The 54,803-nt window shown below is 67.9% G+C and carries 56 protein-coding genes and 1 tRNA gene (2 of these 57 running past the window's edge); 30 read left to right on the top strand and 27 right to left on the bottom strand.

Features of this window, described 5'->3' with window-relative positions; all coding sequences use genetic code 11:
* The 9 genes from BHE75_RS16360 to BHE75_RS16320 form a co-directional block, all read left to right on the top strand.
* Window positions 1-1,279 carry the 3' portion of a flagellar hook-length control protein FliK gene (locus BHE75_RS16360; protein WP_139181749.1) on the top strand. The gene continues 302 nt to the left of window position 1, outside the view, so 1,279 of the gene's 1,581 nt are visible here — the last part of the coding sequence; the start codon falls outside the window, past its left edge; the stop codon is at window positions 1,277-1,279.
* A 14-nt stretch (window positions 1,280-1,293) separates the two neighbouring features.
* Window positions 1,294-1,878, top strand: a complete 585-nt coding sequence (locus BHE75_RS16355; protein WP_015457921.1) for a flagellar basal body-associated FliL family protein — start codon at window positions 1,294-1,296, stop codon at window positions 1,876-1,878.
* A 4-nt stretch (window positions 1,879-1,882) separates the two neighbouring features.
* Window positions 1,883-2,872 (top strand): flagellar motor switch protein FliM, encoded by a 990-nt coding sequence (locus BHE75_RS16350; protein ID WP_070934492.1) that lies wholly within the window; start codon window positions 1,883-1,885, stop codon window positions 2,870-2,872.
* Window positions 2,869-3,186, top strand: a complete 318-nt coding sequence (gene fliN, locus BHE75_RS16345; RefSeq protein WP_015457919.1) for a flagellar motor switch protein FliN — start codon at window positions 2,869-2,871, stop codon at window positions 3,184-3,186. The genes BHE75_RS16350 and fliN overlap by 4 nt, the downstream gene beginning before the upstream one ends.
* Complete coding sequence (locus BHE75_RS16340; RefSeq protein WP_191225210.1) at window positions 3,183-3,461, top strand: FliO/MopB family protein; 279 nt, start codon at window positions 3,183-3,185, stop codon at window positions 3,459-3,461. Before fliN ends, BHE75_RS16340 begins: the two co-directional genes overlap by 4 nt.
* A 147-nt stretch (window positions 3,462-3,608) precedes the next feature.
* On the top strand, window positions 3,609-4,346 hold the full coding sequence (gene fliP / locus BHE75_RS16335) for a flagellar type III secretion system pore protein FliP (RefSeq protein WP_191225253.1): 738 nt from the start codon (window positions 3,609-3,611) through the stop codon (window positions 4,344-4,346).
* Complete coding sequence (locus tag BHE75_RS16330; protein WP_041865189.1) at window positions 4,346-4,618, top strand: flagellar biosynthetic protein FliQ; 273 nt, start codon at window positions 4,346-4,348, stop codon at window positions 4,616-4,618. Before fliP ends, BHE75_RS16330 begins: the two co-directional genes overlap by 1 nt.
* Window positions 4,615-5,397, top strand: a complete 783-nt coding sequence (fliR, locus tag BHE75_RS16325) for a flagellar biosynthetic protein FliR (RefSeq protein ID WP_015457915.1) — start codon at window positions 4,615-4,617, stop codon at window positions 5,395-5,397. The genes BHE75_RS16330 and fliR overlap by 4 nt, the downstream gene beginning before the upstream one ends.
* A 98-nt stretch (window positions 5,398-5,495) precedes the next feature.
* Window positions 5,496-6,632: an EscU/YscU/HrcU family type III secretion system export apparatus switch protein gene (locus BHE75_RS16320; RefSeq protein WP_015457914.1), complete on the top strand. Its 1,137-nt coding sequence runs from the start codon at window positions 5,496-5,498 to the stop codon at window positions 6,630-6,632.
* Window positions 6,633-6,841: 209 nt separating this feature from the next.
* On the opposite strand, the gene BHE75_RS16315 is transcribed toward BHE75_RS16320, so the two are convergent.
* The 5 genes from BHE75_RS16315 to BHE75_RS16295 all read right to left on the bottom strand — a co-directional run bounded on the left by BHE75_RS16315 (window position 6,842) and on the right by BHE75_RS16295 (window position 15,157).
* Window positions 6,842-7,663, bottom strand: a complete 822-nt coding sequence (locus tag BHE75_RS16315; RefSeq protein WP_070934489.1) for a DUF4198 domain-containing protein — start codon at window positions 7,661-7,663, stop codon at window positions 6,842-6,844.
* 25 nt (window positions 7,664-7,688) lie between these two features.
* Entirely contained in the window at window positions 7,689-8,207 is a 519-nt protein-coding gene (locus BHE75_RS16310) for a DUF2271 domain-containing protein (protein WP_070934488.1), read from the bottom strand.
* Window positions 8,208-8,212: 5 nt separating this feature from the next.
* Window positions 8,213-8,893 carry a PepSY-associated TM helix domain-containing protein gene (locus BHE75_RS16305; RefSeq protein WP_070934487.1) on the bottom strand — a complete coding sequence of 227 codons (681 nt, stop codon included), beginning with the start codon at window positions 8,891-8,893 and terminating at the stop codon, window positions 8,213-8,215.
* Between the two features lie 103 nt (window positions 8,894-8,996).
* On the bottom strand, window positions 8,997-13,658 hold the full coding sequence (locus tag BHE75_RS16300) for an NAD-glutamate dehydrogenase (RefSeq protein ID WP_070934486.1): 4,662 nt from the start codon (window positions 13,656-13,658) through the stop codon (window positions 8,997-8,999).
* A gap of 197 nt (window positions 13,659-13,855) precedes the next feature.
* Window positions 13,856-15,157: a PAS domain-containing protein gene (locus tag BHE75_RS16295; protein ID WP_070934485.1), complete on the bottom strand. Its 1,302-nt coding sequence runs from the start codon at window positions 15,155-15,157 to the stop codon at window positions 13,856-13,858.
* Between the two features lie 147 nt (window positions 15,158-15,304).
* On the opposite strand from BHE75_RS16295, the gene BHE75_RS16290 reads away from it, so the two are divergent.
* From BHE75_RS16290 to BHE75_RS24755, 3 genes are all read left to right on the top strand, one after another.
* Window positions 15,305-15,380: transfer RNA gene (locus BHE75_RS16290), tRNA-Thr, on the top strand.
* Window positions 15,381-15,528: 148 nt separating this feature from the next.
* The gene (locus BHE75_RS25235) at window positions 15,529-15,651 is read left to right on the top strand and encodes a hypothetical protein (protein WP_302622710.1); all 123 of its coding nucleotides are present in this window, start codon (window positions 15,529-15,531) and stop codon (window positions 15,649-15,651) included.
* A 45-nt stretch (window positions 15,652-15,696) separates the two neighbouring features.
* Window positions 15,697-15,969: a hypothetical protein gene (locus BHE75_RS24755; protein ID WP_217494731.1), complete on the top strand. Its 273-nt coding sequence runs from the start codon at window positions 15,697-15,699 to the stop codon at window positions 15,967-15,969.
* A gap of 51 nt (window positions 15,970-16,020) precedes the next feature.
* On the opposite strand, the gene BHE75_RS16280 is transcribed toward BHE75_RS24755, so the two are convergent.
* From BHE75_RS16280 to BHE75_RS16260, 5 genes are all read right to left on the bottom strand, one after another.
* Window positions 16,021-17,268: an FAD-dependent oxidoreductase gene (locus BHE75_RS16280; protein ID WP_070934484.1), complete on the bottom strand. Its 1,248-nt coding sequence runs from the start codon at window positions 17,266-17,268 to the stop codon at window positions 16,021-16,023.
* A gap of 237 nt (window positions 17,269-17,505) precedes the next feature.
* Complete coding sequence (locus tag BHE75_RS16275) at window positions 17,506-20,703, bottom strand: TonB-dependent receptor domain-containing protein (protein ID WP_254684471.1); 3,198 nt, start codon at window positions 20,701-20,703, stop codon at window positions 17,506-17,508.
* Between the two features lie 372 nt (window positions 20,704-21,075).
* Window positions 21,076-22,068, bottom strand: coding sequence for a FecR family protein (locus BHE75_RS16270; protein WP_070934482.1), 993 nt, complete (start codon window positions 22,066-22,068; stop codon window positions 21,076-21,078).
* Window positions 22,061-22,588, bottom strand: coding sequence for an RNA polymerase sigma factor (locus BHE75_RS16265; RefSeq protein WP_015457895.1), 528 nt, complete (start codon window positions 22,586-22,588; stop codon window positions 22,061-22,063). The genes BHE75_RS16270 and BHE75_RS16265 overlap by 8 nt, the downstream gene beginning before the upstream one ends.
* Before the next feature lie 281 nt (window positions 22,589-22,869).
* A complete protein-coding gene (locus tag BHE75_RS16260) occupies window positions 22,870-23,679 on the bottom strand; it encodes a TetR family transcriptional regulator (RefSeq protein ID WP_070934481.1) in 810 nt (269 codons plus the stop codon).
* A 133-nt stretch (window positions 23,680-23,812) separates the two neighbouring features.
* On the opposite strand from BHE75_RS16260, the gene BHE75_RS16255 reads away from it, so the two are divergent.
* Both BHE75_RS16255 and BHE75_RS16250 read left to right on the top strand, forming a co-directional pair.
* A complete protein-coding gene (locus BHE75_RS16255) occupies window positions 23,813-24,307 on the top strand; it encodes a DUF2147 domain-containing protein (protein ID WP_254684470.1) in 495 nt (164 codons plus the stop codon).
* A 32-nt stretch (window positions 24,308-24,339) separates the two neighbouring features.
* Window positions 24,340-25,035 (top strand): pentapeptide repeat-containing protein, encoded by a 696-nt coding sequence (locus tag BHE75_RS16250; protein WP_070934480.1) that lies wholly within the window; start codon window positions 24,340-24,342, stop codon window positions 25,033-25,035.
* Window positions 25,036-25,091: 56 nt separating this feature from the next.
* Here the strand turns inward: BHE75_RS16250 and BHE75_RS16245 are convergent, their stop codons facing one another.
* Both BHE75_RS16245 and BHE75_RS16240 read right to left on the bottom strand, forming a co-directional pair.
* Window positions 25,092-25,922, bottom strand: a complete 831-nt coding sequence (locus BHE75_RS16245; RefSeq protein ID WP_070934479.1) for an alpha/beta fold hydrolase — start codon at window positions 25,920-25,922, stop codon at window positions 25,092-25,094.
* Between the two features lie 168 nt (window positions 25,923-26,090).
* Window positions 26,091-26,342, bottom strand: coding sequence for a hypothetical protein (locus BHE75_RS16240; RefSeq protein WP_191225209.1), 252 nt, complete (start codon window positions 26,340-26,342; stop codon window positions 26,091-26,093).
* A 140-nt stretch (window positions 26,343-26,482) separates the two neighbouring features.
* On the opposite strand from BHE75_RS16240, the gene BHE75_RS16235 reads away from it, so the two are divergent.
* On the top strand, window positions 26,483-27,187 hold the full coding sequence (locus BHE75_RS16235; protein ID WP_070934478.1) for a spermidine synthase: 705 nt from the start codon (window positions 26,483-26,485) through the stop codon (window positions 27,185-27,187).
* An 87-nt stretch (window positions 27,188-27,274) separates the two neighbouring features.
* Here BHE75_RS16235 and thiL read toward each other — a convergent pair whose 3' ends face one another.
* Genes thiL through BHE75_RS16205 form a run of 6 tightly spaced genes read right to left on the bottom strand, consistent with a single transcriptional unit; the run spans window position 27,275 to window position 31,898 of the window.
* On the bottom strand, window positions 27,275-28,225 hold the full coding sequence (thiL, locus tag BHE75_RS16230; protein ID WP_070934477.1) for a thiamine-phosphate kinase: 951 nt from the start codon (window positions 28,223-28,225) through the stop codon (window positions 27,275-27,277).
* Window positions 28,226-28,262: 37 nt separating this feature from the next.
* On the bottom strand, window positions 28,263-28,730 hold the full coding sequence (gene nusB, locus BHE75_RS16225) for a transcription antitermination factor NusB (RefSeq protein WP_015457887.1): 468 nt from the start codon (window positions 28,728-28,730) through the stop codon (window positions 28,263-28,265).
* Window positions 28,727-30,013: a histidinol dehydrogenase gene (hisD, locus tag BHE75_RS16220; RefSeq protein WP_070934476.1), complete on the bottom strand. Its 1,287-nt coding sequence runs from the start codon at window positions 30,011-30,013 to the stop codon at window positions 28,727-28,729. The genes nusB and hisD overlap by 4 nt, the downstream gene beginning before the upstream one ends.
* Window positions 30,003-30,677 (bottom strand): ATP phosphoribosyltransferase, encoded by a 675-nt coding sequence (gene hisG, locus BHE75_RS16215; RefSeq protein ID WP_070934475.1) that lies wholly within the window; start codon window positions 30,675-30,677, stop codon window positions 30,003-30,005. Before hisG ends, hisD begins: the two co-directional genes overlap by 11 nt.
* A 13-nt stretch (window positions 30,678-30,690) precedes the next feature.
* A complete protein-coding gene (locus BHE75_RS16210; RefSeq protein ID WP_070934474.1) occupies window positions 30,691-31,599 on the bottom strand; it encodes an alpha/beta fold hydrolase in 909 nt (302 codons plus the stop codon).
* The gene (locus tag BHE75_RS16205) at window positions 31,596-31,898 is read right to left on the bottom strand and encodes a BolA family protein (RefSeq protein WP_070934473.1); all 303 of its coding nucleotides are present in this window, start codon (window positions 31,896-31,898) and stop codon (window positions 31,596-31,598) included. Before BHE75_RS16205 ends, BHE75_RS16210 begins: the two co-directional genes overlap by 4 nt.
* Window positions 31,899-31,943: 45 nt before the next feature.
* Here BHE75_RS16205 and BHE75_RS16200 point away from each other — a divergent pair, with 45 nt between their 5' ends.
* Genes BHE75_RS16200 through cobT form a run of 3 tightly spaced genes read left to right on the top strand, consistent with a single transcriptional unit; the run spans window position 31,944 to window position 35,453 of the window.
* On the top strand, window positions 31,944-32,540 hold the full coding sequence (locus BHE75_RS16200) for a J domain-containing protein (protein ID WP_015457882.1): 597 nt from the start codon (window positions 31,944-31,946) through the stop codon (window positions 32,538-32,540).
* A 32-nt stretch (window positions 32,541-32,572) separates the two neighbouring features.
* A complete protein-coding gene (gene cobS / locus BHE75_RS16195) occupies window positions 32,573-33,577 on the top strand; it encodes a cobaltochelatase subunit CobS (RefSeq protein WP_015457881.1) in 1,005 nt (334 codons plus the stop codon).
* A gap of 37 nt (window positions 33,578-33,614) precedes the next feature.
* Complete coding sequence (gene cobT, locus BHE75_RS16190) at window positions 33,615-35,453, top strand: cobaltochelatase subunit CobT (RefSeq protein ID WP_015457880.1); 1,839 nt, start codon at window positions 33,615-33,617, stop codon at window positions 35,451-35,453.
* A gap of 91 nt (window positions 35,454-35,544) precedes the next feature.
* On the opposite strand, the gene BHE75_RS16185 is transcribed toward cobT, so the two are convergent.
* Window positions 35,545-35,973, bottom strand: a complete 429-nt coding sequence (locus BHE75_RS16185) for a glycine zipper 2TM domain-containing protein (RefSeq protein ID WP_015457879.1) — start codon at window positions 35,971-35,973, stop codon at window positions 35,545-35,547.
* Between the two features lie 222 nt (window positions 35,974-36,195).
* Here BHE75_RS16185 and BHE75_RS16180 point away from each other — a divergent pair, with 222 nt between their 5' ends.
* Entirely contained in the window at window positions 36,196-37,167 is a 972-nt protein-coding gene (locus BHE75_RS16180) for an esterase-like activity of phytase family protein (protein WP_070934472.1), read from the top strand.
* 30 nt (window positions 37,168-37,197) lie between these two features.
* On the opposite strand, the gene rpmB is transcribed toward BHE75_RS16180, so the two are convergent.
* Window positions 37,198-37,482 (bottom strand): 50S ribosomal protein L28, encoded by a 285-nt coding sequence (gene rpmB, locus BHE75_RS16175; protein WP_015457877.1) that lies wholly within the window; start codon window positions 37,480-37,482, stop codon window positions 37,198-37,200.
* A gap of 175 nt (window positions 37,483-37,657) precedes the next feature.
* On the opposite strand from rpmB, the gene BHE75_RS16170 reads away from it, so the two are divergent.
* Together BHE75_RS16170 and BHE75_RS16165 are read left to right on the top strand one after the other, a co-directional pair.
* The gene (locus tag BHE75_RS16170; RefSeq protein WP_015457876.1) at window positions 37,658-37,924 is read left to right on the top strand and encodes a hypothetical protein; all 267 of its coding nucleotides are present in this window, start codon (window positions 37,658-37,660) and stop codon (window positions 37,922-37,924) included.
* 79 nt (window positions 37,925-38,003) lie between these two features.
* Window positions 38,004-38,432 (top strand): nucleoside deaminase, encoded by a 429-nt coding sequence (locus BHE75_RS16165; protein WP_254684554.1) that lies wholly within the window; start codon window positions 38,004-38,006, stop codon window positions 38,430-38,432.
* Window positions 38,433-38,494: 62 nt separating this feature from the next.
* Here the strand turns inward: BHE75_RS16165 and BHE75_RS16160 are convergent, their stop codons facing one another.
* Window positions 38,495-39,169: an OmpA family protein gene (locus BHE75_RS16160; RefSeq protein ID WP_015457874.1), complete on the bottom strand. Its 675-nt coding sequence runs from the start codon at window positions 39,167-39,169 to the stop codon at window positions 38,495-38,497.
* A 132-nt stretch (window positions 39,170-39,301) separates the two neighbouring features.
* Between BHE75_RS16160 and BHE75_RS16155 the strand changes: the two genes are divergently transcribed.
* Entirely contained in the window at window positions 39,302-40,618 is a 1,317-nt protein-coding gene (locus BHE75_RS16155) for a hemolysin family protein (protein WP_015457873.1), read from the top strand.
* A 62-nt stretch (window positions 40,619-40,680) separates the two neighbouring features.
* On the opposite strand, the gene bfr is transcribed toward BHE75_RS16155, so the two are convergent.
* The 3 genes from bfr to BHE75_RS16145 all read right to left on the bottom strand — a co-directional run bounded on the left by bfr (window position 40,681) and on the right by BHE75_RS16145 (window position 42,693).
* Entirely contained in the window at window positions 40,681-41,163 is a 483-nt protein-coding gene (gene bfr / locus BHE75_RS16150; protein WP_015457872.1) for a bacterioferritin, read from the bottom strand.
* Window positions 41,164-41,258: 95 nt separating this feature from the next.
* The gene (locus tag BHE75_RS23460; RefSeq protein ID WP_015457871.1) at window positions 41,259-41,429 is read right to left on the bottom strand and encodes a (2Fe-2S)-binding protein; all 171 of its coding nucleotides are present in this window, start codon (window positions 41,427-41,429) and stop codon (window positions 41,259-41,261) included.
* A 34-nt stretch (window positions 41,430-41,463) separates the two neighbouring features.
* Entirely contained in the window at window positions 41,464-42,693 is a 1,230-nt protein-coding gene (locus BHE75_RS16145) for a DUF418 domain-containing protein (protein ID WP_070934470.1), read from the bottom strand.
* Window positions 42,694-42,817: 124 nt separating this feature from the next.
* On the opposite strand from BHE75_RS16145, the gene BHE75_RS16140 reads away from it, so the two are divergent.
* The gene (locus BHE75_RS16140) at window positions 42,818-43,489 is read left to right on the top strand and encodes a hemerythrin domain-containing protein (protein WP_015457869.1); all 672 of its coding nucleotides are present in this window, start codon (window positions 42,818-42,820) and stop codon (window positions 43,487-43,489) included.
* A 30-nt stretch (window positions 43,490-43,519) separates the two neighbouring features.
* Here the strand turns inward: BHE75_RS16140 and BHE75_RS16135 are convergent, their stop codons facing one another.
* The gene (locus tag BHE75_RS16135) at window positions 43,520-44,710 is read right to left on the bottom strand and encodes an acyltransferase family protein (RefSeq protein WP_254684469.1); all 1,191 of its coding nucleotides are present in this window, start codon (window positions 44,708-44,710) and stop codon (window positions 43,520-43,522) included.
* Between the two features lie 293 nt (window positions 44,711-45,003).
* Complete coding sequence (purL, locus tag BHE75_RS16130; RefSeq protein ID WP_070934469.1) at window positions 45,004-47,193, bottom strand: phosphoribosylformylglycinamidine synthase subunit PurL; 2,190 nt, start codon at window positions 47,191-47,193, stop codon at window positions 45,004-45,006.
* A gap of 137 nt (window positions 47,194-47,330) precedes the next feature.
* Here purL and BHE75_RS16125 point away from each other — a divergent pair, with 137 nt between their 5' ends.
* Entirely contained in the window at window positions 47,331-47,789 is a 459-nt protein-coding gene (locus BHE75_RS16125) for a VOC family protein (RefSeq protein ID WP_015457866.1), read from the top strand.
* A gap of 117 nt (window positions 47,790-47,906) precedes the next feature.
* Here the strand turns inward: BHE75_RS16125 and BHE75_RS16120 are convergent, their stop codons facing one another.
* The gene (locus BHE75_RS16120) at window positions 47,907-48,293 is read right to left on the bottom strand and encodes a hypothetical protein (protein WP_070934468.1); all 387 of its coding nucleotides are present in this window, start codon (window positions 48,291-48,293) and stop codon (window positions 47,907-47,909) included.
* A 386-nt stretch (window positions 48,294-48,679) separates the two neighbouring features.
* Here BHE75_RS16120 and BHE75_RS16110 point away from each other — a divergent pair, with 386 nt between their 5' ends.
* From BHE75_RS16110 to BHE75_RS16080, 6 genes are all read left to right on the top strand, one after another.
* On the top strand, window positions 48,680-49,678 hold the full coding sequence (locus BHE75_RS16110; protein ID WP_041865181.1) for a cysteine synthase A: 999 nt from the start codon (window positions 48,680-48,682) through the stop codon (window positions 49,676-49,678).
* Between the two features lie 364 nt (window positions 49,679-50,042).
* Window positions 50,043-51,449: a hypothetical protein gene (locus tag BHE75_RS16100; protein ID WP_070934465.1), complete on the top strand. Its 1,407-nt coding sequence runs from the start codon at window positions 50,043-50,045 to the stop codon at window positions 51,447-51,449.
* Window positions 51,450-51,704: 255 nt separating this feature from the next.
* Window positions 51,705-52,169, top strand: coding sequence for a division/cell wall cluster transcriptional repressor MraZ (locus BHE75_RS16095; protein WP_236626857.1), 465 nt, complete (start codon window positions 51,705-51,707; stop codon window positions 52,167-52,169).
* Entirely contained in the window at window positions 52,166-53,137 is a 972-nt protein-coding gene (gene rsmH, locus BHE75_RS16090; RefSeq protein WP_070934464.1) for a 16S rRNA (cytosine(1402)-N(4))-methyltransferase RsmH, read from the top strand. Before BHE75_RS16095 ends, rsmH begins: the two co-directional genes overlap by 4 nt.
* Window positions 53,134-53,691 (top strand): hypothetical protein, encoded by a 558-nt coding sequence (locus BHE75_RS16085; RefSeq protein ID WP_070934463.1) that lies wholly within the window; start codon window positions 53,134-53,136, stop codon window positions 53,689-53,691. Before rsmH ends, BHE75_RS16085 begins: the two co-directional genes overlap by 4 nt.
* A gap of 50 nt (window positions 53,692-53,741) precedes the next feature.
* Window positions 53,742-54,803, top strand: partial view of a peptidoglycan D,D-transpeptidase FtsI family protein gene (locus BHE75_RS16080; RefSeq protein ID WP_070934462.1) — the 5' portion only. 585 nt of this gene lie beyond the right edge of the window; only the first 1,062 of its 1,647 coding nucleotides appear in the window; its start codon is at window positions 53,742-53,744; its stop codon lies off the right edge, out of view.

Here is a 54,803-nt window from a genome sequence, read left to right as displayed (position 1 = left end):
GATGCTCCCCGTGGGGGAGGGCGTATCGGTCGATGGCGACGGCATGACGCAGGCTGCCGTTCCGGCCCCCGTCGGCATCGATCAGCCGCAAAGCGTGGTGGACGCGCCGCCGCCCCTGGCCGTCCGCCTCGCGGCCGGCCGGCCGGTCACGGCGATGCCGGTCCTGCGCGTGGCCAGGGACGCGGAGGCCGGGCCCGAAAGCGAGCCGGACGCCGAGGGGGACGATGACGGGGCCGATGCCGCTCCCGTCCCGGCCGCAAAAGCGGAGCAGGTGGCCCAGCCGGCGGCGCTGCCGATCGCGGCGCTCGCGCCACCGGCGCCGGCCGCATCGTCGCCCGCGGCGCCTCCGATGGAAGCGGCTGCGCGCCCGGCGACGCCGCGGGTGCAGCCCCCGGTCGCCGGCCCCGATGCGCCGGAGGCCGGGCCGGTCGCACAGGAGAAGGTCGCGGTGCCGGCAATGGCCTTCGCCGATCTGCCGGTGCCGGTCGATGCGCCCGAAGCGCCGGCCGCCGCCTCGCCCGCTGGCGATGTGGCGGAAACGCCGGCACCGGCGCTGCCGCGTGACGCCATGGCTCCAGCGGCGCGGATGCCGCCGCCGACGCTTGTCCCATCGTCACGGCCCGAAACGGCAACCGATGTTCCGGCCGAGCCGCCCATCGCCGCACCCGCGGCGGAGAAGCGCGACGCCGTGGCTCCATCCGCAACCTCGCCGGTCGATAGCGTCACCCCCTTGCCGCCGGCGGACCCCCGGATCGCACCCGCCGTTTCCCCGGCTCCCGCAACGGCCGCCCCGGCCGCTTTCGGGCTGATGGATGGCGGCGCGGTGGTGGTCGCCCGGCATCTCGATCTCGCGCGGGACAGCGCGTGGCTCGATCAGCTTGCCCGCGATATCGTTGCGGCAGGCGACGGCGGCACCCGGCTGCAATTCCGGTTGAATCCCGAGCATCTGGGCTCGCTGCATGTCGAGCTGACGCGCGGGGACGACGGCGCCTCGGTGCGGTTGACGGCAGAGACCGAGGCGGCGCGCACCGCGCTGGCCGATGCGCAGGGGCGGCTGGTCGCCGAGGCCCGCAGCCACGGCATGAAGATCGCCGAAACCCATGTCGACCTGAGCCAGCAGGGCAGCGGCCAGCGGCAGGCCGGCGACGGCCAGCCCCAGCAGCAGCCGGCCTGGCAGCAGAGGCAGGCCCAGCAGGCCGAAGCCGCGCCTTCCACGGCGCGCGGCCTGCCATGGGATCGAACCGAAGGGCGGGATGCCGCCCATGAACGCTACGCATGACGGGAATTGGAACAGTGAGCGAGGAAAAGAAGCCGGCGCCGGCGCCCCGGAAGGGCAAGCTGAAGATCATCCTGATGGGCGGGCTGGGCGCATTGCTGCTGGTGGGCGGCGGCGTCGGCGCCGGCCTCTATGCGGCGGGCGCGGGGCTGGCCGGCGGCCACAAGGCGGAGCCGGAGGACCCGAACCAGCCCAGGCTCGTCCCCCGCGAGGGCGCGGACCAGACCGCGCATGCCGGCGGCAAGAAGCCGCGCGCGATCGAGGAAGCGCTCGATCCCGGCCGCTACAAGGCGAGCTATTATGATCTCGCCCAGAATTTCACGTCCAACCTGCGCGATTCCGATGGCTTCATGCAGGTGTCGCTGGGCATCTCCACTTATTACGACCAGCGCGTGATCGATCGGGTGAAGGCGCATGAGATGGCGATCCGGTCCGCCGTGCTGATGACGCTGGCCGATCAGGACAGCTTCGTGATTTCGACGCCGGCCGGAAAGAAGCAGCTTCAAAAATCCCTGAAGAACGCCATAAACGAAGTGCTTGTCCAGAAAGAGGGCTTCGGGGGCGTGGACGACGTGTATTTCACCAATTTCATCATTCAGTGACGTCATGACGGATGACGGCAAATCCCTGCTGGGCGACGACGCGCTGGGCGCGTTGATGGCGGAGCTGACGGAGGTCGACGATGCCGGCGGCGGCAACGGCGCCGTGCGGGATTCGGTCGTCCGCCCCTATACGTTCGGGCAGGACGGCTATGCCTCCGCCGACAGGCTTTCGGGCCTGGCCCGCATGGCCGAGCGGCTGGCGCGGCACCTGCGCTCGGTGATCGAGCCCTTCGCCGGCACCAAGGTGCAGGTGGCAGCCGAGCATCACCAGACCATGCTGTTCGATCGCTGGCGCGCCGAGCTGCCGAGCTTCAGCAGCATCAGCCTCTATCGCCTTCGCCCGCTGAAGGGCGGCGTGCTGGCGGTGATCGAGCCGGAATTCGTGACCGCGATGGTCGATGCCTTCTACGGCGGCAGCGGCGTGGCGGTGAAGCACCGCGCGCGCGAATTCACGCCCACCGAGGAACGGCTGCTCGGCCGGCTGACCGACGGGATCATGGAAGGCGTGGCCAGCGTCTGGTCCGATGTCGGCTCCTTCCTGCCGTCCTTCGTCTCGCGCGAAACCAACGCCGCTTATGCCAGCCTGGTGCGCGCGGACGAGCCGGTGGTGGTGCAGCGCTTCATCGTGACGCCCGGCACCGGCCGTTCCTCCGTGGTGGCGATCGTCTATCCGCTGGGGTCGCTCCGCCCCTATGAAAGCCAGCTCGCCGCCAAGGTGCATGCCGATCCCGGCCCGGTGGACGGCGAATGGCGCGGCCGCCTGGCCCGCGCGCTCACCCATGTGCGCCTGCCGGTGCGCAGCGTGCTCGCCCAGCCGGAACTGACCGTGGTGGAACTGATGGCGCTGAAGCCGGGTGACGTGATCCCGATCACGCTGGCGCCCAAGGTGCCGCTGATTGTGGCGAACCGCAGGCTCGCTTATGGGACGATCGGGGAACAGGAAGGCAGGGCGGCCTTGATGGTCGAGCATGTCGAGCAGGGGACTATGAAATGAGCGAGACCAGCGAGACCGTGCCCGCCGCGGCCGATCCGCTTGCCGGCCGCAACCTCCGGCTGCTGGCGGATATCCCGCTCAGGCTTTCGGTGGAGGTGGGATCGACGTCGCTGAAGCTGAGCGAGCTTCTCGACATTGCCGAGGGCAGCGTGGTGGAGCTGGACCGGCAGGCCAACGAACTGCTCGACATCCTCGTCAACGGCACGCTGGTGGCCAAGGGCGAGGTGGTGACGGTGAACGGCCGCTTCGGCATCCGCATCGTCGATGTCGTCGCCGCCGACGCGCGGCTGGCGGGGATCGAACGCCGGGCATGATGACCGCCTATATCCTGCGCCTGCTGGTGCTGCTGCCGCTGGTGGCGGGCATGGCCTTCGCCACCCTCTGGCTGTGGCGCCGCTTCCAGCCCGGCATGACGATCGGCCCGCGCGACCGTGCCGTGAAGGTGGTGGATGCCGTGCCGATGGGCACGATGGGCCGCCTCGCGGTCGTCGAATTCGACGGCAAGCGCTATCTGGTCGGCGTGTCGCGCGGCCGCATGGACCTGCTCGCCGAAAGCGACCAGCCGGCGGGGTCGAGCCGTGAGGGGTGATTCCCTTCGTCACCCTGAACTTGTTTCAGGGTCCACCGCGCCGCAGGCGCCATCGCTCTCGGGGAGCGAGGGATGCTGAAACGGGTTCNGCATGACGGCGGAAGCATAAGGCGCTGGCTCGTCCTCGCAGTGATCGCCTTGCTGGCGATGCTGCTGTGGACGCATCCGGCCTTCGCGCAGGCGGCGCCCGTGCCGCCGCCGGCCGGCCCCGGCGCGCTCGATCGCGCGCTCACCACCATCTCCGGCGACGGGCGCCCGCTTTCGCTGTCGCTCCAGATCCTCGTCCTGATGAGCCTGCTGACGGTGCTGCCGTCGCTGGTGCTGATGATGACGAGCTTCACCCGCATCATCATCGTGCTGTCGATCCTGCGCCAGGCGCTGGGCCTGCAGCAGACGCCGCCCAACCAGGTGCTGGTGGGCCTCGCGCTCTTCCTGTCGCTGTTCGTGATGCGGCCCGTGATCGCGGAGATCAACACCAGCGCCTACACGCCCTACGGCGCGGGCCAGATCGGCATCGAGGATGCGATCAAGCGATCGGGCACGGCGCTCCACGGTTTCATGGTGAAGCAGACGCGGGAAACCGATCTCAAGCTGTTCGCCGATCTCGCCAAGGTGCCGCCCTTCGTCAGCACCGCGGAAATCCCCTTCTCGATCCTGCTGCCCTCCTTCGTCACCAGCGAGCTGAAGACGGCCTTCCAGATCGGCTTCCTGATCTTCCTGCCCTTCCTCATCATCGATCTGGTGGTGGCCTCCACCCTGATGGCGCTGGGCATGATGATGTTGTCGCCGTCGATCGTCTCGATGCCGTTCAAGCTCCTGCTGTTCGTGATGGTCGATGGCTGGGCGCTGACCATGGGATCGCTGGCGGGATCGTTCGCGACATGATCGCCGATGCCGATTATTTCATCGGCGTCGCCCAGCAGGCGCTGTGGGTGCTGGCGCTGGCGGCCGCGCCGATCCTGATCCCGGCGCTGGCGGCCGGCCTGATCCTGGGCATGGTGCAGGCGGCGACCTCGATCAACGAACAGACGCTGAGCTTCGTGCCCAAGCTCATCATCGTCGGCCTGGCGCTCGCCATCTTCGGCGGGGCGATCATGCTGCTGGTCGCCGATTTCACCCGCGATATCTTTGCCCGCATCCCGGATCTGATGCGATGATCCCCGCCGGCTTTGCCGGGGTGGAGGCGCAGCTCTGGCTGTGGATGCTGGCGATGATCCGGCCGGGCGCGGCCTTCGTGGCGGCGCCGGTGTTCGGCAGCCCGCAGGTGCCGGTGCAGCTCCGGCTGATCATCGCGCTGGCCGTCGGCATCCCGGCCACGGCCGCCGTGCCCTTCGCGTTGCCCGATGGCGGCATCGTCTCGCTGGAAGGCTTCGCCCTGATTGCGGGCGAGGTGCTGGCGGGCCTTGCTTTGGGCTTCGCCGTGCAGATCGGCTTTTCGGCCGCGCTGCTGGCGGGCGAGGTGATCGGCAATGCGATGGGGCTGGGCTTCGCCGGCATGGTCGATCCGCAATCCGGCCAGTCGAGCCCGGCGATCGGCCAGTTCCTGTCGATCCTCGGCACCTTCCTGTTCCTGTCGATCGGCGGCCACCTCGCGCTCGCGGGGCTGGTGTTCGAAAGCTATGTCGCGCTGCCGCCGGGGCAGGCGTGGCTGGGGGCGGAAAGCATCAAGGGCCTGGTGGATTTCGGCGGCATCGTCTTCGCCGCCGGCGTGGCGATCGCGCTGCCCGTCGCCTTCGCCATCATCCTCGTCCAGATCGTGATGGGCATGCTCTCCCGCTCGGCCCCGGCGATGAACCTGTTCGCGGTCGGCCTGCCCGCCGCCCTTCTCGCCGGCCTGATCCTGCTGGCCATCGCCGCGCCCGTGATGGCGGATGCGGTGCTGGGCGCCATCCAGCGCGGGCTGGAAATGGCCGGGCAACTGGCGCGGGGCGGGTAGAACAGGGCCGTCGCATATCGGTTCCCGATGCGGCCTAACGGACTGTTAACCTTGTTGGCACACTGCTTTCCATCACGATCGTGGGGGGAGCGGACGGCTTGGCGGAAGGCGCGGACAAGGACCAGAAGACGGAGGCCCCGACCGAGAAGCGCAAGCGCGAAGCGGTCGAGAAAGGCGATGTCCTCCAGTCCCGCGAGCTGGGCACCGCGCTAGTGGTGCTGGCCGGGGCCGGCTGGCTGGCGCTGGCGGGGCCGTGGGCGGTCGGCGCGCTGGAGGATATGCTGCGCGCGGCGCTCAGCTTCGATCACGGCGCGGTCGCCGATTTCGATCCGGGCCGCGCAATCCTGACCCTGCTCGTCATGGTGGCCTTGCCGCTGGCCGCTTTGTTCGGCCTCACCCTGCTGGCGGCGATCGGCACGCCGGCCGCGCTCGGCTCGCTGGGCTTCCGCTGGGGGGCGGTGGCGTTCAAGGGCGACAAGCTCAACCCGCTCAACGGCGTGAAGCGCATCTTCGGCCTGCAGGGGCTGGTGGAGCTGGGCAAGTCGCTCGCCAAGGTGGCGCTGCTGGGCGGCGTCGGCTGGTGGCTGCTCTCGCATCAGGCGCGGGGCATAGCGGGGCTGGGCGGGCAGGATATCCGCCATGCGATCGGCGAGGTGGGCGGCAGCTTCGTGATGGCGGTGCTGGTGATGGCGCTGGCGCTGGTGGCGATCGCCGGCATCGATATCCCCGCCCAGATCATCCAGCGCGGCCAGCGCCTGCGCATGACCAAGGACGAAGTGAAGCGCGAGCATCGCGAGAGCGAGGGTTCGCCCGAGCTGAAGGCCACCATCCGCCGCAAGCAGCACCAGATGAGCGCATCGGGCCGCAAGGCGGTGGCCGAGGCGACGGTGGTGCTGACCAACCCGACCCATTTCGCGGTGGCGCTGCGCTATCGCCCCGGCTTCGATGCCGCGCCGGTGGTGGTGGCCAAGGGCCGGGGCGCCACGGCGGACGCGATCCGCGACCTGGCCCGCGAAAATGCGGTGCCGATGCTGAGCTATCCGCTGCTCGCCCGCGCCATCTATTACACGTCGCGCGCCAACCAGCAGATCCGCGACGATCTCTATCTTGCGGTCGCGACGATCATCGCCTTCGTCTTCAACATCGATCGCGCCATGGCCGAAGGCATCGCCCCGCCCGTGGTGGAGGTGCCGGCCGGCGCCCGCTTCGACAGCGAGGGCCGCGCGACGGACTGAGGAGTGTGCGGCCCGACGGGCGCGTGCCACCGGCCGACGCCCCGTGCGGGAACCCGCGCCCCGCCACCCGCACCCATCGTCATCCCCGCGCAGGCGGGGATCCATTGTGTCGGGAGCTGGCGGCTTCATCGCGCCGCTTGCTCCCGCCTGCGCGGGAGCGACGATGCGGGTATGGCTGGCGGGGGCCGGGGAAAGCGGAAGCGCCGCCTTTACGGCGCCAGCACTTCCAGGGTGGTGATGTAGCCCAGCCGGCGCTGGGCCGCGCCCGGCACGCTGGCCTTGTCGTCGGTGGCGGTGGCGTTGAGCCAGTACATGCCCGGCTCCTTCCAGTCGATCTTCACCTCGCCCTTGGCGTCGGTGGTATATTCCACCTCGTTCAGGCTGTTGCGATAGCGGATGCCGCCGGGGATCACCGCCACCTTGAGGTTGGCGGCGGGCTTGCCGTCGATCACGAAGCGGAAGGTGGCCTGTTCGCCCACGACGAGATCATTGGGGTGGGTGACGGGCACCAGTTCCAGCCCCTTGCCGGTGGGCTTGAGCACGGTATCGGTGGGCTCGCCCGACGTGACGAATATCTCGTTGCGGTTCCAGCCCTCGCTCAGCTTCACGTCGGTGGCGCCGGCGGGGATCAGGCCGGCGACCTGATCGGCCGTGGCGCCGCGCGGCAGGCGCTTCTCCTCGCCGTTCAGCTTGTAGCTGCCCATGATGCCGCCGCCGGAATTGGCGATCTTGTAGGTGCCCTTCTGCGTCAGGTGCACGTCGAAGGTGCTGCGATAGCGGCCGGTGGAGCCATTCTCGATCTTCACCTCGCTGCCGTCCGGCGCCCAGGCCTTGATATTGTCGAGCCGCAGCGGCTGATGCTCGAAATAAAAGAGGTCGTTGGAGACGGCGGCATCCACCGTCACCCACACGTCGTCGCCCGAAAGCACGGTGGCGGAAGGCACCATCCACTGGCGGTGCGCGGTGGCGGCGGTGGCGGCCAGGCCGAGGGCGGCAGTGGCGATCAGCAGGCGGGTCAGGCGAAGGCGCATCGGGCGGGTCCTCTCGTTTCGCGGATCAGGGCTTGAAGGTGGCGACGACCTGGCCAAGCTCGGTCGAGCCGGCGGCGCGGGCGCTCTGGCCGGGCTTGGCGGGCCAGGAGAAGGGAAGCTGCACGACCTCGCGCCCGCCAACCTCGCGGGCGGCCTCGACGAACAGCACATATTGGCCGGGGGCGAGGTTGGGCAGTCCGCCCTTGCCGGCGGTGAAGCTGATCTTCTGCGGGCCGGGCGCGCGGGTGGCGCCGCTGATGCCGGCGGCCGGGAAGGTCATCGTCCGGCCGGACTTGCGCCACCATGTGCGCATGTCGCGCAGCCATTTGGTGCCTTCGTTGGCCTTCATGTCGTCATCATACCAAACGGCGATGGTGTGGGCGGCGGGCTGGCCCACCGGCTCGATCCACATCGCCACATAGGGCCGGTGATATTCGGCGACCTTGAGCTGGGGGATGTCGACGGTCACGTCGATCCCGGCGGCGGCGGCCGGGGTGGCGAGGGTGGCAGTGGCCGCGAGGCTGAGGGTGGTGGTGCGCATCATGGACCTCAGTGGATGAAATAGAGGGCGAGGATCGCCGGGATGACCAGACCCGCGCCGACGATCGGCCAAGTGCTCGGCCGCTTGGACGCATGGAGCTGGAGGAGGAACAGGCCGGTGATGGAGAAGACCAGGCAGGCCCCGGCGAAGATGTCGATGAACCATTTCCACGTGCCGCCGGCATTGCGGCCCTTGTGGAGATCGTTGAGCCAGGCGATCCAGCCGCGGCTCGTCTCCTCGGCGGTGACGGCGCCGGTCGTGCGGTCGATCGATACCCAGCCGTCGCCGCCGGGACGCGGCAAAGCGAGGTAGATCTCGTCCGCCGACCATTCGGCGATGCCGCCCGCCGGGACCTTCAGCTCCGCGCCCAGCCATTGGGCGATGGGGGCGGGCAGGGGCTTCTTCGCGTCGGCGGCGTCATCGGGCGCGATGGCGGAAAGCAGGTTTGCGGGCAGTTGGGCGGATCGTTCGGCGGTGACGGGCTGGGCCTCGATCTCGGCCGCGTGGTTCAGCGTGATGCCGGTGATCGTGAACAGCAGCAGCCCGATCAGGCAGAGCGCGGAACTGACCCAGTGCCAGGTGTGGAGCTGCTTCAGCCAGAAGGTGCGCGCGCTGCGGCCGCGACGTGGCTGGGCCACGGGCTTTTCCCCCTTCAAGGGCGTTCGGGCGGCGGGTGGATATTCCTGCATGCCCGGCCCGCATAACGCGAACGATTCGCGTTAACAACGAGATTTTGCGAATGGATCGCATGTTCTTCCCCCTCCCGGCGGGGAGGGGGAAGATATGTCGCGATCAGCGGCCCAGCAGGCCGCGCGCCTGGCTGGCGATCTGGGCCAGCATCGCGGCGGTGGGCGCCGGCGCGGTGCGCGCGCGATCGACCAGCGAGCGGAACTGGGCGACGCGCGGCTCATGCGTCTTGAGCCACGTCTCGACCGCCGCCGCCGGCTCCTTGCCGCCAGCACGGTTGAGGAAATCGAGGCGAAGCTGCTCGAAATCGCGGGCGAGGCCGGCGACGAGCAGGCGTTCCCACGGATCGGACGAGACGAAGCGGATCGCCGCCGCCTTCGCCCAGTCGAGCCCCAGCACCTCGCCCAGCCGCACATAAGCGGTGGTGGCGGCCACCTCGTCCACGCCGAGCGCCTGGGCGAGGCCGGCGGTGCCGACGGCACCGTCCAGCTCGTCCAGCCGTACGATCCGCTTCACCAGCGTCTCGTCCGCGCCGGTGGCGAGCAGGCGATCGCGCAGCGCATCGGCCTGCACGCGGGCTTCCTGGCGCAGCAGCATCTCGGCCGCGGCATCGAGCCTGCGCACGCCGTCGCCGAACTTCTCCGCGATCTCGCTGGCCTTCATTTGCATGCCGCCGGCCCGGATCAGATCGGCGATATGCAGGCGGGCGGCGGCGGATGTCGCCTCCAGCAGCTGGAAACGGGCGTCCTCGGAAATCGCCGCCTGCTCGATCGCCTCGTAGATCGCCTCCAGCCCGAACATGGCGTCGGCGGCGAAATAGGCCGAGGCGACATGCGCCAGGCTGATCCCTTCCTCCTCCGCCAGCTCGAACGGGGCGACCAGGCCCAGCCGGTTGACGACACGGTTCGCCATCTTGGTGGCGATGATCGCGCCGCGCAGCCGGTGCCGGTCGATCGCCTCGCCGAAGCGATCCTGCATCGCCTGCGGGAAGGCGGCGTGCAGCAGGGGGTCGAGCATGCGATCGTCGGCAAGGTCGGTCTGTTCGATCGCGGCCTGCAGCGCCAGCTTGCCGTGGCTCAGCAGGATCGCCAGCTCCGGCCGGGTGAGGCCGCGCTGGTCCTGGGCGCGGCGGAGCAGCTCGTCCGAGCTTTCCAGCCCCTCGACCGCGCGGTCGATGCGGCCGGCCGCCTCCATGATCTCGATCACGCGAACCTGCGCCGGCAGCGCGCCCGCGCCGCCGCGTTCGGCGAGCGAGAGGCCCAGCGTCTGCAGCCGGTTGTCCTCCAGCACCAGTGCCGCGACATCGTCGGTCATGCTGGCGAGGAAGGCGTTGCGATCCTCGAAGCCCAGCCGGCCTTCCATCATCTCGCGGTTGAGCGGGATCTTGATGTTGACCTCATTGTCCGAACAATCGACGCCGGCCGAATTGTCGATGAAGTCGGTGTTGATCCGCCCGCCCTTCAGCGAGAAGGCGATGCGGCCCGCCTGGGTGACGCCCAGATTGGCGCCTTCGCCCACCGCCTTGCAGCGCAGGTCCTCGCCGTTCACGCGGTGCGCGTCGTTGGCGGGATCGCCCACCTCGGCGTTATTCTCGTCGCGGGCCTTGATGTAGGTGCCGATGCCGCCGAACCACAGAAGGTCGACCGGGCTCTTCAGGATCGCCGCGATCAGCGTGGAGGGATCGTAGGTGCCGGCCGCGATGCCGAGCACGACAGCCGCCTCCTGCGAAACCGGAATCTCCTTCTGCGTGCGCGGGAAGATGCCGCCCCCCTTGGAGATCAGCTTGGCATCATAATCCGCCCAGGACGAGCGCGGCAGCGCGAACATGCGCGCGCGTTCCTCCCAGCTTGCCGCCGGATCGGGATCGGGATCGAGGAAGATGTGGCGATGATCGAAGGCGGCGACCAGCTTCAGCGCCTTCGACAGCAGCATGCCGTTGCCGAACACGTCGCCGGACATGTCGCCGCAACCCGCCACCGTGACCGGCTGGGTCTGCACGTCCACGCCCATTTCCAGGAAATGGCGCTGCACCGAAACCCAGGCGCCGCGCGCGGTGATGCCCATGCCCTTATGGTCGTAGCCCTGGCTGCCGCCCGAGGCGAAGGCATCGCCCAGCCAGAATTTATGTTCCAGCGCGATGGCGTTGGCGACGTCGGAGAAGCTGGCCGTGCCCTTGTCCGCCGCGACCACGAAATAGGGATCATCTCCGTCGCGGACGACCACCTTTTCGGGATTGACCACCTTGTCCTCGACGATATTGTCGGTGACGGAAAGCAGCGCGCGGATGAAGATGCGGTAGCTTTCGGTGCCTTCCGCCAGCCACGCATCGCGGTTGAGCGCGGGCGAGGGGAGCTGCTTCGGATAGAAGCCGCCCTTGGCGCCCGTCGGCACGATCACCGCGTTCTTCACGAGCTGCGCCTTCATCAGGCCCAGGATTTCGGTGCGGAAATCGTCGCGCCGGTCGGACCAGCGCAGCCCGCCGCGCGCGATCGGCCCGCCGCGCAGGTGGATGCCCTCCACGCGGGGGCTGTAGACCCAGATCTCGCGCCAGGGGCGCGGCGCCGGCAGGCCGGGAATGGCCGCGCTGTCCAGCTTGAAGGCCAGCGCCTCGCGCCCGCCGGGGGCGAAGGCGTTGGTGCGCAGCGTCGCCTGCACCAGCGCGCGGATGCGGCGCAGGATGCGATCGTCGTCGATCGCGGCGACATTGGCGAGGGCCGCGTCGATCGCCTCCTCGGCGGCCTGGGCCTCCTTGGCGCCGGCATGCTTCGGATCGTGGAGCGCGCAGAACAGGTCGATGATCCGCCGCGCCGCCACCGGCGCCTTGCGCAGCGCCAGCGCCACCGTGTCGAGCCCGTAGGACAGGCCCGTCTGGCGCAGGTAGCGGAACCAGGCGCGGAACAGCACCACCGCCTGCGGATCGAGGCCGACGGCGATGATCAGCTGGTTGAAGCTGTCATTTTCCGCATGGCCTTCCAGCACGGCCGCGATCGCCTGCTCGGCCACCTCGGCGCGGATCATCACCGCATCCGCGTCGATCGCCTCGTCCAGCTCGAGCAGATATTCGTGGATATAGCCGAGCTTGCCGCCGTCGAGCGGGGTGGGATTTTCTTCCAGCACGCGGAAACCGAACGCCTCCAGCACCGGCACCGCATCCGAAAGCGGGATCAGGCCGCCGNGCCGGTAGGTCTTGAGGCGGAGCTGGCGCGCGCCGTCGGTCGGCAGGCGGTAGAGCCGGGCGCCGCGCTGTTCCGGCGTGTCCAGCGCGCGCAGGCGCAACATGTCGCGCCCGGCCTCCTCCGCCGGATAGCGGCTGCGATAGGATTGCGGGAAGGCGGCGCCGAAGGAGAGGACCAGGCGGGTGGCCTGGGAGGCGCCGACCTGCTCGGCCAGCGCGGCTTCCACCGCCGGGTCCCAGCCGCGCACCATATTTTCCAGCCGCGCGTCGAGCGCGCGGGCATCGGGCAGCGGTGCGCCCGGCTTCAGATCCAGCGTGTAGCGGATGAAGGCGAGCTCGCCGTCGCCCAGCTCGATCGCCCAGCTCGATATGGTGGCGCCGGCCTGTTCCTCGATCATCCGGCCGATCGCGGTGCGCCGCCCGGTGGAAAGCTCATCGCGCGGCAGCCAGACGAAGGCGAAAAGGTGGCGTTCCAGCGCCGAGGGGGCGAGCACCAGCTTCGGGCGCGGGCGATCGGCCAGCGACATGGCGGTCAGCGCCAGCTCCTCCAGCCCCGCCGCGCTCACCGCCACCAATATGTCGTGCGGCAGCGAGGAAAGGGCGTGGCGCAGCGCCTTGCCGGCATGGCTGAGCGGATCGAAGGCATATTTCTCGTCCAGCGCGTTCAGCCGGGCGCGCAGGATCGGCACCTTGTCCGAAGGCGCGCGCAGCGCCGCGCTGGTCCAGAGGCCGGCGTGGAGCGAGACGCCCTCGATCGTGCCGTCCACCCGGCGGGGCAGGGCCAGCAGGTCCATCGGCACGCGCCGGTGGACGGTGGCGATGCGATCGGCCTTCAGGATCAGCGGGGCATCGCCGCCCTTGCGGAAATGGCCGAGCGCGGATTGCAGCGCCTCGGCGCTCCACACCTCATGCGCCGGGTTGGCAAGGATGCCCAGGCCGTCGCGATGGGTGCCGTCCGGCAATTCGATGCGGTGGCCCAGCAGGGTGAAATGGCGATCGCCGAACCAGCGCATCAGCGCCGCGCCCTCGCCGTCGGGCAGGCGTTCGGCATCCTCGCGCAGCGCGATCTGCAGGCGCGGCCAATCGCCCACGGCGGCGCGCACGTCGGCCAGCACCGCCTCGATCTCCTCCGCCAGCGCCCGGCGGGTGCGGGCGTCGGCGCGCTCGATCTCCATATAGATCATCGATTCGCGGCGTTCGCCGCTGGCGTCGTCCGGCAGGATGGCGGTCAGCTTGCCCTCGCCGTCGCGGCGCACCGAAAGGATCGGGTGGAGCAGGCGGTGGATGGCGAGCCCGTGCGCGCCGACCGCGCCGGCCACCGAATCCACCAGGAAGGGCATGTCGTCGTTGATCACCGCCAGCCGCATCCGCCGCCGGCCTTCCTCGCCGCCGGCCGATTCCAGGCGGATGGCGGGGTGGCCGTGCGCGCGCTCGGCCGCGGCCTGCGCCACGAAGGTGCCGGCGGCCGCCAGCGCCTCCTCGCCAAGATCGTTGGTCTCGCCCGGCAGGGCGCCGCGCATCAGCGCCTGGGACAGGGCGATGGCAATGGAATCATTGACGTTATCGGCAGGCGCTTGGCTCGTGGCCGGCATATTCCGCTCCTCGGCAGCGGCTGGGGATCGCCGCTTCTGGCTATTCCAAAGGGTCATATGCTCCCCCCCGTCGGCCGGGGCAAGGCGCGAGGAATCCGCGCAATTCGCGGGCGGGAAGCGGCAATGAAGCGAGCCGGGGGCGTCGGCCTTCCCGGCTTTCCGGTAATATTATTACAGATGGGAAAACGAATCGGCGATCAGCGTGCGGCGTGGCGCAGCACCCGTTCCAGCAGCTTGCCGTCCTGGGCGGCGGGCTGGAGGATCGCCACCGATCCGTCCGCCTCGCGCCGGCCGACCAGCAGCAGATATTCCTCGCCTGCCGTGGCGGACGCATCGCCTTCCAGCCGCACGCGCGCGGCGGCGGCAACGGCGCGCAGGGCGGCGCGCGGATCGGCCCTGGGGGGCAGCGCGGCCGGCCGGCGGGCGGCGCGTTCGGCCGCGACCATGCCCTTCAGCCCGCCCTCATGCGCCTCCAGCGCCGCGTGCAGCCCGCCGAGCGCGATGCCGGTGCGCCGCGCATGGGAAAGGGCGGCCGCGAATTCGGTAAGGCGGGTCTTGTCGTAATCGACGCCGAAGACGAGCTTCACCACCGGGGTCATCGGCGCGCGGGCCTGCGCCTTCATCCCGCAATCGGCGAGCAGCTCGGCATATTCCTCCGGCCGCGCCTCGGCGACCAATGCGAAGTCGTAGGCGAGGCCCAGCGCGCGATAGAGCGCCGCGCGCGTGCGGGCGCGGGCGGATCGCACCGCGTCCGCCGTCTCCCGTGCCAGCGCCAGCCGGTCGGCCAGGCCGATATCGGCGGTGGGATCATAGCCGTCCCGTCCCGGCGCGGCATCGAACCAGTCGCCATCGGCATCGTCGTCGGCGATGGGGAAGGGGGACGCGGCGTTGGGGCCATCGGCCCAGGCCGCGGCGGCGCCCGGCGCCGCGAACATCGCGCGCGCCATCTCCTCGGCCAGCAGGGCGGATTGCTCCACGCTCGCCACTTCCTTCCAGTTGATCACGCCATAGACGAAATCGATGCTGTCGCCGCCGGAGGAGAAAGGCATCAATATGCCGCGATAGAGCGTGTTCGTGCCGCCCCGGCTGGTGAATTCCGCCTCGAAGCCGATCGGGGCGCGGTTGGCGATGATCTCCAGATAATGATCGGTCAGCCGCGACAGCAGCGTTCCGCCCGGTACCTCCGCGATGGTGGCGAGATCGGCGTCGTGGCCGCTTTCCGCCCGCAGCGCATGGCCGAGGAATACGATCGCCGGATTTTCGGGATCGCCGCTGAAATCGAGCAGCACGCTGTGCGGGCCGAAATCGGCGATTTCCGAGGGCGTCAGATCCTGGATGGCGGGGAAGGGCCGGCCGGCCAGCAGCGATACCCAGTAATTATAGGCGCGCACATGCATGCGCCGCTCGTCCGCGCCGATCGCGGGCGGGGCATCCATGCCGGCATCGGCCTCGGCCGCCTCCATCGCCGCCTCCCCCTCGATCGGCCGCATGCTTTCCATGATTCGTCGCCCCAACCGGGAATGCCTGAACCCGGCACATGGCGCGGTTGTGGTTTAATTTCGGTAAATCATTGCCGCCGCCGACAAAGCGAAGGAACGCGCTTGTCAGGCCCGATAGGCGCTGGTAGAGGGCCGCCCACCTGCTGCGCCGCTTTAGCTCAGCTGGTAGAGCATCGCATTCGTAATGCGAGGGTCACAGGTTCGAGTCCTGTAAGCGGCACCACCTTAAAGCCTTTGATTATCCGGCGTTGGCGGCAGATCGCTTGCCGCGGCTGTTGGCCGGATCAACGATTCTGCTATCGCGCCGGGATCGCAATAGCGCAGCGCATTGGCTTCCACCCCTACGGCGCGGATCTCGCAGAATTGTGGACATGAACGCACGTCCACATGCCATCATCTCGGGAATCGTCGTCGAAGATCTCGACGGAGCGATTGATTTCCTTCGCGAACTCGGCCTCGAGCTCGAAGGGCGGGCCACGATCGCAGGAGAATAGGCCGGGCGTGTCACCGGACTGGGCGACCAGCATGTCGAGATCGCGATGATGCGCGCACCGGACGGCCACGGCCGGCTCGAGCTCTCCCGCTTTCTCGCGCCGCCTGTCGTCGCGGATCACCGGAGCGCGCCGGTCAACGCCCTGGGCTATCTCCGCGTCATGTCCGCCGTGGACGACATTGACGAGACGCTCGAAAGGCTCCGCACGCGCGGCGCGCAACTCGTGGGCGAAGTCGTCCGGTATGAAGACGCCTATCGCCTCTGCTACATTCGCGGGCCGGAGGAGCTTCTCGTCGGACTCGCCCAGGAACTCGGCTGAACGCAATGGGGAGATGAACGGCGAGGAGCCGCGCGTCCGGGGGTGTCCCGCTCAGGCGGCTTCGCGGAGCGGCGTGCGATGCGACGGGGCGGCCGGCCCGTCGAGGCCAAGCGGCCGCAGCGGATCGCCGATCAAGCCGCTGACCATCGCGGCCTGTATCCAGGTTGCGGGCCATAGCCTGGACAGCGGTCCGACGAGCCGGTCGCGGATGAAAGGCAGCATATGGCTGTCGGATTGGTAGACCGGCGTGAACAGCGCGGTGAGCCGTTGGTAGAGATGCACGTGCCGCCGCCGCCGCTCGACCGCGCGGGCAATGCCTTCCGCAACGTCCGCGGTTTCGCGGAGCCCCTTCGCGAGCGCCCAGGCATCGAGCAGCGCCATGTTGGCGCCCTGGCCCAGTTGCGGGCTCGCCGAATGCCAGGCGTCGCCGATATGGATCAGCGCGGGTTCGGCCGGGTGTCGCAGCGTCCGATGGGCATAATGCGCGAAGGTAAGCTGGTCGGGATCGACGATCTGATCGAGCAGGCGCGCGCAGGCCGGCCAGAGCGCCAGAACCTCGGCCTTCCAGGCATCCAGCCCGGCGTCGCGCCATGCCTCCAGCCGATCGGCGCGCAGCGACCAGAAGAAGGCGGCCTGCGCGCGTCGGGCATCGGGCGGCGTGCCGATCGGGAGCACGCCGACCATCATGCTCGCCCGGCGATAGCGCTGTTCGAGCGCCGTCTCGTCGAAATCCGGCGCGTCCGGCCAATCGAGGCTGGCCCACAAGGCGCCATAAGCCAGCGCCCGCCCGGTCGGCGGGGCGAGCGGGGTCCGCGTTCCCAGCGCATCGACAACCAGATCGAAGGGGCCGGCTGCATCACCCCCGGAGAAGCGGAGACGGCGGCGCCCGGCCGTGCCCAGATCGCTTCCGGCTATGGTCCGTCCGGTCGCGATCGGTATGCCGGCCGCCGTCACCGCATCGTGGAGCAGCGCGAACAGGCGCGCGCGGTGGATGCCGATCCCGAAAGCGGCTTTCCGCCCGAGCGCGGCATAATGGACGTCGAGCACGATCGAGCCCCTGGGGCCCGCCTGTCCCGTCAGCCTGTCGATCCGCGCGCCGTTTTGGATGGCTGCATCGGCGAGGCCCATCCGTTCCAGCACGGCAAGGCCGGTCGGCTGGATCATCAGGCCCGATCCGATCGGGCGAGGCGCCTCGAACCGGTCGAACAGCGTCACCCGATGGCCGTCGCGCCGCAGCAGCAGCGCCGCGGCCAGCCCCGCCGGCCCACAGCCGGCCACGGCGATGTCGATACCCCCCATGCGCCCATCGCTAGCGCGAAAATCCGGTCCGGCCAATGGCGGACGCTGACGGATGCAGGGTTTGGGAAAGGCGCTTCTCGTGCCGGGAGCGGGAGCAAGGGGCGGGCGGGGCGACGTGGGTGGCCGTCGCCCCGATCCTTCGCCGCGTGCGAGGGACGCGGATCATGGTAAACGGCGGCCGGCGGCGCGCTGTGATCCGGGTCACGATGACCGCAAACTGCTCCAGATGCCGGTGCCTCAGAACCTCTTGGAAACGTTGAACCCGATGATGCGCGGATCGGCGTAGAACGTGTTGGCCGGCAAGCCGATATCGTCCGCGCTCAGGAATACATCCGTTATCGGTTGATCGTTGAGCACGTTCTTCACGTAGAACTGAAAAGCGAGATCGTCCTTTGGCCGCGCGAAGGTGACAGACAGGTTCAGATTGCCCCAGCTCTTCAGGCGATCGAATTCCGTGTTGTAGACGCGGGCATAGCTTTTGCTCTGGCGATAATAATCTCCCCGGAACGTCAGTTCCCAATCATCGCTGTCCAGGAAGAAAGTATATTCCGCGCCAACGTTGAAGGTCAGATGAGGGGAATTCGGTAATTCATTGCCTTCCAGATCGGCATCAAAGCCACGGCCGGCATTTGGAGCTTCTGCCAGCGGATCATAGGCGAACCCGAATAGCTGCCAAAGCTGAAGGCTGCCATTTGAAGGAATGTCTGGGTTGTAATGCGCGATTCCCGTCGATCCCGGGCAAAGGGATGCCAATGCTATAGGTCCTAAAAACGAGAAATATGGTGAATTTATAACAGCTTCCACATGCTCGCGGGGGGCGACGCAGTTGGATGGAACCTGCAGCCATGGGCGCAGGACCACCCAATCGTCATTGCCCTGGGTGCGGTTCATGACGTCGATAGATTTCGCGCCTTTCTTGAGGCTGGTATCGAGGTAGCCCAGATTCGCATTCAGCCGAAAGGCACGGGAAGAACGCCAAACGGTTTCCAGTTCAAGGCCCCAGCTTTTGGCGCCGAAGTTTTCGGTTTGCGTGATGCGATCGGTGACCTGGGAGACTTGGTAATCCTTATAGTCATAGTAAAATGCGGTTGCGTTGAACGTAATCTTGCCGCCGTCGAAGCTATTCTTCGTGCCGATTTCAAAGGCGTTGACATATTCCGGTTTGAATCGATCCGGCAGCGGCAGATATTGGACGACAATCGGATTGAAATCCACGCGAGGGGGATTGGCTCCGCCCGCTTTGTATCCACGTGATGCGGATGCATAAATCAACGTGTCGTCGGTGAAACTGATGTCGGGTTTCCAGTCTGCGACGATCCGTCCCGTGAATTTCCCCCAATTTTGCTTGATATCCTCTAACGCCGGATATCCGCTGTCCACCTTGCCTCCCGTCGGGATCGAGCTGCTCAGGAGTAGCTGGCTTGGAATCTGGGAAGCGGTTTTCCTGTCCTCGGTATAGCGGAGCCCAAGCGTTACCTTCAGTTGATCTGCCGCCTGCCAATATGTCTCGCCAAACAAGGCCCAGGATTTTGTCCTGACATTGTTGCGGCTGAGGAAATAATTATGTCCGTTGTCATCCAATTGGCCTAGAGGATTAGTGTCGACGTAGGGGCGTCCTACGCAATCGGGATTGCTGTTTCCTAGCGGGCAATCATACAGGGTTATTCTGGGTGGCGTTTCATAGTCGGTAAAGCTATTCTTGTTATAGGAATATTGTGCGAGAAGATTGAATAAATTGCTGAATGCATAATAATCGTCTTGCGTTTTGAAGTCGAGATAATTGGCGCCGATGTTAATGTTGACCGGTCCAGTCCAATCCGATTGCAGTCGCAGCTCCTGCGTCCATTGCCTGGTTCGGGTGCGATTGAGGTCCATCGTCAACATGCGATCCGAAGGGCCGAGCTGAGGGTCGGTATAGACGCCGCCTGGCAGGGGCGTTGGACCCTCGAAGGGAATATTGAAGATATTGACGATTCCATCGGACGCATTGAACAGCGGATTGGAGACAAAACGATTATAATCCTGGGAAGAATACCAGCGGTCTCGGCTGTAGGCGCTTTGTGAGACGAGCTTCAGCCCATCTTGCATCTCCAGTTCCATGTTCAGTTGCACGATATCGTTCTTGGCCCGAAAAACCGGATCAACCGCTGTCGCTATTCTGCGCGGGTCGCGTGATTGCGTTATGCCCTCATAGGGATCGCCGGCTTTTATGAAGCCGACCTGTGGGCCGGCAAAAGGGTCTCCGGGCGCTCCCGGAGCAAAGCCCAATCCCAGATCCTGGCCCACCAAGATGAAGGATAGGCTTCCCGCGTTCGGAACCCCGAAAGCGGCATCGGTATATAATGATTTTGGCAGGCAGCCTTGGCTCAGACGGCCTCGAATGCTTTCCGGAACAATAGTGTTGCCCACCATTTCCGGGCCTGGGTCGGTGGTGCACAGTGCCTTGCCGGTGCGGGAGCGGTCGTCATCCTCGTTGAAATGTTCCCAGATGACGTTCGCCTTGAAGCGATCGCTGGGCTCCCATTGCGCGGAAAGGCGCGTCGACCAGAGATCGCGCCCGTTCACCCGGTTGCGGGTGAACTCGTTATAATCGAAACCCTCGCGCTTGGTGTAGGCGCCCGCGCCGCGGATCGAGAACGTATCGGTCAGCGGGATATTGAGCATCCCGCTCACCCGGCGGGTCTCATAGTTTCCCACCTCGCCCTTCAGTTCGCCCTCAAACTCACCGGTGGGCAGCGCGGGGAAGATGTTGACCACGCCGCCGGTGGCGTTGCGGCCGTAGAGCGTGCCCTGCGGGCCGCGCAGCACCTCCAGCCGGGAGGTGTCGAAGAATTCCTGCTCGAACAGGCGATTCCGGATCAGCGGCGTATTGTTGTAGCTCACCGCCACGCCCGGATCGCTCGACGAGTTCAGCGCCTTGGTGCCGATGCCGCGAATGCCGATATTGTACATGCTCGAAAAGCTTTTCGAGAAGTTCAGGTTGGGCGCGGTCCGCATCAGATCGCCGCCGCTTTCGATCTTCTGGCGGTCGAGCATCTTGCCGGTGATCGCGGTGATCGCGATCGGCACGTCCTGCATCCGCTCCTCACGCTTCTGCGCCGTCACCACGATGTCGAGCGATTCCGCGGGGGTGGCGGCGCCCGTCGCGCCTTCCGGGCTGGCGACGATGGCATAGCCGGTCGCGGTGCGGATATAGCGCAGGCCGGTCCCTTCCAGCAGCGCGCGCAGCGCATCTTCTTCCGATCGCTTGCCCGATAGCCCGCGGCTCTTCTTGCCGGCCACGATCGCCGGATCGAAGGCAATGTCGCGTCCGGTTTCCAGCGCGAACTTGCGGATCGCGCCGCCGAGGCCCTGGGCGGCGATCGCATAATCGCGCAGGTCGGCGGCCGAAGCATATTGCAATGGAACCGATGCGCACAGGGCGGCACCCGCCATCAACGCCAATCGGAACGCGGCACCTCGATTTCGGAACATTGATATCCCCCTCATTTTATTCCGGCATTGCTTCCGCCGGTTTCGATCGTTCGCAGTCTCAGGGACGCAACGCCGGGCGGATACCTCAATCGTCTTGAAAAATATTCTTAGGGCTAGTCGAATATCCCACGGCCGGAAGGCCCCGGGCCTCCGTGGGGGAGGCCCGGGCAGTATGGAGAGGAGGCGAGAGCGAAGCGGCCCTCGCACCATTGCTGGGACGCAGCTGTGAGCGAATACCTCAGGCCGGAACATGCTTTGCGCGCAAGAAGGCCGGATTTTCGCTGCGGAGCAGGCCGGTCGCGCCGACGCGGGGGAAGGGGAGACGGGCGGGGTTCAGCCGGCCGGCGAAAGGATGATGGTGTCCGCGCCCGAATGGGAAAGCCTGACCGGGAAGATGGCGGCGACGGTCTCGGCGAACGCCTCTGGCTGGCGGGTGTGGAAAACGCCGGAAATCTTCATCCGGCCCAGCGCGGGATCGGCCAGCACGACCTTGCGGGCGCCGTAACGGTTGATCTCGGCAACGGCCGTCGCCAGCGGGGTGGCGTCGAACATCAGCCGCCCAAACCGCCAGGCCTGCGCGCGCTCGGGATCGACCTTGCCGACCGCGACGGCGGCGGCCGGCGTCAATCGCGCCTGCTCGCCCGGTTCCATCTGGACGACGGGCAGGCCGGGCTTGCGGACGGTTACTTTTCCCTGCGCCAGGAAGATGCGGGTTTCCGTCCCCTCCTGCCGCACGCTGAAGGCGGTGCCCAGCGCGCGAACTTCGTTCCGGCCGGCAAAGACGCGGAAGGGGCGGGCGGCATCCTTGGCGACCTCGAAGAACGCCTGGCCGGATATCAAGGTCAGCCGCCGTTCCCCGTCGGTCAGCCGGGCTTCGATCGCGCTGTCTGTATCCAGGGTCACCACCGATCCGTCTGCCAGCGTGACGCTGCGCTGCTCGCCGGGGGCGGTGGCATAGCTTTCCGTCCGCTCGCCCAGCATCGGTGCGCCGATCACCACGGCCAGGCAGGCCGCCGCTGCCGCCGCCAGCCCATAGCCGATGAAGCGCCGTCGCTGCGGGAGGCGGGCCTCGTCTTCGTGCGAACCTTGCAGGGCGCCTTCCTGCAGGGCCGCCCGCGCCGCCGGATCGCCGGCCAGGGTGCCCACCGCATCCCACAGCTGCTGCTGTTCGGCATAGGCCCGGCGATGGGTCTCGTCCTGGGCCAGCCATGCGTCCAGCGCGGCCTGATCGCCCGGCGTGCGCTGATCGGAACCCATGCGCGCAACCCAGCGCGCGGCGCGCGCGGCGGTCAGCGATTGCCCGTTCCTGTTCCCCGATTCAGCCATTTTGCCCGAATCTCGCATGCAAATGGGCGATGACCTTCATCATATGCTTTTCGACCGCGCTCACCGATATGCCAAACCGGGCCGCGATCTCGCTATAGCTCGCCCGATCGAGCCGGTTCAGCAAAAACATCTCCCGCGTCCGCGCCGGCAGTTCGGCAAGCGCCGCCGACAGCCGGGCGAGCGCCTCCCTGTCTTCAAAGACGCGCGCGGGCGTGGGCTCCTCACTCGGCGCGTCGAAATCGTCGATCGGCAGGTGCCGGTCCTCCTGGCGGACGCGTGCGCGCCGCCGCCGATCGGCGAGGACCGAGCTTGCCACCCGGAAGAGATAGGCGTCGGGATTCTGCACGTTGGCGGTGCTGCTGCCGTAAAGGCGGGCGAAACTTTCCTGCGCGCAATCCTCGGCGGCTTCGTGATCCAGCCCGCGCTTGCGGAACCATTGCACCAGCGGCCGGCGATAGCGCGCCGCCAGGGCCTCATGGACGACGGACTCCTCCTCCCGGCTTTCGCCGCGCGCTGCCATGGCCGCCTCTCCTCCGGCGCTTCCCGGCCCCGCATGGAGGCCGGAGGTGCCGCTGCCCATTTTGTTTTTCCTGTGCGGAAAGGCAGCGCTTCCGCATGAACCCGTTACGCCGAACCCCCTGATCGCCGGGAGTTTTCTGGTGATGCAAGTTTACGCGCACGCTGGATCATGGCCGGATCGCCTCTTCCCCCGGGGGCAATCCGGCCCGCCCCGTCGCGATCCTTCCCGATGCCTGCGCCTTTGGCAAGAGGGTTTCCGATATCATTTCGGAAATTGGTGATTCAGGCTTTCGCCTTGGCCGATTTCGGCCGTCCCTTCGCCGGTGCCCGCCGCCGCGCGGCGTTCCGCGCCGGCTGGTCCTCGTCCGTCGCGGCCGTCGGGGCGGGGATCTTCCGCTCCGCCCAGACCAGCGTCTCGCCGCGCTTGCGGGCGATATCCTCGATCACCGGGCGCAGCAGTTCCTCCACCATGTCCATCGGGGTGGCATAGGCTTCCACCCCCTCGCGCATCAGCGGCAGGGCGTCGTCGTCGAAATGGGTGAAGGCCTGCTGCAGCATCCGGCTGCTCGATCCGTCGCGCGCGGCCGCCGCGCGATCGCGGCAGAGGGTGATCGCGCCGCCCAGGGTGACCGCGCCGACGCTGCGCCAGGTCGCCACCGCCTCCGCGACGGTGAATCCGCGCGCGACCAGCACCGCGACGAAACGTTCGGTCAGCGCCAGCTCGCGCTCGATGCCGCCGCCGCCGTCCATCACCTGCAGGATGAGGTGCGGTTCGCTGGCCAGCACGTCGCGCAGGCTGGTGGCATATTCGATGAGATAGTCGGCCCAGTGCTGCTCCCGGTCGCCGGGCAGGTCGACCACCGAGAGCTGATGGTCGATCGCCAGCCTCAGCAGCTCGTCCCGATTGTCAACATATTGATAGAGCGTCGATATGCTGACGCCGAGATGCTCGGCCACCCGCGCCATGCTGAAATGGTGGAGACCGATCTCGACCGCCGCGGCGATCACCTGTTCGCGCGATACGCTCCGCGGACGCCCAACGCTGCCGGACGATTTGTTGAGCCACTTCGCATTCCAGCCTCTGTTGGCCATAAAATCCTATTTACGAAAGCATTTCGAAAAAGATATTAGAATGGCCTGCCGGGCTTGTCGAGACGCGCGGGCCGATGGCGCGCGCCGTTCGGCGCTTTTGCAATCAAACATATGAAAAACAAGGAGAGTCGTGATGAGGATCGCTGAGATCAACCCATTGCTTTCCGGCTTCCGGCGGGTCGGGTGCGGGGCAGGCGGGCGCCTGTCGGCGGCGGCGCTGCTGGCGATTCTGCCGCCAGTGGGCGTTCATGCTGCCGAGGCAACCGCGCCAGCCTCGGTGCTGGGCCTCTGGCGCTCGCAGGATCGCGGCGGCACCATCGAGCTTTACAATTGCGGCCCGGCGGTCTGCGGCCGCATCCTCGACGGTCCGACGCTCCGCGCCAATCCCGACCTGCGCGACGTCAAGAATGGCGACAAGGCGCTGCGCACCCGCCCGGTGAAGGGCCTGCGCGTGTTCGACGGCTTCACCGGCGGCCCCACCCAATATAAGGGCGGCTCGCTCTATGATCCCGAAAGCGGCTGGGGCACCAAGACCGGCTATCTGACGCTCAAGGACCCCAATACGCTGGAAGTGAAGGGCTGCGTCGCCTTCTTCTGCCAGTCCGAAATCATGCTGCGCATTCGTTGACGCCGGGCGCCGCGCGGGGGATTGGGGTGGGGATGGCCGATGATCTCTTCTCCCGACGCACGCTGAGCGGCCTCGAACTCGCCGGCGCGGATATCGGGAAGCTGGCGGCCGGCTCCTCGCCTGTCCACCTTATCGATTGCGTGCTGGACGAGGCGGAGCTCGGCAAGCTCGACTTCACCGGCTGGGTGTTCGAACGGTGCAGCCTGCGCCGCGCCGATCTGGCCGCGGCCATTCTGGAAGGAACGCGCTGGCAATCCTGCCGGGGCGCTTTCGCCACGTTCGCCGGCGCCGATCTGACGGAGGCGGCCTTCGCATCCTGCGATTTCAACAATGCCGTGTTCCGCCGGTCGAACCTGACGTCGGCTTCCTTCCGGGGCTGCAAGCTCACGGGGGACGACCTGTCCGACATCCGGGGCGTGGATGCTTCTTTCGAGGAAACGCTGCTGATCGGCGCCAAGCTGGCGGGACATTCCTTTCGGGGGCAGGTGCTGCGCAAGCTGGACCTCGCCCAGGCCGATCTGCGCAACTGCGATTTCCGTGATGCGCTGTTCGAGGATTGCAGCCTGCGGGAGGCGAACATGGCTGGATCGCGCTTCGCCGGTGCCGACCTGCGGGCGGCGGACATAAGCGGACTGCGGCTGGGCGATGCCGCCCTGTTCCGGGGCGCCACCATCTCGCGCGATCAGGCCGGGCAGCTTCTGGGCGAGCTGGGGCTCGATGTCAGATGAGCAAGCTGTAGGGCGGGGCGGTGGCGCCCCTGCCCCACACCCACGCCTCTTTCAGGTCAGCTTCGGACGAAGGCCAGCAGGTCCGCATTGATGATGTCGGCATGGGTGGTGCACATGCCGTGGGGCAAGCCATCATAGGATTTGAGCGTGCCGTTCTTCAGCAGCTTGGCCGAAAGCGGGCCGGCATCCGCATAAGGGACGATCTGGTCGTCGGTGCCGTGCATCACCAGCACGGGCACGTCGATCTGCTTCAGGTCCTCGGTGAAGTCAGTCTCGGAAAAGGCCTTGATGCAATCATAATGGGCCTTGGCGCCGCCCGCCATGCCCTGTCGCCACCAGTTCCAAATGACGCCCTGATCCACCTTCGCGCCGGGGCGGTTGAAGCCGTAGAAGGGGCCCGACGGCACATCGACATAGAATTGCGCGCGATTGTCGACCAGCGCCTTGCGGAAGCCGTCGAAGACCTCGATGGGCAGGCCGCCGGGATTGGCATCGGTCTTCACCATGATCGGCGGCACCGCGCCCACCAGCACCGCCTTGGCGACGCGGCCCGGTTCCGCGCGGGCGACATAGCGCGCCACCTCGCCCCCGCCGGTAGAATGGCCGATATGGATGGCATTCTTCAGGTCCAGCGCCTTGGCCAGCGCGATCACGTCGGCGGCATAGGTATCCATCTCGTTGCCGGTATCGGTCTGGGTCGACCGACCATGGCCGCGCCGATCATGGGCGATCACGCGATAGCCATGGCCGAGGAAGAACAGCATCTGGTTGTCCCAGTCGTCGGCGCTCAGCGGCCAGCCGTGATGGAAGACGATCGGCTGCGCGTCCTTCGAACCCCAATCCTTGTAGAAAATCTCGGTGCCGTCGCTGGTAGTGATCGTGCCCACGATGGATTCTCCTCGCTAGCGGGGCGCCGGGATCGTCACCCTCGCGGCGAGTTTCATACACCGTCCAGGCCCTTCGCCGAACGGGGAAACCGACCGCGATCGCGAATCCGGGGCGAGGGCGATCGCGGGCCGGAGCCTGTCGGAAGCGACGGCGCAACGCGCCCCGATTCAATCGGGGGTGCCGGCGCCCTTCCTCGCCATCGGCCATTCGCCGGTGGGTTCCGCATAGGCTTCCAGCTCGCGCCAGTGGCGGTCCCAGCCGGGGCCGCGCCGTGCGACGGGCACCTCCTGCTCCACCCGCAGCCGCGCGCGGGTGACCGGATTGGCGATAGGGTGGCGCAGGCGATCCACGATATCGCCCACGCCGGCTATCGGGTCCCCGGCATTATCGGTCGGCGGTTCGGGATCGGCATCGGTCATTCCCGCTGCCTATCGCCTGTCGGCGGGCCGGGCAATGTGGAGGGTGGCTTCCGGGCAAGGGAAATCGCGCGGCGCCTGTTTCGCCGGGGGGCGATCTCGTCCATGCGGGGCCGGCACGGCGCGAATCGGAAGGCAGGCACATGCAGCAGCGCGNACTTATCGGAACGGCGATGGTGCCGGGCGGCGAACAGTTGCGGCTGTTCCGGCGCGGCGGCGATTTCATGATCGTGCTCGACCGCAACGAACTGATGAGCAGCCGGATGAGCGGATCGGAAGATGCGCTGGCGGTGATGACGTGCGATCGGCTGGGCAAAAGGCCGGCGCCCAACCTGCTGATCGGGGGCTATGGCATGGGCTTCACCCTGCGGGCGGCGCTGGCGGTGCTGGGCCGCGACGCGCGCGTCACCGTGGCGGAGCTGGTGCCGGAAATCATCGAATGGGCGCGCGGGCCGATGGCCGATCTCGCCGCCGGCTGCCTGGATGATCCGCGCGTCAGCCTGTTCCAGGGCGATGTCGCGGCGCTGATCCGCAATCCGCCCCGCAAGTGGGATGCCATCCTGCTCGATGTCGATAACGGGCCCGATGGCCTCAGCCGGGTGGGCAATGACTGGCTCTATTCGATGCCGGGGCTGGCCGCCGCGAAGGCCGCGCTCGCGCCGGGCGGCATATTGGGGATATGGTCCGCCGCACCCGACAAGGCCTTCACCCGCCGGCTGGGGGAGGCAGGCTTCGCCGTCGACGAAGTGGTCGTCCGCGCCCGCGGCAACGGCAAGGGGCCGCGCCACGTGATATGGTTCGCCAAGACGGCTTCGGGGCGGAAGGGGCCGCCTGCCGGACCGCGCTGACAGGTCGGGTTCGGTGCGCTATGCGGCTTGCCCGGCGACCGGAATATGTGGGAAAGGCACGTCGCCGGAAGGGGCGGCCATCCTTCCTTACCCGTCATGCTCGAAACCCAGCCGGGCAGGCAGCGGCAGTGGCTCGCCCCGATCGTTCAGGCGGATACCCGCGCCCGCGGTGAAGGTGCCGACCGGGCTGATCGGCAGGCCGGCTTGCTCGGCTGCCGCCCGGATCGCTTCCTGTGCCTCAATGGGGGCGGCGATCAGGAGTTCGTAATCGTCGCCGGCTGATGCGGCGGCGATGCGGGCCTCGCGGCCATCGCCGGCGGTGGCGCGCAGCGCGGGGGAGAGGGGGATGGCTTCCAGCGCGATCTCGATCGCGACGTCGCTGGCCGCAGCCATGCGGGCGGCGTCGATCAGCAGCCCGTCCGACATGTCGGCCATGGCATGCGCCAGCGGGGCGAGGGCCGCGCCGAGGCCGAGGCGGGGCACGGGTCGGCGATAGCGTTCGAGCAGCGCCGCCGGGCCGTTCGCGACACCCCGGGCGATGGCGAGGCCGATGCCGGCGTCGCCCACGCTGCCCGTCACCCACAGCCGGTCGCCGGGCCGCGCCCCCGCGCGGGATGGTGCGCCCGATGCCGGGGCCTGGCCGATCGCGGTCAGCCCCAGCGTGCGCGGTGCGGTTGCCGGCATCGCCACGGTGTCGCCACCCAGCAGCGGCAGGCCGAAGGTCGTCAGTGCCCGCGCCAGCCCCTCGGCAAAGGCCGCATCCCAGCCGGGATCGCCGGTGAAGCCATATCCCATCAGCGCGCCGATCGGCGCGGCGCCCTTGGCGGCGAGATCCGAAAGATTCACCGCCACCAGCTTCCACGCCACGTCGCCGGGCGGATCGGTGGGCAGGAAGTGCACGCCTTCCACCAGCATGTCGTGGGTCAGCACGATTTCGCCGGAAAGCGGCAGCACGGCGGCGTCGTCCGCCAGCCCGCGCGCGGCGGGGTGGGTGGCGATCGCGCGCAGCCGGGCGATGAAATCGGCCTCGCGGGTCATGCGCCCCGCCTCCCTCCCTGCTGCGGGAGGGCGGGGATCATCCCCGCGCCGCCTTGGCCACCGCGTCGAGCAGGCCGTTCACGAAGCCCTTTTCGCGCTTGTCGTAGAAGGCGTCGGCCACGTCGACATATTCGCTGATCACGGTCGCGGTCGGCACGTCGATGCGGGCGATCAGCTCATAAGTGCCGGCGCGCAGGATCTGGCGCATCGGCTTGTCCAGCCGTTCCAGCGACCAGCCGGCGGCCAGCTTGGCGGTAATCGCCGCGTCGATCTCTTCCCGCCGCGCATCGACGCCGCGCACGAGATCGTCGAAGAAATCGGTCTCGGCGTGCGCATAGGTCACGTCCTCGATCGTGCGGCCCAGCCGGTGCTGGTGGAACTCGTCCAGCAGCTTGGGGATGGGGGTCTTCTCCATCTCATGCTGGTAGAGCGCCTGCACGGCGAAGAGCCGGGCGGCGCTGCGGGCGCGCGAACGCTCGTTGGTCTTGGCGTTGGTCTTGGTCATAATCTCACAGCTACAGATCGGGCGTGGGCGGGCAAGCCCTCGGCTTCGGCCAGCGCCACGGCGGCGGGGCCGATGCGGGCGATGGAGGCGGCGTCGCAGGCAAGGAAGCTCGTCCGCTTCATGAAGTCGAGCACGGAAAGCCCGGATGAAAAGCGCGCGCGGCGGCCGGTGGGCAGCACATGGTTCGGCCCGCCCACATAATCGCCCACGGCCTCCGGCGTATAGCGGCCGAGGAACACCGATCCGGCATGGCGCACGGCGGCGAACAGCGGCTCGGGGTCGGCCAGCGCCAGCTCCAGATGCTCGGGCGCCAGCCGATCGATCAGGGGCGCGCTTTCCAGCAGGTCGCCAACAAGGATGATCGCGCCATTGGCCGCCCAGCTCGCGGAGGCGGTGGCACCCGTGGCAAGCGTGCCGAGCTGCCGTTCCACCTCGGCCGCCACCGCATCGGCGAAGGCGGCATCGTCGGTGAACAGGATGGACTGGCTGGTCGGGTCGTGCTCGGCTTGGCTCAGCAGGTCGGCGGCGATCCAGGCCGGATCGTTCGCGCCATCGGCCACCACCACGATTTCCGACGGGCCGGCCACCATGTCGATGCCGACCACGCCGTAAAGCTGGCGCTTCGCCTCCGCCACCCAGGCGTTGCCGGGGCCGACCACCACGTCCACCGGCGCGATCCGATCGGTGCCATAGGCCAGCGCCGCGATCGCCTGCGCGCCGCCCACACGCCACACCTCGTCCACGCCGGCAATCTCGGCGGCAGCCAGCACCAGCGGGTTGGTCTCGCCCTTGGGCGTCGGCGTCACCATCGCCAGCCGCTCGACGCCGGCCACCCTGGCGGGAATGGCGTTCATCAGCACGGAGGAAGGGTAGGCGGCCCGCCCGCCGGGGACGTAGAGACCTGCGGCATCCACCCCGCGCCAGCGCGCGCCCATGCGGACGCCGGCGGCGTCCACCGTCTCGCTGTCCGCCGGGCGCTGGGCGGCGTGGTAGGCGCGGATGCGCTCCGCCGCCAGTTCGAGCGCGGCGCGCAGATCGGGAGTGAGGCCGGCGAGGGCTGCCTGCCGTTCCGCCTTCGGCACCTGCCAGCCGGTGACGTCGAGGTCGTGGCCGTCGAACCGGCGGGTCAGCTCCGCCAGCGCGGCATCCCCGTGCGCGCGGACATCGGCGCGGATCGCGGTGACGGCGCGGGATACATCCTCGTCCGCCTCGCGCCGCGCATCGACCAGCGCATCGAAGGCGGCGGCGAAGCCCGCATCGCGGCTGTCGAGCCTAAGCGGCATCCTGCTGCCCTTCCTCCGCCACCAGCGCGCGGAACGCCTCGACCAGCGGCGCGATCTCCTCCGCGCGGGTCTTGAAGGCGGCGCGGTTCACGATCAGCCGGGCGGAGACCTCGCAAATCGTCTCCACCTCGACCAGGCCGTTTTCCTTGAGGGTGCGGCCGGAGGAGACGAGGTCGACGATGCGGCTGGCGAGGCCCAGCACGGGGGCGATTTCCATCGCGCCGTTCAGCTTCACGCATTCGGCCTGCACGCCGCGCGCGGCGAAGTGGCGGCGGGTGAGGCCGGGATATTTGGTGGCGACGCGGACGTGGCTCCATTCGCGCGGATCGTCGCCGGCGGCCATCTCCACCGGCTCCGCCACCGAAAGCCGGCAGCGGCCGATGCCGAGATCGACGGGGGCGTAGATCTCCGAATAATCGAACTCGTCCAGCACGTCCGATCCGACGATGCCGATCTGCGCCGCGCCATGGGCCACGAAGGTCGCGACGTCGAAGGCGCGCACCCGGATCAGCCCGATATGGGGCTGATTGGTGGCGAAGCGCAGCGCGCGGCTGTCCTCGTCCGAAAAGGCGGCTTCGGGCACGATGCCGACGCGCGCGAGCATCGGCAGTGTCTCCACAAGGATGCGCCCCTTGGGAATGGCAATGATGATCGGATCGGCCATGGCGCGGGCGGGCTTAGTCGCTCGGGCGCGTCTCCGCAAGGAAGGCGCGGATCGCGGCGGTTACGGCGGCGGGCCTTTCCCACGGCACGAAATGGCCGGCATCCTCGATCGGCACGATGCTGAGATCGGGCACCAGCGGGCCGAGCCCTTCGATCTGGCAGGGCAGCAGCGCCTTGTCCCGCATCCCCCAGATCACCAGCGCGGGCATGGCGAGCGGCGGGAAGGGGGCGTCGATCCAATCGGGCCGCTCCACCGTTTCGCCGATCGCCGGCACCACGATCCGCGACGCGCGATACCAGTTGAGCATGCCGGTGAGGGCGCCCGGCTGGCGCCACTGATCGAGGTAGATCGCCCGTTCCCCGGCATCGATGGCGCCGGCCTGCACATGGGCGGCGAAGCTTTTGTCGAAGAAGGCCTCGATCCCCATCTCCGCGACGCGCGCCTCCATGCCGGGATCGCGGAAGGCCAGCATATATTGGGATGCGGCGCGCTGGGCGGAATCGTCGATCAGGCTTTTCTGGAAGATCAGCGGGTGGGGCGCATTGGCGATGACGAGCCGGGCGATGCGATCGGGATGGCGCAGCGCCGCCGCCCAGGCCGCGGCCCCGCCCCAGTCATGGCCGATCAGGGTGAAGCGGGCGAAGCCCAGCGCGTCCGCCAGCGCGAGCAGATCGGCGACGACATGCTCGACGGCATAGTCCGCCACGTTGGCCGGCTTGGACGATCGCGCGAAGCCGCGCTGGTCGGGCGCGGCGACGGCATGATCGGCGGCGAGGTTCGCCATCTGGTGGCGCCATGTCCGCGCCGATTCGGGAAATCCGTGGAGGAAGACCAGCGGATCGCCTTTGCCCTCGCCGCCGAGCGTGACGTCCAGCTCCACCCCGGTGGGAAGCGCGAAGCGCTGGCGGCGAAGCTCCGTCACGCCGCCTCGGAGGGCGCGCGGGCGCGGATGGCGAGCGCGTGGACGCGATCGCGCAGAAGATCGGCCAATGCGGCGTTGACCGCGCGCTGGCGGGCCACGCGATTCTGCCCCTCGAACGCGGCGGCAACGATCTCCACCGTGAAGTGCGATTCGCCGCGCGCATCGTGCCCGGCATGGCCGCGATGCTTCTCGCTGTCGTCGATCACCGCCAGATGATCGGGCGACAGGGCGGCGGTCAGGCGGCTGGCGATTTCGGCGGCGACGGGGCCGGGGCGGGAGGCGGTGGGAATATCGATCATCGGGCCTATATAGCCCGATCGAGGCCAAGGGAGTGAGACGTAAAGTTGGCGGACGGCGGCGAACAGCGGCGGAGACAGGATCGGTTCCACGGGCGGATCGGCACGGGCGACAGGCCCTGCGCGCATCCCGGCTGCATGGAGCCGGGCGAGTTCCGCGTGCCCGGCATCACGCGGCCCGGTTTCGACGGGCCGGGCGAATGGCGCTGGATGTGCCTCGATCATGTGCGCGCGTTCAACGCCGGCTATAATTTCTTCGACGGCATGACCGCCGACGAGATCGAGAATGCGCAGCGCCCTTTCGCCGGCTGGGAACGGGAGACGCGCGCCTTTTCGACATCGGCGGCGGGCGCCGGCCCGCGCTGGGCGGATTTCGTCGATCCGCTGGATGCGATCGGCGCGCGCTATGCCGAGGCGCGGGCGGCGCGGCCGGACGGGCGGCCGCTGGGCGAGGGCGATCGCCGCGCGCTGCAGGTGCTGGGGCTGAAGGCCGATGCCGACCTGAAGGCGATCCGCAAGCGTTATACGGAACTGGTCCGCCGTTATCATCCTGACCGCAATGGTGGCGACAGGCGCCACGAGAAGGCTTTGCAGGATGTGATCAGCGCCTATACGCATCTGAAGGCCGCACCCGCCTTCGCCTGATTCAGTTCGAGAGTAGAGCCCGAGAGCGAGATATGTCCGATCTGCCCAACATCCAGCCCGACAGCCGCGCCGCCACGGTGCTCGATGCCCCCGACAAGATGGTGAAGGTGCGCGACCTGTTCGGCATCGACAGCGACATGGAAGTGCCGGCCTTCTCCGAGGCGGACGAGCGGGTGCCCGATCTCGATCCGGCCTATGTTTTCGATCCGGATACCACGCTGGCGATCGCGGCGGGCTTCGCCTTCAACCGCCGCGTGATGGTGCAGGGCTATCACGGCACCGGCAAGTCGTCCCACATCGAGCAGGTGGCCGCCCGCCTCAACTGGCCGTGCATCCGCATCAACCTCGACGCGCATATCAGCCGCATCGACCTGATCGGCCGCGACGCCATCGTGCTGCGCGACGGCCAGCAGGTGACGGAATTCCGTGAAGGCCTGCTGCCCTGGGCGCTGCAGACGCCGACCGCGCTCGTGTTCGACGAATATGATGCCGGCCGCCCGGACGTGATGTTCGTGATCCAGCGCGTGCTGGAGACGGAGGGCAAGCTGACCCTGCTCGATCAGAACCGCGTGATCCGGCCCAACCCGCATTTCCGCCTGTTCGCCACCGCCAACACGGTGGGCCTGGGCGACACGACGGGCCTCTATCACGGCACCCAGCAGATCAACCAGGGCCAGATGGACCGCTGGAACATCGTCGTCACGCTCAACTATCTGCCGGCGGCGACCGAGGCGCAGATCGTGCTCGCCAAGTCCGGCGAATATGACAAGCCGGACGGCAAGAAGGTGGTCGACAACATGGTGAAGGTGGCGGACCTGACCCGCCAGGGCTTCATCGCCGGCGATATCTCCACCGTCATGTCGCCGCGCACGGTGATCAGCTGGGCGCAGAACGCGCTGATCTTCAACGATGTCGGCTTCGCCTTCCGCCTGAGCTTCCTCAACAAGTGCGACGAGGCGGAACGGCCGCTGGTGGCGGAATATTATCAGCGCGTGTTCGGCAAGGACCTGCCGGAAAGCGTGGTGGGCAAGGCGTGAGGACGCCCCGCCCATCCGTGGGCCGGTGGAGGCGCGGATGACCCAGCAGACCCCGCTCGAAGCCTTCCGCCAAGTGCTGGGGGGCACGGCGCGCGCGCTTTCGCACGAGCCGGAGGCGGAGGTCGGCTATGCCGCCGATGCGCCGCAGGCTTATGGCAAGGCCATCAAGGTGCCGATGCCGGCCCGGTCGCTGCCGGCCGAGCAGGTGGCCGAGGCGCGGGGCTTCGCCGATGGGGCGGCGCTGCGCCTCCGGCACCATAATACCGCATTGCACGCCCGCAACGCGCCGGCCGAGGCGGTCGCCCGCGCGGCCTTCGATGCCGTGGAGCAGGCGCGGGTGGAGGCGATCGGATCGCGCGCCATGGAAGGCGTGCGGGCGAACCTTGCCCATGCGCTGGACCTGCGGCTGAAATCCGATCCGCTGGTCCGCGCGCGCAGCCGGGACGAGGTGCCGCTGTCCTCGGCGCTGGGCCTGCTGGTGCGCGAGCGGCTGACGGGCCAGCCCGTGCCGGAATCGGCGCGGCAGGGCCTGGCTTTGGTGCGGGACTGGATCGAGGAGAAGGCCGGGCACGATCTCGACGCGCTCGGCCTGGCGCTGGACGACCAGGCTGCCTTCGCCCGGCTCGCCACCCGCCTGCTCGAGGATCTCGAGCTGGTCGAGGGCGAGATGACGCCCGATGACGAGCAGGAGGCCGGCGAGGAAGGCGAGGGCGACGATCAGGACGAGGGCGAGGACGGCGAGGACCAGCAGGACGACGGCTCCGGCCAGTCCGATGCGCCGATGGAGGCCCGCGCCGAGGCGAGCGAGGATGCCGAGGACGACGGCGAGAGCGTCGACATGGACGAGGATTCGCTTTCCGAAATGGAAAGCGACAGCGGCGACGAAGGCGAGCAGGGCACCATGCCGGTGCGGCCGAACCGCCCGCTGGCCGATCTCGGCCCCCAATTCGACTACAAGGCCTATACCGAGGAATTCGACGAGGTCGTCGCCGCCAACGAGCTGTGCGACGAGGAGGAACTGACCCGGCTGCGCGCCTATCTGGACCAGCAGCTCGTCCACCTGCAGGGCGCCGTCACCAAGCTTGCCAACCGGCTGCAGCGCCGGCTGATGGCGCAGCAGAACCGGAGCTGGGATTTCGACCAGGAGGAAGGGCTGCTGGATGCGGCGCGGCTGGCCCGCGTCGTCATCGATTCGGCCCATTCCCTGTCCTACAAGGTCGAGCGCGAGACCGATTTCCGCGATACGGTGGTGACGCTGCTGATCGACAATTCAGGTTCGATGCGCGGCCGGCCGATCTCGATCGCGGCGATCTCCGCCGATATCATGGCCCGCACGCTGGAACGCTGCGGCGTGAAGACGGAGATATTGGGCTTCACCACCCGCGCCTGGAAGGGCGGGCAATCGCGCGAGAAGTGGCTGGCCAATGGCCGCCCGCCCGCGCCGGGGCGGCTCAACGATCTGCGCCACATCGTCTATAAGCGCGCGGACGAACCCTGGCGCCATGCCCGCAAGTCGCTGGGCCTGATGATGCGCGAGGGACTGCTCAAGGAGAATATCGACGGGGAGGCGCTGCTCTGGGCGCACAACCGGCTGATCAGCCGGGTGGAGGAGCGCAAGATCCTGATGGTCATCTCCGACGGCGCGCCGGTGGACGATTCCACCCTTTCAGTGAACAGCGGCGCCTATCTGGAAAAGCATCTGCGCCAGGTGATCGGCTGGATCGAGAACCGGTCGCCGGTGGAACTGGTGGCGATCGGCATCGGCCATGACGTGACGCGCTATTATGCCCGCGCGGTGACGATCATGGATGCGGAGCAGCTCGGCGGCACGATGGTGGAGCAGCTCGCCGGCCTGTTCGACGCCGCGCCTCGATAGGGCACCCGGACAGAATAAGGGCCGGAGCTCCACAGGAGCCCCGGCCCACCCCTCTCACGCTACACGAGGGATACGCAGATGCGGTTGTCGATCAGCAATCGCGGTCGATCGCGCGGCCGGCGAGCGCACCCACGCCCGCGCCGATGATGGCGCCGGTGGTGCCGTTGCCGCGATCGTAATAGCCGCCCGTATTCTTGCCGACCTCGTTGCCCAGCAGGCCGCCGGCGATGGCGCCGATGATGGTGCCGCCGGTGCCGCTGTCACGGCAGCGGCCGCGATAATAGCCGCGATCGGCATAATAGCCCCGGCCGCCGCCATAATAACGCTGGCCGCCATAATAGCGGGGAGAGCCGCGATAATAAGCTGGCCGGCCGCGATAATGGTTGCCGCCGCCGCGATAGTGGCCCTGGTTGCTATAGCCGTGATGGCCGCGATCATAGCCGCGCGCCTCGGCGGCGGCGGGGACCATGGTGGCTGCCGTCAGCGCCGCGACGGCGGAAAAAGCGATCGTCTTGAACATGTCTCTTTTCCTTGTCCTTGCCGCTGGCGCCTGGAGCGGGATTGCGTCCCGCGGCTGGCCGTCTTCGACATGCTGCCCTTATGCCGCGATTCGCGTGAGTTGTGGCTGAACGGGCCGGTTAGGTGGCGTTCAGCTTGGCGCGCGGGACACTCGGCATGGCGATTGCCCGGCGCGGGCGCCGACGATTCCCTTCGGCGGGGATCGGGCCTAGGAAGGCTGGCGATGCGGAAGATATTGATCCTGTGCGCGATGTTGCTGGCTGGCGGTTCAGTCGGGACGCCGGCGATGAACGAGGGCGGTGCCGCGATCGTGGCGAAGGCGGTGCCGCTCAACCCGCGCGATCCCGCGCGCACCCGGATCGGCGGGCTCGCCTATCTGGGCGGCTGGGTGCTGACGAGCGCGGACCGGCGCTTCGGCGGCATCTCCGCGCTGGCCGCCGACGGTGAGGACCTGATCGCGCTGGGGGACCGGGGCGGCATCTTCCGGATCAGCCTGCGCGGCAACCTGCCGCCGGCCGGCCGGGTGATCGGCATGCTGCCCGATGGGCCGGCGGGGCGCGGCCGCGACAGCGAATCCCTCGCGCGTGGGCCGGGCGGCGCCTATTGGGTGGGGTTCGAGGGCGCGAATGCGATCTGGCGCTATGATCCGGGCCTTGGCCGCGCCACCGGCCATGTCGCGCCGGCGGCGATGGCGGAATGGCCGCGCAATGGCGGGCCCGAGGCGCTGGTGCGGCTGGCGGACGGCCGCTTCCTGGTCTTTTCGGAGGAGGCGAAAGGGCGGGTGGCCGGCAGCCGGGCGGCCCTGATGTTCGCGGGCGATCCCGTGGCGGGCGGGCGGGCGGACCGCTTCGATTATGTGCCGCCGGATGGCTATGTGGTGACGGACGCGCAGGCGCTGCCGGACGGGCGGCTGATCGTGCTCCACCGGCGGTTCACGCTGATGGACGGCGTTTCGGCAGTGATTTCGATCGTCGACCTTGCCGCCGTCCGGCCGGGGGCCGTCGTGCGCGGTCGGGAGATCGCCCGGCTGGCATCGCCGATGACGGTCGACAATATGGAGGCGCTGGCGATAACGCGGGATGCGCGCGGGGCGATCTTGTGGATCGCCTCCGACGACAATTTCAGCAGCATCCAGCGGACGCTGCTGTTGCGCTTCCGTCTCGATAAGGAGACCGCCCCTGAAACGGGGCGGTGACGCGGGCGGGGATGCCGCCCGCGCGGAAGATCAGGCCGCGGCCTTCTTCGCGATCTCGCGCTTCAGGCGGCGAGCGCGCAGCGACAGCTTGTCGTCGCTGGTCTTCAGCAGCCAGTTGTCCAGGCCGCCGACATGCTCGACCGAACGCAGGCCGTGCGTCGAAACGCGCAGCTTGACGCCTTCGCCCAGCGCATCGGAGATCAGCGTGACATTCTGCAGGTTCGGCAGAAAGGTCCGCTTGGTCTTGTTGTTCGCGTGGGAAACATTGTGTCCCACCTGCCGGCCCTTGCCGGTCAGCTCGCAGATGCGCGCCATGTCATTTCGTCCTAGGTGTTCGGTTGCCCGGAAAGTGGGCGCGGATAACTGCGATCGAGGGATTCGTCAACCGCAATGACCCTTGCGGATGCCCATGTCGTGCGAATGCATGGAATGCAACCGCCCGTCGCGCCCCTGCGTTGACCACCGGAACGGCATCGAAGGGAAGTGAAACATGCGGGCCCTTATCATAATCGGGATCATCGTCGTGCTGGCCGCGATCGGCGCTCTCGCCACCGGGCTGGTGGATATCAGCCAGACGCAGAAGGGACAGCTTCCCCGTATCGCGGTGGAGGGCGGACAGGCGCCCCGGTTCGACGTGAAGACCGCCGACGTGAAGGTCGGCACCACGACCAGGGACGTGGATGTGCCCCGGATCGATGTCGGCACGCGGAAGGAGGAGGTGAAGGTGCCGACGGTGGACGTCGATAAGAAGGACTGAGCTTTTCGATCCGACATCGCTCGCGCATCGGCTGCGGCCGGGCTACAGGCGGGCGATGAGCTTTCCCTTGCCCGAACCGATGCGCCTGGCGCTCGATCTCGCGCGCGCCGCCGCCGAGGCGGGGGAGGTGCCGGTGGGCGCGGTGATCGTGCGGGAGGGCAAGGTGGTCGCCACATCCGCCAATGCGATGCGCGGCGAATATGATCCCACCGCCCATGCCGAGATGCTGGCCATCCGCCGTGCCGCCGCCGCGATCGGCAACGAGCGGCTGGGCGATTGCGACCTGTGGGTGACGCTGGAACCCTGCGCCATGTGCGCGGGCGCGATCTCGCTCGCCCGTATCCGCCGGCTTTATTATGCCGCGCCCGATCCCAAGGGCGGGGCCGTGGCGCACGGGCCATTATTCTTCGCGCAGCCCACCTGCCATCATCGGCCCGAAGTCTATGCCGGGATCGGCGAGGGCGAGGCGGCGGCGATGCTCAGGGCCTTCTTCGCGGCCCGGCGCTGACCGGACAAAAAGAAGGGCGCCCCATGGACGCCCTCCCTTCGCGACCGTCAGGGCCGGCTCTGTCAGCTGCTGGTATCGGTGACGGGCACGATCTTGATCTCCACCCGGCGATTCTGGGCGCGGCCGTCCACCGTGTCGTTCGATGCGATCGGCTGGCTGGAGCCGAAGCCCTGCGTGCCGATCCGCGCCCGATCGACGCCGTGGGTGGCGAGATAGTCCGCCACCGATTTCGCGCGGTTCTGCGAAAGCGGGATGTTGATCGTATCGTTCCCGGTCGAATCGGTGTGGCCGTACACGTCCACATAGGTCTGGTTGTAGCTCGACAGTGTCTGCGCCACCTGATCCAGCGTGGAGCGGAACTGCGGCTCTACCGCATAGCTGTTGGTGGCGAAGGTGATGCCCGACGGGATGTTGAGCAGGATCTCGTCGCCCTGGCGCTTCACCTCCACGCCGGTGCCGGCCATCTTCTGGCGAAGCTCGCGCTCCTGCCGGTCCATATAGGCGCCGATGGCGCCGCCGGCGATCGCGCCGATGCCCGCGCCCACGATCATCTCGGTGCGATTATGGTGCCCGCCGACCAGTGCGCCCGCGCCCAGGCCGACCAGGGCGCCGCCGAGCGAGCCGATCCCCGCCTTCGACATCTTCTTCTCGCCCGTGACCGGATCGGTCGTGCAGGCCGAGGTCGTCAAGGCCGCAAGCGCCAGGCTCGCTCCGGCCAACTTGGTGCTGATCCGCATGGATTGTCCCTTTCCCTTCGCTGATGGCGGCAAAACCCTTGGCCGCGGCTGCTTGTTCCGCCGCCGTGCTGAATCTTCGATGACGAGATTGTTGTCCACCAGCAAGATTCCGTTCTATGGGGATATCGCGCCATGCCGCCGGATATTCCCCTCCAGCCCTTCCCTTGGATCGATTGCGTGATCATCATCGCGCTGGTCGCCCTGAATGGCGTGTTCGCGATGTCCGAGCTGGCGATCGTTTCGTCGCGCAAGCCGCGGCTGGAAGCGATGGCGCGGGCCGGGCGCCGGGGGGCGCGCCGCGCGCTCGATCTGGCCGCCGATCCCGGCAAGTTCCTGTCGACGGTGCAGATCGGCATCACCCTGATCGGCATCCTGGCGGGCGCCTATTCGGGCGCCAGCCTGGGCGGGCCGGTGGGCGAGCGGCTGGCCCGGCTCGGCGTGCCGGCGCGGATCGCGGGCGAGGCGGGCTTCGGCCTCGTCATCGTGCTCACCACCTATGTCTCGCTCATCATCGGCGAGCTGGTGCCCAAGCAGTTCGCGCTGCGTTCGCCCGAGCCGATCGCCGCGATCGTGGCGGCGCCGATGCATTGGCTGTCGCGCGTCACCGCGCCGCTGGTGTGGCTGCTCGACCGGTCGAGCGCGCTGATCTTCCGCCTGTTCCGTATCCGCCGCGAATCCGAAACCCATGTGACGGCGGAGGAACTGCACCTGATCGTCGCCGAGGCGTCCAATGCCGGCGTGATCGAGGAGAGCGAGCGGGCGATCATCTCCGGCGTGGTCCGGCTGGCCGATCGCCCGGTCCGCGAGGTGATGACCCCGCGCACCGAGATCGAATGGATCGACGCCACAGCCGATCCCGCCGCCATAGCGGAAAGGCTGCGGGCGATGCCGCACAGCCGGATGCCGGTGGCGGAAGGATCGGTGGATGCGATCTTCGGGGTGGTGCAGGCGCGCGACATCGTCGCGGCGCTCCTGGCGGGCGAGGCGACCGATGTGCGGGCGCTCGCCCGGCCGGCGCCGATCGTGCCCGATCAGATGGACGCGATGAACGCGCTGGAGACGCTGCGCGAGGCCGCGGTGCCGATGGCGCTGGTCCACGACGAATATGGCCATTTCGAAGGGGTGGTGACGCCCGCCGACCTGCTTGCGGCGATCGGCGGCGTGTTCGCGTCCGACCGGGAGGAAGGCACCGATCCGCCCTTCGTGGAGCGCGAGGACGGAAGCTGGCTGATCTCGGGATCGGCAGCGGCGGACATGATGGCCGACCGGCTGGCCCTGCCGCTGCCCGAGGATCGCGATTACGCGACCTGCGCGGGCTTCGCCCTGTCCGTGCTCAAGCATCTGCCCACGGTGGGCGAGAGCTTCGTCGAGGATGGCTGGCGCTTCGAGATCGTGGACATGGACGGCCGCAAGATCGACAAGATGCTGGCGAGCCGCGCCGGCGACTAAGGGGAAAACCGGCCGGGCGGGCGGGGGAGACCGCGCCGCCCGCCACGGCCCTTCAACCCCGGTCAGCTTTCGTGCGCGGGCTCCGACTGGAGCTGGACATAGTTCTGGATGCCCATGCGTTCGATCAGGTCGAACTGCTTTTCCAGCGCATCGACATGGTCTTCCTCGCTGTCGAGGATGTCGCGCAGCAGATCGCGCGTCACATAATCGCGCACCGTCTCGCAATGGGCGATGGCGTCGCGCAGCAGGGGGATGGCCTCGTTCTCCAGCGCGAGATCGGCCTTGAGGATCTCCTCCACCGTCTCGCCGATCTTCAGCCGGCCGAGCAGCTGGAAGTTGGGCAGGCCATCGAGGAAGAAGATGCGTTCCGCCAGCTTGTCGGCGTGCTTCATCTCGTCGATGGATTCGCCATATTCGAACTTGGCGAGCTTGGTGACGCCCCAATGTTCGAGCATGCGGTAATGGAGGAAATATTGGTTGATCGCGGTTAGCTCGTTCTTGAGCACCTCGTTCAGATAATCGATGACCTTGGGGTCGCCCTTCATGATGAATCTCCGGCTATACGCCGAAGATCATAGCCGGAATGACTTGGAAAATCACCGAAAAATGGCGGATTTCCGCCGATTTTTAGTTGCGGCTGCTAAGCAGTCGCACGTTCGGAGGCGATGATTTCCCGTGCGAATGGGACGCATTGTCCGCAGCGTGCGCGGCGGCCCAGCGCCGCATAGGCCTGGCAGGGGGAGCTATGTCCGGCCCGCGCGGCTTCCCGCACATCCTTCTCGCGAATCGCGTTGCAAACGCAAACGACCATCAATGCCTCTCCGTCTTCGGAAGGAGAGATAGCGCTACTGAGAGTGCCTCGCAATATCCTGCCTGCGGATCGGCTGCATTTTTCCACGGGCCAGCGATCGCCACAGCCATTCGAAGGGGCCGTAGACGAAGCGATCGAGCCAGAATCGACTCCAGACCAGCATGATCGCCCAGGTCGCGACGACGATGCCGAGCAGGGCGAATCGATCGAGCCGGCCGTAAAGACCCAGGCCGTAGCCGTAGAAGAGGCCGGTCATCAGCAGGCTCGGCCCGAGATAATTGGAAAGCGCGACCCGCCCGGCGGCGGCCACGCGATCGCGCAAGGCCGATCGTCCGCCCGTCAGCCAGATCATGGCCAGCGCGATATGGCCGAGCGCCATGAACGGCCGGGCCGGCAGCCCCAGCGGCATGGCGGCGCCGAACATGATGAGCGCGTCGAACCCCCGCCACCAGCAGAATGCGGCGAGCAGCAGCGAGAGCGGCAGGCCGGTGCCGTAACCGATCAGGGCGGCGCGGACGTAGCCGGCGCGGCTCCAGCCGCCTGTCAGGAAGCCGCTGCGCAGGCCGGCCATGCCGAGCAGCATCAGGCCCAGCGTCTCCGGCCCGAACATCAGCATCTGCACCAGCGGCACCATCGTCGAATCCGTCAGCCGATGGACGACCTGCGGGAGATAGGGGCCGCGATGGAGCGTCAGCTCCCGGGCGATGGCATCGGCCGGGGGGATGCCATATCCCTGCTGCAGGTCGATCCAGGACGCGCCGTCCGGCGCCCCGCCGGCCACGGCGGCGAACAGGATCGCGAACATCGCGCCCTGCAGGACCAGCAGCAGCATCCCCCAGCGGACCAGATCGCGCGGCGGCGCTTCCGCGAAGAACCATGCCGCGCAGCCGGCGACGGCATAAAGCGACAATATGTCGCCATCCCAGATGAAGTAGAAATGGGCGAGGCCGATGGCCAGCAGCCAGCCCATCCGGCGGAAATGGATGCGCTCGCCATCCGCTCCGGCCGCCCTGGCGCGATCGAGCACGATCAGCAGGCTGGCCCCGAACAGCAGTGAGAAGATCGCCCGCATCTTCCCGTCCACGAGGACGAACTCCACCATCCACAGCGCGATCTCGGCCGGGCCGGCCGCGCCATAGGCCAACGGGTTGAAATAGGCCGCAAAGGGCATCGCGAAGGCGGCGATGTTCATGAGGAGGATGCCCATCACCGCCAGCCCGCGCAGACCGTCTAGGGTGGGGAGGCGCTGGGGCGTGGCGGTCATGGCCCCGCCATGTCCCGAGCCGGCGATGCGGTCAATCGCGGAACATGCGTCCCTGCCGGCGGTTGAGGAACAAGCACGTAGCTGCATGCACGCGAACAAGCATAAATCATTGAAGGAGCGTCACATGGCCACCACGGCACAGGGCGATCGCGGCCGCACGTCACATGCCGCCCGATCCCAGCCCCGTTCGCAATCGACCGGCAAGTTCACCGCGCGAAGCGCGCGGGGCGCCGTCGATCGATCGGGCAATCACCGGACCAGCACCGCGACGATCATCGGCGTGGCGGCGGCGGGCCTGGCGACCGGCCTTCTCGCCAATTTCGGCCGCCGGGCGGCGATGCAGGCGCCGAGCGCGCTGACCGGCGACTGGTTCGAGGCGCTGAAGGCGGAGCATCGCGCCGCGCTTGCGCTTTTCGATGCGCTGCAGGCGACCGACGGCGATCAGGTGCGCCGCCGCGCCATCCTGCTCGCCCAGCTTCGCCACGCGCTGGAGAAGCATACCTTCACCGAGGAGACGGTGATCTACCCGGCGCTGCGCGACTGGGGCGACAAGGCGGATGCGGACAAGCTCAACCACGATCACGGCTATGTGAAGCAATATCTCTTCACGCTGGATCGGATGGCGAAGGACGCGCCCGAATTCGCGATGGAGATCGCCGAATTCCGCGACATGCTGGAAGCGCATATCCGCGAGGAGGAGGAATCGATCTTCCCGCAGCTCCATGCCGCCCTTTCCGAAGAGAAGAACAAGGCGCTGACCTCGGCCGCCAATTGGGAGGGGTTCAAGCTCGCCTGATATCCGGCCGGCGCCGGCCGGCCCGGATGGTCAGGGGACAGGAGCCACCGCCGCCACCGGGTCGGCCGGGACGGCGGCGGGCTTCTGCCGGAGCTTCCGCCGCGACCATTGCTGGGCGGGATGCTCGATCCAGCGATAGCTGAGATAGGCGAAGCCGATCGTGATCGCGAGCATCAGGATCGACATGAAATCCCCGAACAAGGGCGATCCGCCGACCTGGTTATGGCCGTCGATGGTCGTCACCAGATCGAGCCTGCCGTGCGACAGCTTCTCGATGATGCCGAGCGCGTTCACGGTGCGATATTCCAGGAAGCCGTGGATCATGTAGATCGAATAGGAAAGCGTGCCCATCAGCAGGAAGGGCGGCTTCAGCAGCAGCTTCGCCACCGCGCCCCGCTGGAGCGAGAAGAGCAGGACCACCCCGAAGAAGATGGGCGGCACGATCAGCGACAGGGGCTTGGAGCCCGAAATGCTGACGATCTGCACCGTGATGACGATGGCGGCGATTTCCAGCATGGTGGCGAGTGCGGCGGGAAGCTCCTTGCGGGCGGCGATCCATTTATGCGCCTGGAAGGCCACCACGCCCAGCGAGAAGCCGAACAGGCAGCGGGCCAGCGCGCCATCGTGGAACACGTTCAGATAGCGATCGGTGAGGTTGAACAGATAGATGCCGCACAGCGCCGCGAGCACGAGGCAGAGCGGGATCAGAATCGGCCGCGCCCAGCGGAACACGAAGGCAAAGATCAGATATGTCCACATCTCCACGGCGATGCTCCAGGACGGGCCGTTCCAGCCCGTGCCGTCCGGCCCGATGAAGGTCTGCACCAGGAACAGGCTCGCGAGCAGCGATGGGATGTCGTTGGGCGCCTGGAACGGCTGCCGGTCCGCCTGGCCCAGCACGCCGGTGGCGAAGACGATCTCGAACGCCAGGAACACCATCAGCACGAAGAAGTGGAGCGGATAGATCCGCCCCATGCGCAGCCCCATGAACTTGCCGATGGAAAAGCCGTTGGTGATCCGGTCGCCATAGCTGGCCGAAATGACGAAGCCGCTCAACACGAAGAAGAAATCGACGAAGAGCGAACCGTTCTTCACCAGCGCCGAATTGCTGATGATCCCGGGCGTGTGGAAATGCAGGAGAACGATCATGCTCGCGCAGATGCCGCGCAGGCTATCGAGCGCAAGGAAGCGCGATATGGCTGTTCCGCTCGCATTCGCCATCGATATACCCCCGTCCATCCCGCGATCGGCCCGGTGGTGGGGGCGATCACATGGCGCAACTCGGCGGGCGCGCATCGGTTCCTGCGGAAATATGACGTGAAGAATGGATGCGCGCAGCCGGGTAACGATCCTCCGCTAAAATTCGCGGGATCCTGTTAGCACCAAAGCCGGCGGCGGAAAATCCCGCCAGGGATCGGCCAGGGATCGGCCAGGGATCGGAGTGTGGGCGGCTGTCGGCTCGCGTATCGGGCCCGTGCCCTCCCGCGTCACGATGGCGCGGGAGGGAAGGGGCATCAGGCGAGCGCGGCGTCGGCGCCCATCAGCTTGGGGAAGAAGCCTTCATGCGCCTTGCGCAGGTCGGCGAGCTGGACGTTGACGCCGTCGCCCGCCTTCACGCTGTGGCCGCCGACGGCGCCGATCCGCACGGCGCCCGGCACGTCCACGCCCGGCGCTGCCGTCACGACATAGCGGCCCTGATCCTCGCCGAAGGCCTCCGCCGCCGAGGCGATCGGATCGAGGCTGGCGCCGATGCCGCCCGCCAGCGCCATTTCGGCCACCGCGACCAGCAGGCCGCCATCCGAAAGATCGTGGACGGCGTTCACCGTGCCGTTGGCGATCAGCTTGCGGACGAGATCGCCGGACGCCTTCTCCTTGACGAGATCGACGGTGGGCGCGGGGCCGGCCTCGCGGCCATGGATCTCGCGCAGCCAGACGGACTGGCCGAGATGGCTGCCCTTGCCGCCGATCAGCCAGATGCCGTCGCCCTCGCTCTTGAAGGCGACGGTGGCGGATTTCGACCAGTCGGACAGCAGGCCGATGCCGCCGATCGCGGGTGTCGGCAGGATGGCGGAGCCGCCCCCGGTCGCCTTGCTCTCATTGTAGAGCGAGACGTTGCCCGACACGATCGGGAAGGCAAGCTCGCGGCAGGCCTCGCCCATGCCGTCCAGGCAGCCGACGAACTGCGCCATGATTTCCGGGCGCTGCGGATTGGCGAAATTCAGGCAGTTGGTGACGGCCAGCGGCAGCGAGCCCACCGCGGAGAGGTTGCGATAGCATTCGGCGATCGCCTGCTTGCCGCCTTCATAGGGGTCCGCATAGCAGTAACGCGGCGTGCAGTCGGTGGAGATGGCGATGCCCTTCTCCGTGTCATGCACGCGGACGACGGCGGAATCGCCACCGGGGCGCTGCACCGTGTCGGCGCCGACCATGTGGTCATATTGCTCCCAGATCCAGCGGCGCGAGGCGAGATCGGGCGACGCCATCAGCGTGACGAGATCGGCGCCCAGATCGGCCGATTCGGGCACATCGCCAAGCGGCTCCACCTTCGCCCAGGCGGCATAGTCCTCGCGGCTGAGCGACGGGCGGTCGTAGAGCGGGGCCTCGTCCGCCAGCGGGGCGAGCGGGATGTCGCACACCGTCTCGCCATTGTGGACGAGGATCATGCGGCCGGTGTCGGTGACTTCGCCGATCACCGCGAAATCCAGCTCCCACTTGCGGAAGATCGCCTCGGCGAAGGCTTCCTTGCCGGGCTTCAGCACCATGAGCATCCGCTCCTGGCTTTCCGACAGCATCATCTCGTAAGCGGTCATGCCCTCTTCGCGCTGGGGCACCTTGTTCATGTCGAGCAGCAGGCCGACCCCGCCCTTGGAGGCCATCTCCACCGAGGAGGAGGTGAGGCCGGCGGCCCCCATGTCCTGGATGGCGACGATCGCGTCCGAGGCCATCAGTTCCAGGCAGGCTTCGATCAGCAGCTTTTCGGTGAAGGGGTCGCCGACCTGCACGGTCGGGCGCTTCTCCTCCGAATCCTCGCCGAAATCGGCCGAGGCCATGGTGGCGCCGTGGATGCCGTCGCGCCCGGTCTTGGACCCGACATAGACGATCGGATTGCCGACGCCCGACGCCGCCGAATAGAAGATCTTGTCGGTTTCGGCGACGCCCACCGTCATCGCATTGACCAGGATGTTGCCGTCATAGGCGCGGTGGAAATTCACCTCGCCCCCCACCGTCGGCACGCCCACGCAATTGCCGTAGCCGCCGATGCCGTGGACGACGCCCGCGATCAGGTGGCGCATCTTGGGATGGTCCGGCCGGCCGAAGCGCAGCGCGTTCATGTTGGCGACCGGCCGCGCGCCCATGGTGAACACGTCGCGCAGGATGCCGCCCACGCCGGTGGCAGCGCCCTGATAGGGCTCGATATAGGATGGGTGGTTGTGGCTCTCCATCTTGAAGATGGCGGCCTGGCCGTCGCCGATATCGACGACGCCGGCATTCTCGCCGGGGCCGCAGATCACCCAGGGCGCCTTGGTCGGCAGCTTCTTCAGGTGGATGCGCGAAGACTTGTAGGAGCAGTGCTCCGACCACATCACCGAGAAGATGCCGAGCTCCGTCAGATTGGGCTCGCGGCCGAGGGCGGCGAGGACGCGCTCATATTCTTCGGGGGAGAGGCCGTGCTCGGCGACGATCTGGGGAGTGATCTCGGTCATGCGCGCGCCCTCTAGAGCATATTGGCCGCCGTTTGAACCACCCGTCGCTTTTATCCGTTCCCTCCGTGGATTCGGATTCGACTTGGGCCGCGAATCGTGCCTATGTTCCTATTATGTTCTTAAAATGGGAGGTTGCCATGGTCGATCCGATTCCCGCAGGCTACCACAGCGTCACACCTTATCTGGTCGTCGATGACGGGGCGGCTGCCATAGAATTCTACAAGCAGGCTTTCGGCGCGGAGGAAGTGCTGCGCATGCCGATGGGCGACCGCATCGGCCATGCCGAGATCAAGATCGGCGATTCGCATGTCATGCTGGCCGACGAATGGCCGGACATGGACCATCTCGGCCCCAGGTCGCGGGGCGGCACCACCGTGAGCCTGCTGATCTACGTGCCCGATGTGGATGCGGCCTTCGCCAGGGCGATCGAGGCCGGCGGCAGGGAGGATCGCGCCGTGGCCGATCAATTCTATGGCGACCGCGCAGGCACGCTGACCGATCCGTTCGGGCATCAGTGGACCCTCGCCACCCATGTCGAGGATGTCTCGATCGAGGAATGCCGCCGCCGCCTGGACGAGATGACGGCCAAGGCCTGATCGGCCGCCGCTGAATCCTCACGAAAAAGGCCGACGGATCGCTCCGCCGGCCTTTTCGGATGGCCCGTCCGGCGGGCCTGATGGAAGGAGGCGCGCCCGCGCGGGCGCGGATCGGGTTCAGGCCTTGCAGCTCTGGCTGGCCTTGCCCGGCCGCTCGAGCGTGACGCTGGTGCCGTCGCCGGTGAGCTTATAGCCTTCGGCGACGAAGGGCTCGCCCTTGGCGGGCGCGGTCAGGCGGGTGGCGGGGCCGGTCTTCTCCGCGCGGATATCGGCGCTGGTGCCGTCCGCGAAGAAATCGACATAAGCGAGGCTGTTGTCCTTGCAGCGATAGGTGCGGCTGGCGCTGAGCGCCGGCGGCAGCGTCACGGGCGGGGCCTCGGCCAGGTTGGCGGCATCCGGATCGGCCGGGCCGGCGTTGACCGTCTCCGGTTCCGTATTGCAGGCCGCAAGGGAGAGGAGGGCCGCGAGGGACGCGGCCGCGAGCGTCAGGGGGGCTTTTTGCATAGCGGGATGATTTTGACGCGCTGCAACCGCGCGTCAAGCCTGAGATTTATTACATCTGCAGCTTATCAGCAGAATCCTTCATCGCAAGGGGCCGATCCGGTCCTGTTTTAAGGTTCTGCGCAACATCTTGGCAGAGCGTCGGAAAATCTCGAATCCCGCGGTCCTGGGCCATTGCCGCGGCGATGCCGCCGCCGGTCCGGGGCGGAAGGCGGTGCTTCCGATACGACGAGCCGTTCCGCATCGCCGCAACGATATGCCTCATAATGGGACTGACGGTGCGGCCCGCCGCCGGACGGGATTCGCGGATGCCGCCCGAAGCTTCGCTGTATCCCGGGCAAACAGAAGCCCGCTTGCCGGCCGCGCGAAGGCTCGGCTATCTGCCGGTCATGGCCATAGCCCCCACCGCGCCGAACACCCTCGCGCTGATCGGCAATACCCCGCTCGTCCGCCTGAACGGCCCCAGCGCCGCCACCGGCTGCGACATCCTTGCCAAATGCGAATTCATGAACCCCGGCGGATCGGTGAAGGATCGCGCCGCGCTGTTCATCGTCCAGGATGCCGAGGAGCAGGGGCTGCTGAAGCCCGGCGGCGTGATCGTGGAAGGGACGGCGGGCAATACCGGCATCGGCCTGGCGCTGGTCGGCAATGCCAAGGGCTATCGCACGATCATCGTGATGCCGGAGACCCAGAGCCAGGAGAAGAAGGACACGCTGCGCGCGCTGGGGGCCGAGTTGGTGCTGGTGCCGGCCGCGCCTTATTCCAGCTCCGCCCATTTCGTCCACACCTCGCGCCGGATCGCCGAGGAGACGGAGAATGCGGTCTGGGCCAACCAGTTCGACAATATCGCCAACCGCATGGCGCATATCCGCACCACCGCCGCCGAGATCTGGGAGCAGACGGGCGGCCGGATCCACGGCTTCACCTGCGCGGTGGGCACCGGCGGCACGCTGGCCGGCGTGGGCATGGGGCTGAAGGCGTTCGACGAAGATGTCGTGATCGCGCTCAGCGATCCGCACGGCGCCGCGCTCTACAGCTATTATGAGACGGGCGAGCTGAAGGCGGAGGGATCGTCCGTCGCCGAGGGCATCGGCCAGGGGCGGATCACCGCCAATCTCGAAGGCGCGCCGGTGGATACGCAGTTCCGCATTTCCGACGAGGAAGGGCTGGAGCAGGTGCATCGCCTGCTGATGGACGAAGGGCTGTGCGTGGGCCTTTCATCCGGCATTAATGTGGCCGGTGCCATCGCCCTGGCCGAGCAGATGGGGCCTGGGCACACCATCGTCACCATCCTGTGCGATTCGGGATTCCGTTATCTTTCGACGCTCTTCAACCAGGATTGGCTGGCGGCGAAGGGCTTGACGGTGCCGCCGTGGCTGGTGCGATAAGCTGTTCGACAAGCGCGACGGGCTGGGTTAGGCTTTACACAAAGTGGAATTGCGTTCGCCTCGGTTCCGTTTGTGGAAGGGAATGAATGCAGCGGGTTCGCATCGGTTTGACCGGGCTTGCCGGCGTCTTCGTGCTCGTATTGTTCGCCGCGGCCTTCTTCGGGGTGGTCAGCGACGAGCCGACGGTCTCGACGGACGCGACGGGCAATGTGGTGATTGAAGAGACTGCCAACACGGCCGCCCCGGTGGGGCCGCCCAAGGNGCCGCTGGCCGAACTCGGCGTGGCCCCCGGCGCCGCGCCGGAAGCCGGCGAGGGCAATGTGACGCCTTCGGATGGTGCGGCGCATCCCTGATCGCGCCTGACATGGCGGCCGGTTCTGGCGGGGCCGTGCCGGCCCGCATCTCCGGACGCTGGCCCGCCGTTGCCTGCTGGGCCGGTGCCTATGCTTTCGCGGAAACGCTGGCCGGCCTGCTTTCGATCGCGATCGCGGGCCATGACCGTGCCGACTGGACCCCCTTTCTGGCGTGCCGGCCCTGGCTCCTTGCCACGGCCGCGCTCCTGCTTGCCGCCCGGCCATGGCGCTTCCGGCTTGCGGCGATGGCGCTGGGCCTGGCCGGCGCGACGTTGGGCGGGGCGCTTTGGCTGGCCGCCAAGGGGGCCGGTGACGCGATCGCGGCGCTGCGCATATTCGGCGCGGGTATCCTGCTGCTGGCCGCCGTCGAGCTGGTCCTGCGCCTGGCCCGCTGGGCTGGCGGCCGGCGTTGGCGCCTGCTTGCTGCGGCTTTGCTCTTGGGGCTGGCGCTGCTGCCCGGTGCCGTCGCGGCCTATGAGCGGGTGGCGCTCGGCCCCCTCGATCCGCCGCCGCCCGCCCGCCGGCCGCCGCTGCATCTGTTGAGCGGCCTGCCGCTGATCTGGTCGGAAGGCGGCGTGGCCGAAACGCTCGGGCGGTCGCGTCCGCTCGCGGCCATGCTCCTCCTGCGCTCCCGTCACGATGTCCTTCCCCTCGCGGCGGCGCGGCCGCGATCGCTTGCCGGTCCCGGCCCCTTGCTGGCCGTGCAGCCGCGCATCGACGCGGAAGGATTGGTGGCGTTGGACGATTGGGTGCGGCGCGGGGGGCGGATGCTGCTGCTTGCCGATCCCGACCTGCGCTGGCCTACGCGGCTTCCCCCCGGCGATCCCGCGCGGCCGCCGGGCGTGGCGCCGTTGCTGCCGCTGCTCGCGCATTGGGGCCTCGCCCTGTCGCCGGCCGGCGGCGATCCCCTGATGCTGCGTGATGTGGAATGGGCGGGCGCGGTGTGGCGCGTGCGCCCCGGCGCCCCCGGCCGCCTCGCCTCGACGGATGGCGCCTGCGCGATCCTCGCCGGCGGCCTCGCCGCCGATTGCCGGATCGGGCAGGGGAGGGCGGTGATCCTCGCCGATGCCGATCTGCTGGACGACGATCTGTGGGTGGGAATGGGATCGCATGGCACCGGCCGCTTCCGCCGCACCGCCGACAACGGCCCGCTGATCGCCGCGATCCTTGCCGATCTGGGGGACGGCCAGCCAGTTGAACCTAGCGATTCCGTGGTCTGGATCGAGTCGCCCCAGCGCCCCGACCGGCATTGGCTGCTGGCGCTGCTGCCCTCCCTGCTGCTGCTTGCCGCTGGCCTCGTGATGGGCCGGCGTGGCATTCATGCAGCGGTTGTCACGAAATCCTCACAAACTTATCCACAGGCCATGCACAGGTACAAAGAAAGAACAGTGGCGGATTTCCGTCATCGGAGGGAATAAGGCCCCCGATATCACCCATCAGAATCCACAGGATTCCCATCCAGTGGTATTGAAAACCATATGATCCCCTGATACGCCCAGAGCACTCCGGGGCGCGGGGGAGATTCCATCTTATTCGCGACCAGCGCCCGCCGGAGGAGACGACGGCGTGTGCGGGGAATGGTCCCTGGCTCCGTCGCAGTGGGGTCTTGGGACGTGGAAATCAGGGACTTTTTCCACGGTAGTGCATTGAACGCGGTCGATGCGAAGGGCCGCGTGTCGCTCCCTGCCCCTTTCCGCACCGTCATCGATCGCCGCACGCATCGCGCCCTGATGCCCGGCGAATTCCCGTCGCCCGAAAAGTTCATCCTGCTCGGCGAGCATGAGCGCCTGCCCTGCCTCCAGGCGTTCGACCCCGCTTATTCGCCGGAGCTGCACAGCTTCGTGGGCGAGCGCGTCGATGCGCGCGGCGACGGCATGGACCGGATGTCGGCCATGGATTTCGAGCAGATGGACGTGTTCGGCGCCTATCTGCAGGCCAATTACGACGATGCCGGCCGCATGGTGCTTTCGCCGATGTTCCGCGCGATCGCGGAGATAGAGGGACTGGCCTTCTTCCTGGGCGCCGGCGCCACCTTCCAGATCTGGAACCCGCATAAGTTCCTGGAGCATTGCCAGGACAAGCCGCGCGTCGTGCGCGCGCTGGAATTTATGCTGAAGGAAAGGGGCGCGAAGGCATGACCCAGCCCGCCCCCGATCCGCGCCACGATCCCGTCCTGATCGCCGAAGTCGTCGCCGGCCTCGCCCCCGCCCCGGGCGAGGTGATGGTGGACGGCACCTTCGGCGCGGGCGGCTACAGCCGCGCCCTGCTTGCCGCGGGCGCGGACGTCTACGCCTTCGATCGCGATCCGGATGCGATCGCCGAAGGCGCGCCGCTGGTCGCCGCCAATGACGGCCGGCTGCACCTGATCGCCGAGCGCTTCTCCCGCATGGAAGAAGCCTTGGCGGAGCGCGGGGTCGGCCCGGTCGACGGCGTGACGCTCGATATCGGCGTCTCGTCCATGCAACTCGACCGGGCCGAACGCGGCTTTTCCTTTCAGGCGGATGGCCCGCTCGACATGCGGATGGAGCAGGACGGGCAGAGCGCGGCCGATTTCGTGAACCATGCGGACGAGGCGGAGATCGCCGACGTGCTGCACCATCTGGGCGAGGAGCCGCGCGCACGGCGCGTCGCCCGCGCGATCGTGGCGGCGCGGCCGATCACCCGCACGTCCGATCTGGCCGAGGTGGTGCGCCGCGCGCTGGGCCACAAGCCGCATGAGAAGAAGGACCCGGCGACCCGGACTTTCCAGGCGATCCGCATCCACGTCAATCGCGAGCTGGAGGAGCTGGAGCAGGGGCTGGCGGCGGCCGAGCGCGTGCTCGCCCCCGGCGGCCGGCTGGCGATCGTGTCCTTCCATTCGCTGGAGGACCGGATCGTCAAGCGCTTCCTGCGCGAACGTTCCGGCGCGATGCCCACGGGTTCGCGCCACCGCCCCGATGCGGGCGCCGCCGGGCCTTCGCCGAGTTTCGAGGCCGTCGCCAAGCCGGTGCGGGCCGGCGAGGCGGAGCTTGCCCGCAATCCCCGCGCCCGTTCCGCCACGTTGCGCGTCGCCCGTCGCACCACCGCCGCCGCCTGGCCTGTATCGTATAAAGGAGTTCCGTCATGATCGCCGCCGCGCGCTTTCGTTCCGTCCTGTGGGTCGCCGCAGCGTCGACGGCCGGGCTGGCATGCTACATGGTGACGCAGGGCGTCGCCGCCGAACGGGCCGAGCTTGCCCGCACGGAACGGGCGATCCTGGCCAACCGCGTCGCCATCCGCGATCTGGAGACGGAATTGGGCACGCGCGGCAGCCTTGCCCAGATGGAACGGTGGAACGCGCAGGCGCTGGCCCTGAAGGCGCCCGAGGCGCGGCAGTTCATCGGTGGGGAGGTGCAGCTCGCCAGCCTGGGCATGCCGGCCAAGCCCGCCATGGAGGCGAAGCTGGTGCAGGTGGCGGCGGCGAAGCCGGTCGCTCCGGTGGCGCCTTCCGCCCCGGCCGAGCCTGATGCCGTCGGCACCGAGGAGCCGATGCTGCGCCACGCCACTTACATGAAGCCGGCGCCGGATCGCGTCGCCGGGCTCGAACGCAAGATTTCCGCGCGCGGGGATCTGCTGGGCGCGGACGCGCTGGCCGAGATCGGCCGCATTGCCCGCACCGAGCGGGCGCCGGGCGCCCAGTGACGGCGGTCGCCGCCCCTCCTCACAGAATCCGCATCGCCGATCAGCGCGAAATGGGTGTCGCCGTCACCCATTTCCGCCTGATGGTGGTGCTGCTGGCGTTCGCCTTCGTCACATTGCTGATCGTGATGAAGCTGATCTGGATGGCGGTTTCGTCCGAACCCGCCGGGCGGGGCGGCGACGGTGCCGGGCTGATCCCCGATCGGGGGGACATCATCGATCGCAACGGCATGCAGCTTGCGCGCACGTTCAACGCCTGGTCGATCGCCGTGCACCCGGACAAGATATTGGGGGATCGCCGCGCGATCGCCGGGCAGCTTGCCGAACTGATGCCCGAACGGACGGCAGCGCAATATCTGGCGATCCTGAATTCGGGCAAGTCCTTCGTCTATCTGCGCCGCCGCGCGCTGCCGGAACTGGTGCGTGCGGTGAACGCGATCGGCGAACCCGGTATCGCGCTGGGGCGGGAGCCGGAGCGGCTTTATCCGCAGGGCGCGCTGGCGGCCCATGTCGTCGGCTACACCAATCTCGACGGGGCAGGCGCGGCCGGGCTGGAACGCGAATATAATGCGCGGCTGACCGGCGAGACGACGCGGATGGCGCCGCTCCAGCTTTCGATCGACGCCCGCGTGCAGCAGGCGCTGGAATCGCAGCTTGGCGAGGCGATGGCCCATTTCAGCGCGATCGGCGCCGCCGGTATCGTGATGGACGTGCGGACCAGCGAGGTGCTGGCGCTCACGTCGCTGCCCGAAATCAATCCCAACGCGCCGGGCAAGGCATCGCCGGAGGCTGGCTTCAACCGCGCGACGCTGGGCGTCTATGAGCTTGGATCGACCTTCAAGCCCTTCACCGTCGCCATGGCGATGGACAGCGGCATCATCACCAGCTTCGGCCAGATGTATGATTGCCCGCGCGCGCTGAAGGCGGGCCGCTTCACCATCACCGATACCCATCCCTTCGGCCGCCGCTGCAGCGTGGCGGAGATCATGAAGGAATCCTCCAACATCGGCACCGCGCAGATCGCCATGGAGGTGGGCGCCGAACGGCAGCGCGCCTTCCTGAAGCGCATGGGCTTCCTGGAGCCGGTCTCGATCGAGCTTGGCGAGCGCGGCCGC

Source organism: Edaphosphingomonas haloaromaticamans, from assembly GCF_001853345.1.
Lineage (GTDB): Bacteria > Pseudomonadota > Alphaproteobacteria > Sphingomonadales > Sphingomonadaceae > Sphingomonas_E > Sphingomonas_E fennica.
This window is presented reverse-complemented; position numbering and strand designations above follow the sequence as displayed.

What these genes read in the sequence shown, in the direction of transcription:
- BHE75_RS16135 (WP_254684469.1), bottom strand. Translation starts at nt 44,710, where the DNA reads ATGGCGAATGCGAGCGGAACAGCCATATCGCGCTTCCTTGCGCTCGAT.
- BHE75_RS16280 (WP_070934484.1), bottom strand. Translation starts at nt 17,268, where the DNA reads ATGGGGGGTATCGACATCGCCGTGGCCGGCTGTGGGCCGGCGGGGCTG.
- BHE75_RS16085 (WP_070934463.1), top strand. Translation starts at nt 53,134, where the DNA reads ATGATCGCCGCCGCGCGCTTTCGTTCCGTCCTGTGGGTCGCCGCAGCG.
- BHE75_RS16160 (WP_015457874.1), bottom strand. Translation starts at nt 39,169, where the DNA reads ATGCGGATCAGCACCAAGTTGGCCGGAGCGAGCCTGGCGCTTGCGGCC.
- BHE75_RS16350 (WP_070934492.1), top strand. Translation starts at nt 1,883, where the DNA reads ATGACGGATGACGGCAAATCCCTGCTGGGCGACGACGCGCTGGGCGCG.
- purL (WP_070934469.1), bottom strand. Translation starts at nt 47,193, where the DNA reads ATGACCGAGATCACTCCCCAGATCGTCGCCGAGCACGGCCTCTCCCCC.
- thiL (WP_070934477.1), bottom strand. Translation starts at nt 28,225, where the DNA reads ATGACCCGCGAGGCCGATTTCATCGCCCGGCTGCGCGCGATCGCCACC.
- cobS (WP_015457881.1), top strand. Translation starts at nt 32,573, where the DNA reads ATGTCCGATCTGCCCAACATCCAGCCCGACAGCCGCGCCGCCACGGTG.
- hisD (WP_070934476.1), bottom strand. Translation starts at nt 30,013, where the DNA reads ATGCCGCTTAGGCTCGACAGCCGCGATGCGGGCTTCGCCGCCGCCTTC.
- BHE75_RS16185 (WP_015457879.1), bottom strand. Translation starts at nt 35,973, where the DNA reads ATGTTCAAGACGATCGCTTTTTCCGCCGTCGCGGCGCTGACGGCAGCC.
- nusB (WP_015457887.1), bottom strand. Translation starts at nt 28,730, where the DNA reads ATGACCAAGACCAACGCCAAGACCAACGAGCGTTCGCGCGCCCGCAGC.
- BHE75_RS16180 (WP_070934472.1), top strand. Translation starts at nt 36,196, where the DNA reads ATGCGGAAGATATTGATCCTGTGCGCGATGTTGCTGGCTGGCGGTTCA.
- bfr (WP_015457872.1), bottom strand. Translation starts at nt 41,163, where the DNA reads ATGAAGGGCGACCCCAAGGTCATCGATTATCTGAACGAGGTGCTCAAG.
- BHE75_RS16240 (WP_191225209.1), bottom strand. Translation starts at nt 26,342, where the DNA reads ATGACCGATGCCGATCCCGAACCGCCGACCGATAATGCCGGGGACCCG.
- BHE75_RS16120 (WP_070934468.1), bottom strand. Translation starts at nt 48,293, where the DNA reads ATGCAAAAAGCCCCCCTGACGCTCGCGGCCGCGTCCCTCGCGGCCCTC.
- BHE75_RS16205 (WP_070934473.1), bottom strand. Translation starts at nt 31,898, where the DNA reads ATGATCGATATTCCCACCGCCTCCCGCCCCGGCCCCGTCGCCGCCGAA.
- BHE75_RS16260 (WP_070934481.1), bottom strand. Translation starts at nt 23,679, where the DNA reads ATGGCCAACAGAGGCTGGAATGCGAAGTGGCTCAACAAATCGTCCGGC.
- BHE75_RS16310 (WP_070934488.1), bottom strand. Translation starts at nt 8,207, where the DNA reads ATGATGCGCACCACCACCCTCAGCCTCGCGGCCACTGCCACCCTCGCC.
- cobT (WP_015457880.1), top strand. Translation starts at nt 33,615, where the DNA reads ATGACCCAGCAGACCCCGCTCGAAGCCTTCCGCCAAGTGCTGGGGGGC.
- BHE75_RS16255 (WP_254684470.1), top strand. Translation starts at nt 23,813, where the DNA reads ATGAGGATCGCTGAGATCAACCCATTGCTTTCCGGCTTCCGGCGGGTC.
- BHE75_RS16250 (WP_070934480.1), top strand. Translation starts at nt 24,340, where the DNA reads ATGGCCGATGATCTCTTCTCCCGACGCACGCTGAGCGGCCTCGAACTC.
- BHE75_RS25235 (WP_302622710.1), top strand. Translation starts at nt 15,529, where the DNA reads ATGAACGCACGTCCACATGCCATCATCTCGGGAATCGTCGTCGAAGAT.
- BHE75_RS16295 (WP_070934485.1), bottom strand. Translation starts at nt 15,157, where the DNA reads ATGGAAAGCATGCGGCCGATCGAGGGGGAGGCGGCGATGGAGGCGGCC.
- BHE75_RS23460 (WP_015457871.1), bottom strand. Translation starts at nt 41,429, where the DNA reads ATGGTCGTTTGCGTTTGCAACGCGATTCGCGAGAAGGATGTGCGGGAA.
- BHE75_RS16155 (WP_015457873.1), top strand. Translation starts at nt 39,302, where the DNA reads ATGCCGCCGGATATTCCCCTCCAGCCCTTCCCTTGGATCGATTGCGTG.
- fliR (WP_015457915.1), top strand. Translation starts at nt 4,615, where the DNA reads ATGATCCCCGCCGGCTTTGCCGGGGTGGAGGCGCAGCTCTGGCTGTGG.
- BHE75_RS16145 (WP_070934470.1), bottom strand. Translation starts at nt 42,693, where the DNA reads ATGACCGCCACGCCCCAGCGCCTCCCCACCCTAGACGGTCTGCGCGGG.
- BHE75_RS16140 (WP_015457869.1), top strand. Translation starts at nt 42,818, where the DNA reads ATGGCCACCACGGCACAGGGCGATCGCGGCCGCACGTCACATGCCGCC.
- BHE75_RS16270 (WP_070934482.1), bottom strand. Translation starts at nt 22,068, where the DNA reads ATGGCTGAATCGGGGAACAGGAACGGGCAATCGCTGACCGCCGCGCGC.
- BHE75_RS16110 (WP_041865181.1), top strand. Translation starts at nt 48,680, where the DNA reads ATGGCCATAGCCCCCACCGCGCCGAACACCCTCGCGCTGATCGGCAAT.
- BHE75_RS16315 (WP_070934489.1), bottom strand. Translation starts at nt 7,663, where the DNA reads ATGCGCCTTCGCCTGACCCGCCTGCTGATCGCCACTGCCGCCCTCGGC.
- BHE75_RS16305 (WP_070934487.1), bottom strand. Translation starts at nt 8,893, where the DNA reads ATGCAGGAATATCCACCCGCCGCCCGAACGCCCTTGAAGGGGGAAAAG.
- BHE75_RS16275 (WP_254684471.1), bottom strand. Translation starts at nt 20,703, where the DNA reads ATGGCGGGTGCCGCCCTGTGCGCATCGGTTCCATTGCAATATGCTTCG.
- hisG (WP_070934475.1), bottom strand. Translation starts at nt 30,677, where the DNA reads ATGGCCGATCCGATCATCATTGCCATTCCCAAGGGGCGCATCCTTGTG.
- BHE75_RS16340 (WP_191225210.1), top strand. Translation starts at nt 3,183, where the DNA reads ATGATGACCGCCTATATCCTGCGCCTGCTGGTGCTGCTGCCGCTGGTG.
- rpmB (WP_015457877.1), bottom strand. Translation starts at nt 37,482, where the DNA reads ATGGCGCGCATCTGCGAGCTGACCGGCAAGGGCCGGCAGGTGGGACAC.
- BHE75_RS16125 (WP_015457866.1), top strand. Translation starts at nt 47,331, where the DNA reads ATGGTCGATCCGATTCCCGCAGGCTACCACAGCGTCACACCTTATCTG.
- BHE75_RS24755 (WP_217494731.1), top strand. Translation starts at nt 15,697, where the DNA reads ATGATGCGCGCACCGGACGGCCACGGCCGGCTCGAGCTCTCCCGCTTT.
- rsmH (WP_070934464.1), top strand. Translation starts at nt 52,166, where the DNA reads ATGACCCAGCCCGCCCCCGATCCGCGCCACGATCCCGTCCTGATCGCC.
- BHE75_RS16100 (WP_070934465.1), top strand. Translation starts at nt 50,043, where the DNA reads ATGGCGGCCGGTTCTGGCGGGGCCGTGCCGGCCCGCATCTCCGGACGC.
- fliN (WP_015457919.1), top strand. Translation starts at nt 2,869, where the DNA reads ATGAGCGAGACCAGCGAGACCGTGCCCGCCGCGGCCGATCCGCTTGCC.
- fliP (WP_191225253.1), top strand. Translation starts at nt 3,609, where the DNA reads ATGCTGCTGTGGACGCATCCGGCCTTCGCGCAGGCGGCGCCCGTGCCG.
- BHE75_RS16165 (WP_254684554.1), top strand. Translation starts at nt 38,004, where the DNA reads ATGCGCCTGGCGCTCGATCTCGCGCGCGCCGCCGCCGAGGCGGGGGAG.
- BHE75_RS16170 (WP_015457876.1), top strand. Translation starts at nt 37,658, where the DNA reads ATGCGGGCCCTTATCATAATCGGGATCATCGTCGTGCTGGCCGCGATC.
- BHE75_RS16265 (WP_015457895.1), bottom strand. Translation starts at nt 22,588, where the DNA reads ATGGCAGCGCGCGGCGAAAGCCGGGAGGAGGAGTCCGTCGTCCATGAG.